At 63.7% G+C, this 48,312-nt stretch carries 46 protein-coding genes and 2 tRNA genes (1 of these 48 running past the window's edge); 26 read left to right on the forward strand and 22 right to left on the reverse strand.

Annotation, left to right across the window (positions count from 1 at the left end; translation table 11 throughout):
• From ACSR1C_RS15475 to ACSR1C_RS15485, 3 genes are all read left to right on the forward strand, one after another.
• On the forward strand, nucleotides 1-28 hold the 3' portion of the coding sequence (locus ACSR1C_RS15475; protein WP_460260282.1) for a capsule biosynthesis protein. 1,265 nt of this gene lie to the left of the window's left edge; 28 of the gene's 1,293 nt are visible here — the last part of the coding sequence; its start codon lies beyond the left edge, outside the window; it ends in the stop codon at nucleotides 26-28.
• A gap of 95 nt (nucleotides 29-123) precedes the next feature.
• Nucleotides 124-1,263, forward strand: coding sequence for a polysaccharide biosynthesis/export family protein (locus ACSR1C_RS15480; protein WP_460260283.1), 1,140 nt, complete (start codon nucleotides 124-126; stop codon nucleotides 1,261-1,263).
• A 32-nt stretch (nucleotides 1,264-1,295) separates the two neighbouring features.
• Nucleotides 1,296-3,326, forward strand: coding sequence for a capsular polysaccharide biosynthesis protein (locus tag ACSR1C_RS15485; RefSeq protein ID WP_460260284.1), 2,031 nt, complete (start codon nucleotides 1,296-1,298; stop codon nucleotides 3,324-3,326).
• On the opposite strand, the gene ribD is transcribed toward ACSR1C_RS15485, so the two are convergent.
• From ribD to ACSR1C_RS15545, 12 genes are all read right to left on the reverse strand, one after another.
• Nucleotides 3,323-4,426 (reverse strand): bifunctional diaminohydroxyphosphoribosylaminopyrimidine deaminase/5-amino-6-(5-phosphoribosylamino)uracil reductase RibD, encoded by a 1,104-nt coding sequence (gene ribD, locus ACSR1C_RS15490; RefSeq protein WP_460260285.1) that lies wholly within the window; start codon nucleotides 4,424-4,426, stop codon nucleotides 3,323-3,325. The genes ACSR1C_RS15485 and ribD overlap by 4 nt on opposite strands.
• Entirely contained in the window at nucleotides 4,423-4,890 is a 468-nt protein-coding gene (gene nrdR, locus ACSR1C_RS15495; protein WP_460260286.1) for a transcriptional regulator NrdR, read from the reverse strand. Before nrdR ends, ribD begins: the two co-directional genes overlap by 4 nt.
• Nucleotides 4,891-4,987: 97 nt before the next feature.
• Nucleotides 4,988-5,647 carry a hypothetical protein gene (locus ACSR1C_RS15500; protein ID WP_460260287.1) on the reverse strand — a complete coding sequence of 220 codons (660 nt, stop codon included), beginning with the start codon at nucleotides 5,645-5,647 and terminating at the stop codon, nucleotides 4,988-4,990.
• 152 nt (nucleotides 5,648-5,799) lie between these two features.
• A complete protein-coding gene (locus ACSR1C_RS15505) occupies nucleotides 5,800-6,216 on the reverse strand; it encodes a secondary thiamine-phosphate synthase enzyme YjbQ (protein WP_460260288.1) in 417 nt (138 codons plus the stop codon).
• 10 nt (nucleotides 6,217-6,226) lie between these two features.
• Nucleotides 6,227-6,697: a hypothetical protein gene (locus ACSR1C_RS15510; RefSeq protein ID WP_460260289.1), complete on the reverse strand. Its 471-nt coding sequence runs from the start codon at nucleotides 6,695-6,697 to the stop codon at nucleotides 6,227-6,229.
• Between the two features lie 58 nt (nucleotides 6,698-6,755).
• Nucleotides 6,756-8,744 (reverse strand): RNA polymerase sigma factor RpoD, encoded by a 1,989-nt coding sequence (rpoD, locus tag ACSR1C_RS15515; protein WP_460260290.1) that lies wholly within the window; start codon nucleotides 8,742-8,744, stop codon nucleotides 6,756-6,758.
• Between the two features lie 118 nt (nucleotides 8,745-8,862).
• Nucleotides 8,863-10,824, reverse strand: a complete 1,962-nt coding sequence (gene dnaG / locus ACSR1C_RS15520; RefSeq protein WP_460260291.1) for a DNA primase — start codon at nucleotides 10,822-10,824, stop codon at nucleotides 8,863-8,865.
• 73 nt (nucleotides 10,825-10,897) lie between these two features.
• On the reverse strand, nucleotides 10,898-11,476 hold the full coding sequence (locus tag ACSR1C_RS15525) for a sarcosine oxidase subunit gamma (RefSeq protein WP_460260292.1): 579 nt from the start codon (nucleotides 11,474-11,476) through the stop codon (nucleotides 10,898-10,900).
• A complete protein-coding gene (locus tag ACSR1C_RS15530; RefSeq protein ID WP_460260293.1) occupies nucleotides 11,469-14,396 on the reverse strand; it encodes a sarcosine oxidase subunit alpha family protein in 2,928 nt (975 codons plus the stop codon). Before ACSR1C_RS15530 ends, ACSR1C_RS15525 begins: the two co-directional genes overlap by 8 nt.
• Nucleotides 14,393-14,677, reverse strand: a complete 285-nt coding sequence (locus tag ACSR1C_RS15535) for a sarcosine oxidase subunit delta (protein ID WP_460260294.1) — start codon at nucleotides 14,675-14,677, stop codon at nucleotides 14,393-14,395. The genes ACSR1C_RS15530 and ACSR1C_RS15535 overlap by 4 nt, the downstream gene beginning before the upstream one ends.
• 88 nt (nucleotides 14,678-14,765) lie before the next feature.
• The gene (locus ACSR1C_RS15540) at nucleotides 14,766-16,016 is read right to left on the reverse strand and encodes a sarcosine oxidase subunit beta family protein (RefSeq protein WP_460260295.1); all 1,251 of its coding nucleotides are present in this window, start codon (nucleotides 16,014-16,016) and stop codon (nucleotides 14,766-14,768) included.
• A gap of 189 nt (nucleotides 16,017-16,205) precedes the next feature.
• Nucleotides 16,206-17,636: a Glu/Leu/Phe/Val family dehydrogenase gene (locus tag ACSR1C_RS15545; RefSeq protein ID WP_460260296.1), complete on the reverse strand. Its 1,431-nt coding sequence runs from the start codon at nucleotides 17,634-17,636 to the stop codon at nucleotides 16,206-16,208.
• A 425-nt stretch (nucleotides 17,637-18,061) separates the two neighbouring features.
• On the opposite strand from ACSR1C_RS15545, the gene ACSR1C_RS15550 reads away from it, so the two are divergent.
• The 3 genes from ACSR1C_RS15550 to ACSR1C_RS15560 are packed head-to-tail and all read left to right on the forward strand — an operon-like array spanning nucleotide 18,062 to nucleotide 20,865.
• Nucleotides 18,062-19,711: a Tad domain-containing protein gene (locus ACSR1C_RS15550; RefSeq protein WP_460260297.1), complete on the forward strand. Its 1,650-nt coding sequence runs from the start codon at nucleotides 18,062-18,064 to the stop codon at nucleotides 19,709-19,711.
• On the forward strand, nucleotides 19,708-20,274 hold the full coding sequence (locus tag ACSR1C_RS15555) for a TadE/TadG family type IV pilus assembly protein (protein WP_460260298.1): 567 nt from the start codon (nucleotides 19,708-19,710) through the stop codon (nucleotides 20,272-20,274). Before ACSR1C_RS15550 ends, ACSR1C_RS15555 begins: the two co-directional genes overlap by 4 nt.
• Before the next feature lie 3 nt (nucleotides 20,275-20,277).
• Nucleotides 20,278-20,865 (forward strand): TadE/TadG family type IV pilus assembly protein, encoded by a 588-nt coding sequence (locus ACSR1C_RS15560; protein WP_460260299.1) that lies wholly within the window; start codon nucleotides 20,278-20,280, stop codon nucleotides 20,863-20,865.
• Here the strand turns inward: ACSR1C_RS15560 and ACSR1C_RS15565 are convergent.
• Complete coding sequence (locus ACSR1C_RS15565; protein ID WP_460260300.1) at nucleotides 20,855-21,346, reverse strand: hypothetical protein; 492 nt, start codon at nucleotides 21,344-21,346, stop codon at nucleotides 20,855-20,857. The genes ACSR1C_RS15560 and ACSR1C_RS15565 overlap by 11 nt on opposite strands.
• A 74-nt stretch (nucleotides 21,347-21,420) precedes the next feature.
• Entirely contained in the window at nucleotides 21,421-22,008 is a 588-nt protein-coding gene (locus ACSR1C_RS15570; protein ID WP_460260301.1) for a TetR family transcriptional regulator, read from the reverse strand.
• A 106-nt stretch (nucleotides 22,009-22,114) separates the two neighbouring features.
• Between ACSR1C_RS15570 and ACSR1C_RS15575 the strand changes: the two genes are divergently transcribed.
• The 6 genes from ACSR1C_RS15575 (at nucleotide 22,115) to ACSR1C_RS15600 (ending at nucleotide 27,419) form a co-directional block, all read left to right on the forward strand.
• Nucleotides 22,115-22,414, forward strand: a complete 300-nt coding sequence (locus ACSR1C_RS15575; RefSeq protein WP_460260302.1) for a hypothetical protein — start codon at nucleotides 22,115-22,117, stop codon at nucleotides 22,412-22,414.
• Between the two features lie 80 nt (nucleotides 22,415-22,494).
• On the forward strand, nucleotides 22,495-23,781 hold the full coding sequence (locus ACSR1C_RS15580; RefSeq protein WP_460260303.1) for a homoserine dehydrogenase: 1,287 nt from the start codon (nucleotides 22,495-22,497) through the stop codon (nucleotides 23,779-23,781).
• Between the two features lie 158 nt (nucleotides 23,782-23,939).
• Entirely contained in the window at nucleotides 23,940-24,905 is a 966-nt protein-coding gene (glpX, locus tag ACSR1C_RS15585; RefSeq protein ID WP_460260304.1) for a class II fructose-bisphosphatase, read from the forward strand.
• Nucleotides 24,906-24,908: 3 nt separating this feature from the next.
• Entirely contained in the window at nucleotides 24,909-25,463 is a 555-nt protein-coding gene (locus ACSR1C_RS15590) for a cysteine hydrolase family protein (RefSeq protein ID WP_460260305.1), read from the forward strand.
• The gene (gene recJ / locus ACSR1C_RS15595; RefSeq protein ID WP_460260306.1) at nucleotides 25,460-27,202 is read left to right on the forward strand and encodes a single-stranded-DNA-specific exonuclease RecJ; all 1,743 of its coding nucleotides are present in this window, start codon (nucleotides 25,460-25,462) and stop codon (nucleotides 27,200-27,202) included. Before ACSR1C_RS15590 ends, recJ begins: the two co-directional genes overlap by 4 nt.
• Before the next feature lie 142 nt (nucleotides 27,203-27,344).
• Nucleotides 27,345-27,419: transfer RNA gene (locus tag ACSR1C_RS15600), tRNA-Glu, on the forward strand.
• Between the two features lie 317 nt (nucleotides 27,420-27,736).
• Here ACSR1C_RS15600 and ACSR1C_RS15605 read toward each other — a convergent pair.
• Nucleotides 27,737-27,824: transfer RNA gene (locus tag ACSR1C_RS15605), tRNA-Ser, on the reverse strand.
• A 266-nt stretch (nucleotides 27,825-28,090) separates the two neighbouring features.
• On the opposite strand from ACSR1C_RS15605, the gene ACSR1C_RS15610 reads away from it, so the two are divergent.
• From ACSR1C_RS15610 to ACSR1C_RS15640, 7 genes are read left to right on the forward strand one after another with little or no spacing between them, the layout of a single operon-like run.
• Complete coding sequence (locus ACSR1C_RS15610) at nucleotides 28,091-28,963, forward strand: SPOR domain-containing protein (RefSeq protein ID WP_460260307.1); 873 nt, start codon at nucleotides 28,091-28,093, stop codon at nucleotides 28,961-28,963.
• Nucleotides 28,964-28,991: 28 nt separating this feature from the next.
• Nucleotides 28,992-30,152: a D-alanyl-D-alanine carboxypeptidase family protein gene (locus ACSR1C_RS15615; RefSeq protein WP_460260328.1), complete on the forward strand. Its 1,161-nt coding sequence runs from the start codon at nucleotides 28,992-28,994 to the stop codon at nucleotides 30,150-30,152.
• A gap of 2 nt (nucleotides 30,153-30,154) precedes the next feature.
• Nucleotides 30,155-30,781: a dTMP kinase gene (tmk, locus tag ACSR1C_RS15620; RefSeq protein ID WP_460260308.1), complete on the forward strand. Its 627-nt coding sequence runs from the start codon at nucleotides 30,155-30,157 to the stop codon at nucleotides 30,779-30,781.
• Entirely contained in the window at nucleotides 30,778-31,914 is a 1,137-nt protein-coding gene (locus ACSR1C_RS15625; protein ID WP_460260309.1) for a DNA polymerase III subunit delta', read from the forward strand. The genes tmk and ACSR1C_RS15625 overlap by 4 nt, the downstream gene beginning before the upstream one ends.
• Nucleotides 31,911-32,717 (forward strand): TatD family hydrolase, encoded by an 807-nt coding sequence (locus ACSR1C_RS15630; protein ID WP_460260310.1) that lies wholly within the window; start codon nucleotides 31,911-31,913, stop codon nucleotides 32,715-32,717. The genes ACSR1C_RS15625 and ACSR1C_RS15630 overlap by 4 nt, the downstream gene beginning before the upstream one ends.
• On the forward strand, nucleotides 32,717-33,514 hold the full coding sequence (locus tag ACSR1C_RS15635; protein WP_460260311.1) for an MBL fold metallo-hydrolase: 798 nt from the start codon (nucleotides 32,717-32,719) through the stop codon (nucleotides 33,512-33,514). The genes ACSR1C_RS15630 and ACSR1C_RS15635 overlap by 1 nt, the downstream gene beginning before the upstream one ends.
• Nucleotides 33,515-33,516: 2 nt before the next feature.
• Nucleotides 33,517-34,446, forward strand: coding sequence for an AEC family transporter (locus tag ACSR1C_RS15640; RefSeq protein WP_460260312.1), 930 nt, complete (start codon nucleotides 33,517-33,519; stop codon nucleotides 34,444-34,446).
• Between the two features lie 181 nt (nucleotides 34,447-34,627).
• Here the strand turns inward: ACSR1C_RS15640 and ACSR1C_RS15645 are convergent, their stop codons facing one another.
• The 4 genes from ACSR1C_RS15645 to ACSR1C_RS15660 form a co-directional block, all read right to left on the reverse strand.
• Entirely contained in the window at nucleotides 34,628-35,479 is an 852-nt protein-coding gene (locus tag ACSR1C_RS15645; protein ID WP_460260313.1) for an ABC transporter permease, read from the reverse strand.
• Between the two features lie 10 nt (nucleotides 35,480-35,489).
• Nucleotides 35,490-36,761 (reverse strand): ABC transporter permease, encoded by a 1,272-nt coding sequence (locus tag ACSR1C_RS15650; protein ID WP_460260314.1) that lies wholly within the window; start codon nucleotides 36,759-36,761, stop codon nucleotides 35,490-35,492.
• Between the two features lie 89 nt (nucleotides 36,762-36,850).
• The gene (locus ACSR1C_RS15655) at nucleotides 36,851-37,963 is read right to left on the reverse strand and encodes an extracellular solute-binding protein (RefSeq protein WP_460260315.1); all 1,113 of its coding nucleotides are present in this window, start codon (nucleotides 37,961-37,963) and stop codon (nucleotides 36,851-36,853) included.
• An 86-nt stretch (nucleotides 37,964-38,049) separates the two neighbouring features.
• Nucleotides 38,050-39,165, reverse strand: a complete 1,116-nt coding sequence (locus ACSR1C_RS15660) for an ABC transporter ATP-binding protein (RefSeq protein WP_460260316.1) — start codon at nucleotides 39,163-39,165, stop codon at nucleotides 38,050-38,052.
• 568 nt (nucleotides 39,166-39,733) lie between these two features.
• Between ACSR1C_RS15660 and ACSR1C_RS15665 the strand changes: the two genes are divergently transcribed.
• From ACSR1C_RS15665 to ACSR1C_RS15695, 7 genes are all read left to right on the forward strand, one after another.
• Complete coding sequence (locus ACSR1C_RS15665; RefSeq protein WP_460260317.1) at nucleotides 39,734-40,609, forward strand: SWIM zinc finger family protein; 876 nt, start codon at nucleotides 39,734-39,736, stop codon at nucleotides 40,607-40,609.
• A gap of 4 nt (nucleotides 40,610-40,613) precedes the next feature.
• On the forward strand, nucleotides 40,614-41,078 hold the full coding sequence (locus ACSR1C_RS15670; RefSeq protein WP_460260318.1) for a hypothetical protein: 465 nt from the start codon (nucleotides 40,614-40,616) through the stop codon (nucleotides 41,076-41,078).
• Nucleotides 41,079-41,161: 83 nt separating this feature from the next.
• Nucleotides 41,162-41,491, forward strand: a complete 330-nt coding sequence (locus tag ACSR1C_RS15675; protein WP_460260319.1) for a hypothetical protein — start codon at nucleotides 41,162-41,164, stop codon at nucleotides 41,489-41,491.
• Nucleotides 41,492-41,499: 8 nt separating this feature from the next.
• Nucleotides 41,500-41,952: a hypothetical protein gene (locus ACSR1C_RS15680; protein WP_460260320.1), complete on the forward strand. Its 453-nt coding sequence runs from the start codon at nucleotides 41,500-41,502 to the stop codon at nucleotides 41,950-41,952.
• A 19-nt stretch (nucleotides 41,953-41,971) separates the two neighbouring features.
• Nucleotides 41,972-42,253 (forward strand): hypothetical protein, encoded by a 282-nt coding sequence (locus ACSR1C_RS15685; RefSeq protein ID WP_460260321.1) that lies wholly within the window; start codon nucleotides 41,972-41,974, stop codon nucleotides 42,251-42,253.
• Entirely contained in the window at nucleotides 42,246-43,037 is a 792-nt protein-coding gene (locus ACSR1C_RS15690; RefSeq protein ID WP_460260322.1) for a hypothetical protein, read from the forward strand. The genes ACSR1C_RS15685 and ACSR1C_RS15690 overlap by 8 nt, the downstream gene beginning before the upstream one ends.
• A 34-nt stretch (nucleotides 43,038-43,071) precedes the next feature.
• Nucleotides 43,072-43,323, forward strand: coding sequence for a hypothetical protein (locus ACSR1C_RS15695; RefSeq protein ID WP_460260323.1), 252 nt, complete (start codon nucleotides 43,072-43,074; stop codon nucleotides 43,321-43,323).
• Between the two features lie 869 nt (nucleotides 43,324-44,192).
• Here ACSR1C_RS15695 and ACSR1C_RS15700 read toward each other — a convergent pair.
• The 3 genes from ACSR1C_RS15700 to ACSR1C_RS15710 form a co-directional block, all read right to left on the reverse strand.
• The gene (locus ACSR1C_RS15700) at nucleotides 44,193-44,771 is read right to left on the reverse strand and encodes a recombinase family protein (RefSeq protein WP_460260324.1); all 579 of its coding nucleotides are present in this window, start codon (nucleotides 44,769-44,771) and stop codon (nucleotides 44,193-44,195) included.
• 570 nt (nucleotides 44,772-45,341) lie between these two features.
• The gene (locus ACSR1C_RS15705) at nucleotides 45,342-45,755 is read right to left on the reverse strand and encodes a hypothetical protein (protein WP_460260325.1); all 414 of its coding nucleotides are present in this window, start codon (nucleotides 45,753-45,755) and stop codon (nucleotides 45,342-45,344) included.
• 414 nt (nucleotides 45,756-46,169) lie between these two features.
• The gene (locus tag ACSR1C_RS15710) at nucleotides 46,170-48,083 is read right to left on the reverse strand and encodes a DUF5906 domain-containing protein (protein ID WP_460260326.1); all 1,914 of its coding nucleotides are present in this window, start codon (nucleotides 48,081-48,083) and stop codon (nucleotides 46,170-46,172) included.
• Between the last annotated feature and the right edge of the window lie 229 nt (nucleotides 48,084-48,312).

Here is a 48,312-nt window from a genome sequence, read left to right on the forward strand (position 1 = left end):
ACGGCAACAGTTGCAGATCGTGAAATGACCCGGCGGCAAAGCGGCGCTGGATTTTTCCGCCGGGATTCTGTAGGTTTACAAAAAAAACCTCAGGCAGTTTCAAAACAACGAGGAACCCGAGCAGTGAAAATCAAGGCATCCCGTGGGGCCAGGGCGCTTATTCTGTTTGCGCTTGTGGCCTCTGTCGCCGCCTGTGGCCTGCCCCGGTCCGGCCCGAACAAGCGCGAAATCTACAAGGGATCGGTCCAGAACGAGGGCGATGCCTTCATCATCACCGTCAATGACCGGGTCACGCGGGCCACCTCCATCGTGCCCGCTCTGGGCTTCTCCAGCGCGTTCAAATCCGCCGGCGTGGTCGGGTCCGATACGATCCGGCCGGGCGATACGCTGGGCCTTACGATCTATGAAAACGTCGATGACGGGCTGCTGTCGGGCAATGGCGTCAATGCCAGCGTGCTGGACGAGGTGCAGGTGGACGGCGCTGGCTATATCTTCATCCCCTATGCCGGCCGTATCCGCGCCGCGGGAAACACACCCGAGCGGCTGCGCCAGATCATTACCGAAAAGCTGGACGCGCAGACCCCCGATCCGCAGGTCGTGGTGCGCCGTCTGGCCGGCGACGGCGCGACCGTGTCGGTCGTCGGGGGCGTCGGCGCCCAGGGCGTGTTCCCGATAGAGCGGCCGACGCGCACCTTGTCATCCATGCTGGCCGCTGCGGGCGGCGTCGTCATCCCGACCGAGGTGGCCCAGGTCACGGTGATCCGAGGCGATCAGCGCGGCAAGGTCTGGTTCCAGGATCTGTATGACTACCCCGAGCTGGACATCGCCCTGCGTGGCGGCGACCGCATTCTGGTGCAGGAAGACACCCGCGCCTTTACCGCGCTTGGCGCGACCGGCCGCCAGAACCGCGTGCATTTCCAAAGCCAGACCCTGTCCGCGATCGAGGCAATCGCACAGGTTGGCGGCCTGAACACCGGCCTGGCCGATCCCACCGGCGTGTTCGTGTTCCGCAACGAACCGGCCGAAATCGCCAACATCGTGCTGGGCCGCGACGACCTGCAGGGCGATCAGCGCTTCGCCTATGTGCTGGACCTGACCGAACCCACCGGAATGTTCCAGGCCCGCGATTTCGTGATCCGCGACGATGATACCGTCTATGTGACCGAAGCGCCGTTCGCCCAGTGGACCAAGGTTCTGGGGGCCGTCACCGGCACGGCCAGCTCGGCCACAGCACTGAATTCCGCCGCTAGCGGCTCGTTCTGACGGCGCGGGCGATGCCCTCGCGCCAGCCTGACATGACACCCGATACCGCCGGTGGGGACTATCCCCGCCGGCGGCTTTACGTCTACAACGGCGGTTTCGTGACCCAACGCCGGGTACGGCGTATCCTGACGCTGGCGGGCTATGACATCCGGCTGGGCCTGCCCGGCGCGCAGGATCTGGTGGGCGTCTGGGGCCGCTCGCCCACCGCCCATCGGGGCGAGGCCGTGGCGGCACGGCGCGATGTGTCGCTGCTGCGCATCGAGGATGCGTTTTTGCGCTCGGTTCAGCCGGGCCGCGCGGGTACGCCGCCGCTGGGCCTGATGCTGGACCGTGCGGGCGTGCATTTCGACCCCGCCACCCCCAGCGGGCTGGAACAGATCCTGGCCAGCCATATGCTGGACGATACCGCCCTTCTGAACCGCGCCCGCGCCGCCATCGCCCGGCTGCGTGCCGCCGATCTGTCGAAATACAACGCATTCGACCCCGCCGCCCCGGTGCCTGAGCCCGGCTATGTTCTGGTGATCGACCAAACCGCCGGCGATGCCTCGGTCACTGCGTCGGGCGCGACGAAAGCCACGTTCCGCGAGATGCTGGCCTTTGCACAAATCGAACATCCCGGTGCGCGCATCCTGATCAAGGCCCACCCTGAAACCGTGGCCGGCCACCGGGCGGGCCATTTCGACCCGGATCAGGCGCAGGGGCGGATCAGCCTTTTCGCCGACGCCGTGTCGCCCTGGCATCTGCTGGAGGGGGCGGTGGCGGTCTATACGGTATCGTCGCAACTGGGGTTCGAGGCGATCCTGGCAGGGCACAGGCCGCGCGTGTTCGGCCAGCCCTTTTATGGCGGCTGGGGTCTGACACAGGATGAAAACCCGGTGCCGCGCCGCACCCGCCGCCTGACCCGGGCGCAACTGTTCGCCGGCGCAATGATCCTGGCGCCGACCTGGTACGACCCCTGTCGTGACCGGTTGTGCCCGCTGGAAGACGCCATCGCCACGCTGGAGGCCGAGGCCCGCGCCTGGCGCGAGGATCATCCGGGCTGGACCGCCGCCGGGATGCGGCTGTGGAAACGTCGCCCGTTGCAACGGTTTTTCGGCGCCACCCGGCGCGTCCGCTTCGCCCGCGACCTGCCGCAGGCGCAACGGATCGCGCAGACCAGCGGCCGGCGGGTGATGGTCTGGGCCGGCAGGGGCGACGACGCGCCCCCCGGCACCGTGCGCGTCGAGGACGGGTTCCTGCGCTCGCGCGGGTTGGGGGCCGATCTGGTGCCGCCGCTGTCGCTGGTGACCGACGATCTGGGCATCTATTACGACCCCGGTCGCGAAAGCCGGCTGGAACGGCTGATCGCGGCCTCGGCCACCCTGCCCGCCGCCGAACTGGCCCGCGCCGAGGCGCTGATCGCACGGCTGGTGCAGGCGGGCCTGTCGAAATACAATCTGGGCCGCCCCGCCCTGCCCGCCCTGCCCGAAGGCCACCGCATTCTGGTGCCCGGACAGGTCGAGGATGACGCCTCGATCCTGAAAGGTTGCGGTGCCGAGGCCACCAATCTGGATCTGCTGCAGCGCACCCGCGCCGAAAACCCCCAGGCGGTGCTGATCTACAAGCCGCACCCGGATGTCGAGGCCGGGCTGCGCCCCGGCGCGCTGCCCCGCGACATGGTGCTGACCCTGGCCGATGTGGTGGCCGACCGGGCCGACCCGGTGGCGCTGATCCAGGCGGTGGACGCGGTCTGGACCCTGACCTCGCTTCTGGGGTTCGAGGCGCTGATCCGCGGCGTGCCGGTCACCTGCCTGGGCGCGCCGTTTTACGCGGGCTGGGGGCTGACCCGCGACCTGGGCCCGGTGCCCGCGCGGCGGCAGGCACGGCCCGTGCTGGCCGGATTGGTCCATGCCGCCCTGATCGGATATCCACGCTATTTCGACCCCAAAACCGACCGTCCCTGCCCGGTCGAGGTCGCAGTGGACCGGCTGGACAGCGGCGATCTGCCCCGCCCCGGCCCGTTCAACCGCAGCCTGTCGAAACTACAAGGGGCACTGGCCAGCCGCGCGCATTTGTGGCGCTAGGCACGTTCCCAACGGTGCATCACGTCACCGCCCACGGCGCGGGTCTCGACCAGATCGAACCGTGACGCCTCGGCCAGCGCGGCCACCCCCATCGCGCCGATCGCCGGGTATCCCTCGGCCCCCAGCGCCACCCCGGCGGTAAAGCCCACCAGCTCGTCCACCAGGCCCGCGCTTAACAGCGAGGCCGCCAGCGCGCCGCCGCCTTCGCAAAACACCCGCGTCAGCCCGGCCTGCCCCAGCGCCTGCAACAGCGACAGCGGATCAAGCTGCCCACCACGCGCCACCGTCACCGGCAACAGCCGCGCGCCCAGCCCCTGCCAGGCGTTCACCAAATCAGCAGAGGTGCCCTCGCCATGGCACAGCCACAGCGGCACCTCGGCGGCGCTGCGCGCAAGTTTCCCGGTCAGCGGCAGATCCAAGCGGCGCGAACAGACAACGCGCACCGGCTGCTGCACGACACCCAGGTCGCGCACCGTCAGCGACGGGTCGTCCGTCCGCGCAGTGCCGCCGCCCACCATCACCGCATCGTGGCGCGCGCGCATCGCATGAACCATCCGCCGCGCGTCCGGGCCGGTGATCCACTGGCTTTCGCCGGTCGCGGTGGCGATCCGCCCGTCGAAAGACGACGCAAGCTTGAGCGTCAGCGCCGCGCGCCCTTCGGTGCGGTTCAGCAAAAAGCCGCGATGATCGCGCCCTGCCGCATCGGCCAGCACGCCGGTCTCAACCGCGATCCCGGCGGCGCGCAACAGCGCATGGCCACCGCCCGCCACACGCGGATCGGGATCCTCCAGCGCGGTGACGACCCGCACCACACCGGCAGCGATCAACGCCTCGGCGCAGGGTGGGGTCTGGCCGTGATGGGCGCAGGGTTCAAGGCTGACATAGGCGGTGGCGCCGCGCGCCGCATCGCCCGCCTGGGCCAGCGCCACGGGTTCGGCATGGGGCCGCCCGCCCGGCTGCGTCCAGCCGCGCCCGACGATCCGGGCCCCCTTGACCAGCACACAGCCCACCGCCGGGTTGGGCCAGCACCGGCCCATCCCGCGTCGCCCCAGCGACAGGGCAAGCGCCATAAAGCGCCGGTCGTCGGCGGGGCTGGTCACTCTTCCGGCTGGCGGGGCGGACGCAGTTCGCTGACGAATTTGTCGAAATCGCCTGCTTCCTGGAAGTTCTTGTAAACGCTGGCAAACCGCACATAGGCCACGGTGTCGATCCGGGCCAGGCTTTCCATCACGATCTCGCCGATCGTTTTCGACGGGATGTCGGTTTCGCCCATGCTTTCCAGCCGCCGTACGATGCCGGAAATCATCTGATCCATCCGTTCCGGCTCGACCGGGCGTTTTTGCAGCGAGATACGCACCGATCGTTCCAGCTTGTCGCGGTCGAAATCTTCGCGCCGGCCATTGGACTTGATCACCACGAGGTCCCGCAACTGCACCCGTTCATAGGTGGTGAACCGCCCGCCGCAGGCCGGGCAGAACCGCCGCCGCCGGATCGCAACGTGATCCTCGGCGGGCCGGGAATCCTTCACCTGAGTGTCGATATTTCCGCAAAACGGGCAGCGCATGGCCCCTCCTTTGGTGATGTGGGCAAATATCCACAGCCACTATAGGGAAGCCGCAACGCTTTGTGTAGAGGCGTTGTTCCGCCACGATATACTGAAATCAGAGCGCCGCTTTTTCAGGCAAACCCGCAACCGAGCGACGCCGCCGCCCCATCACCACCAGGAACAACAGCCCGCCGCCCATCAGCGGCAACCCGGCCGGAACCGGAACCGCTGCGATCAATACAAGGTTGTCGAACCCGAAATGCACATCGCCCCCCACGAACAGATCGGGGTTATAGGCGGGCAGGACACCCTCGATCGTCAGATAGGTGATATCCGCGAAATCTGCTCCGAAGATATAGAGCGACGGATCGAGCACCGAGGAAAACGAATCTTCGGCCACCAGAACGCCGTCTTGATAGCCCCGAACGCGGACGTCGTCGTAATAATAAGGCTGATCATCAAGCCACAGTCCGGCCGACAGCGAAACCGTATCAAACTGCACCGCATCGAAGGCCGAGCCAGTTTCCAGCGAAATGCCGACACTGCTGGCATTCGGTCCAAGCGCGATGTCCAGATGAACGAAAGGCTCATCCGACAGAAACACCCCCGGTGCGGAAAGCGGCGTCATCACATAGCCGTCTTCGGAATAGCTGAGCTGCGGATCGCCACCGCCGAGGATGTCGTCAAAGGTAAGCGTTTCCGCGCCGGAAATGGATGCAGCGCAGATCGCACTGATTCCGAAAAGAGCGGCGGTAGCAATGTTACCAAAACTCATCGTGAAATCCCTGAATACCAATACACAGTTAACATCTCGCATTCAGCATACGCCGATGTGGTCATAGTTCAAGGTTTTCGCGGCTCTCGCCCGGGCGTTACACGCAGGACCGCCCGCCGCCCATTTTCCTTCAGGCAACGTTATGTGCCGAGCTAAGCCCCCAAAAGGTGCGCGGCGACCTCGCGCTGGTGCGGGGCGCTGCGATGCTCGAACAGGTAAATCCCCTGCCAGTTGCCCAGAACCGGCCGCCCACCGGCCACCGGGACCGACAAACTAACCGGCAGCAGCGCCGCCTTGATATGGGCCGGCATGTCGTCAGGCCCTTCATAGGTGTGTGTCAGATAGGCCATCGACGGATCGGTAGAAGGCGGCACCAGACGGTGAAAGAAATTGTGCAGATCGCTGCGCACCTCGGGGTCGGCATTTTCCTGGATCAGCAGGGAACAGGAGGTATGGCACACGAACAGCGTCAGCAGCCCCTCGCCCCGGCCCGCGCACCAGCGCGTCACCTGATCGGTGAACTCGTAAAGGCCCGGGCCGTGGGTCGGGACGGTGAATGTGGTCTGCATGCCCCGCGTGCTACTCCGGCAAATCCCAGAAGAATGGCGTGATCGAGCGGCAGGTCGACTCCCCATGTGCGGCCAGGAAATTCGCGCCGACGGCCGAGATGCTCAGGCTGTAATCGCCCGCGGGCAACGCTTCGGCAGCCGCCAGGACATCGGCGTCGGGCAACACGGTGAAAACCACGCTGGTGCTGCCCGGCCGGGTGGCGCTGGGACCGCGCGGTTTGACAATATAGATCCGCTGGTTGGGCAGCAGGTGAACCTTGTTGATGACGTAATCGCCGGCAGAGCACCAATAATGGGTCGGCCCGTTGCCAGGGCGGCCGATCACTTCGAACTGACCGGGGGTGGTGGCGTCGCCCAGGACCCGATTGCCGATCAGACTGTGGTCGTTCGGCATGATTGCGGGCACGGTTTGCGGGGTGGATGCTTGCTCGCAGCCCGCAGCTAAGGCCGCGGCGGCGAGAACAACAAACAGGCGTTTCATGCTCAACCTCATGTAAAAAAGGCCGCGCAAATGGCGCGGCCCTTCTTATATGGTCACCCTATTGGTCGAGAAAAGAGCGCAACTTGCGCGACCGGCTGGGGTGCTTCAATTTGCGCAGGGCCTTGGCCTCGATCTGACGGATCCGTTCGCGGGTCACGCTGAACTGCTGCCCCACTTCCTCAAGCGTGTGGTCGGTGTTCATACCGATACCGAACCGCATCCGCAGCACCCGCTCTTCGCGCGGGGTGAGGCTGGCCAGAACCCGGGTCGTGGTTTCCTTCAGGTTTTCCTGAATGGCGCTGTCCAGCGGCAGGACCGCGTTCTTGTCTTCGATGAAGTCGCCAAGCTGGCTGTCTTCCTCGTCGCCGATCGGGGTCTCCAGGCTGATCGGCTCCTTGGCGATCTTCATCACCTTGCGGACCTTTTCCAGCGGCATCTGCAGCTTTTCGGCCAGTTCTTCAGGCGTCGGTTCGCGGCCGATCTCGTGCAGCATCTGGCGGCCGGTGCGCACCAGCTTGTTGATCGTCTCGATCATATGCACCGGAATACGGATGGTGCGCGCCTGATCGGCGATCGACCGGGTGATCGCCTGACGGATCCACCAGGTCGCATAGGTCGAGAATTTATAGCCACGGCGGTATTCGAACTTGTCCACCGCCTTCATCAGGCCGATATTGCCTTCCTGAATAAGATCAAGGAATTGCAGACCCCGGTTGGTGTATTTCTTGGCGATCGAGATCACCAGACGCAGGTTTGCCTCGACCATTTCCTTCTTGGCCTGGCGGGCTTCTTTTTCGCCCTTCTGGACCTGCTGCACGATGCGGCGGAATTCGGAAATATCGACGCCCACATACTGACCCACCTGGGCCATCTCGGCGCGCAGTTCCTCGACCTTGTCGCCCGAACGTTCGACCAGCGCCTGCCAGCCACGGCCGGATTTTTCGGCCATGCGATCCATCCAGGCCGGGTCCAGCTCATAACCCCGGTATTCGTCGACGAATTCGCGGCGGTTGATGCGGGCCTGATCGGCCAGCTTCACCATCGCGCTGTCGATCTGCATGATCTTGCGGTTGATGCCATACAGCTGGTCGATCAGCGCCTCGATCCGGTTGTTGTGCAGGTGCAGATCGTTCACCATCAGCACGATTTCCGAGCGCAGCTTCTGATAGGCGGTCTCCTCCTTGGCGGAAAAAGAGTCGTCCTCGTTCAGCGTGGCCGACATCCGCAGATCCTGCATTTCGGCCAGAAGCGTGTAGTCGCGGGCGATCAGATCGAGCGTTTCCAGCACCTGCGGCTTAAGCGCGGCCTCCATCGCGGCAAGCGACATGTTCGCCTGCTCGTCCTCTTCGTCGTCATCCTCGACCTTGATCGGGTTGCCGTCGGCGTCCAGCTCGGGCTGATCGTCCTTCGGCTTTTCCGGCCCGGCCTCGACATTCAGGCCTCCGACGACCGGCTCGTCCACTTCGCCGTCCTCTTCCAGCGTGCGGCCGAACGTGGCGTCCAGGTCGATCACGTCGCGCAACAGGATGTCTTCGCTCAGAAGTTCGTCGCGCCAGATGGTGATTGCCTGAAAGGTCAGCGGGCTTTCGCACAGGCCGGCGATCATCGTGTTGCGCCCGGCCTCGATCCGCTTGGCGATGGCGATCTCGCCCTCGCGCGACAGCAGTTCGACCGAACCCATTTCGCGCAGATACATGCGCACCGGATCGTCGGTGCGGTCCAGCTTTTCGGTCTCGGTGGTGGCCAGCGTCACCTCGCGCGAAGAGGAGGTCTCGACCACCGCGGTGCCGCCCTTTTGCTCTTCGTCCTCGGCCTCTTCCTCTTCGATGATGTTGATGCCCATTTCGGACAGCATCGACATCACATCCTCGATCTGTTCGGAAGACACCTGATCCGGCGGCAGCACCTGATTGAGCTGTTCATAGGTGATGTAGCCGCGCTCGCGCGCCTCGGCGATCATCTTCTTGACCGCGGTCTGGCTCATATCGAGCGCCATCTCCTGGTCCTGATCGTCTGGCTTGCTGTCGTCGGTATCTTTTGCGGCCATTCTCTGCTCCTTGCGCGGGGAAGCTGATTCGGTCCCACGTTGACCCGAATCAATAGCGCGAATCATGCGCCTGCACACCCATTTAGCGTTGATTCTTTATCCAATCGTCTCCGGAACGTCACGGTGCCCCCTTACCGCCCTTGGCAAAATTGATCTGCCCCAACAGCAGATCGAAGGCGCTGCGCTCGTCCCGGCTCATCCGTGCCCCGTTCGGGCCGACATCATATTCGCCCTTGTCCTCGGTATCTCCGCGCCCGGCGCGGTTGCGCGCCTCGGCCACCTGACCCAGCCGCCAAGTCACCCCCTCGTCCGCCAGTCCGGCCAGATCCGCCACCGCATCCTCGATTTCACGCGCGGCGCCGCGCGTGGCGTCCAGCTTAGCCAGTTCCTCGGCCAGACACATCATCGCCTTTTCAGTATCGGCCCGGTCCAGCAACGGGGGCGCGATTTGCACATGGCTGAGCGAGAACAGCTTTTCAAGGGGGCCGGGGCCCAGCGTTCCCTCTATGGCGCGGCGCAACGTCTGGCTGTCGGCCTCGCCCAGATGGGTCAGCAGCGCGCCCTGCAGGCGACGGTGATCATCGCTGCGGAACTCCAGCCGCTCCAGCTCGCCCTCGAAACCCGGCAAAAGCGCAGGATGGGTGATCAGCGTCGCCAGGATCACAGCCTCGCGCAGATCCTGCTCGAACTGGGGCGCCGACGACACCAGCGCGGAATTCTTGGTGACATGCTGGAATTTCGGGCCGGTATCGCGCGGTTTCCATTTGCCCTTGCTCTGCCGCTGCGGGCCGGGGCGCTGGCCGAACAGATCCCAGCGCAGGCGCTTGATCTCTTCGCCGTAATGGCCGCGGATCGACGGATCCTTGATTCGGGCGATGGCGGCGCGCAGGTCCTTGTCCAGCGCGGCCTTGCGTTCGGGACTGTCGAACAGCTTGCCTTCGGTTTCGCGCCGCCACAGCAGCCGCACCATCGGCTGCGCCGCGTCCAGCAGCGCCTGCATCGCCGCCGCCCCGCCGGCGCGGATCACGTCATCGGGGTCCTGCCCCTGCGGCATCACCGCAAACCGCAGCGATTGCCCGGCCTCAAGCAGCGGCAGCGCCAGATCGACCACCCGCAGCGCCGCGCGCAGGCCCGCCGTGTCGCCATCCAGCGCGATGATCGGTTCGGGGGCGATGCGCCACAGCATCTGCAGCTGGGTTTCGGTGACCGCGGTGCCCAGCGGCGCGACCGTAGCGCCGAAGCCCGCCTCGGCCAACGCGATCACGTCCATATATCCCTCGGCCACGATCAGCGGCTGGCCCTTGCCGGCGGCCTCGCGCGCGGGGCCCTGATTGTAAAGGCTGCGGCCCTTGTCAAAAAGTTCCGTCTCGGGCGAGTTGAGGTATTTGGCGTTGTCGTTGGGATCCATCGCCCGGCCGCCAAAGGCAATCGCCCGGCCACGCGCATCGCGGATCGGGAACATGATCCGCCCCCGGAACGTGTCATAGGGCTTGCCGCCCTTCTGGCTGGGCTTGGCCAGCCCCGCGCCCAGGATCAGATCGGGGGCCACGCCCTTGGCGGTCAGGTGATCCCACAGCCCCTGCCACACATCGGGGGCAAAGCCGATATCCCAGCGGTCCTGCGCCGCCTCGGACAGGCCGCGCCGCGCCAGATAATCCCGCGCCGGCGCCGCCGCGCCGGTTTTCAACTGCAGGCGGTAATATTGTACCGCCTGCTCCATCACCGCGTTCAACTGGCTGCGCCGGTCGGCCTTTTGCGCGGCCTGCGGGTCCCGCGCGGGCATCTGCATCCCGGCCTCGCCGGCCAGAATTTCGATCGCTTCCATGAAACCCACATTCTCGGTCTCGCGGATAAAGCTGATCGCGTCGCCCTTGGCGTGACAACCGAAGCAATAGTAATAGCCCTTGCGGTCGTCGACATGGAACGAGGCGGATTTTTCCTGATGAAACGGGCATGGCGCCCACATGTCGCCCTTGCCCTGATTGGACTTGCGCGGATCCCACATGACCTTGCGCCCCACGACCTGGCTAAGGGACGTGCGGGTGCGAAGCTCGTCAAGGAAACCCGGGGGCAGACTCATAGCGCATAATATCGGTCCGCCAACGCCAAGAGTCTAGCACCCGCGGCGGATGAAAAAATTTCCCGAAATTTTTTCAAAGGAAAATTTTTCGGGAAAAATTTTCTCTTTCACCCCGCGCGGCCACGCTTTTCATCGCCTGTTCCAGATCCTCCAGCGCGGTTCGCGCCATCGAGCGAAACACCATGATCTCATAGCCGTCATCCCCCCGCCGGGTGATCGCGGCCGCCATATGCCCCAGCTGCGTGCGCGCGGTCTGCCCCGGCCCGAACACATCCGCCCGCAGATCAAGCGGCGTCAGCCGTGCCAGAACCGCCCGCGCGCCCGCGCCGCCCAACCCAAACACAGCCCAGCCATCGCTTTGATCGACAAGCGCCGCATGGGCGGCCAGCCCCGGGCCAGGTGACGGCCCAAGCAACAGCGCCTGCCCCCGGCCCGACCAGACCAGCCGCGCGCCCGCGTGCGCCACCACCCGGTTCGGCGCCGGGAAGGTCAGGCCATGCGCCGCCGTCAGCGCCCGCGACAGCGCCGCCCCGGCCCCCGCATAGGGCGCAATCACGGTGATCGCGCCCACCTCGGGCGCGGTCAGCCGCGTGGCGCCCAGTTCCAGCGGCAGCCCCCCGGCCACCGCGGGTCTTGCGATCAGCCTAGCCACGGGCACGCCCCCCTTCTGGATCAAAAAACACCGGATCGCACACCTCGCACAGCGTGTGCAACTTGCGCAGGTGATCGACCATTACCACCCGCCTGCCATGCCGCGCGCGGCCATCCTTCAGGAACGCCAGGCCCAGCGCGTGACCCAGCGTCACCGAATGGCAGGCCGATGTCACATGGCCCTGACCGTTTTCGCGGGTGGGGGCCGCGGCCTCGTTGAACAGATGCGCCCCGGCGGCGATCTGCCCGCCCGCCTGCACCGGGCGCAGCCCCACCAGTTGCGCGCGGTCGGGGCCGGTCAGCCCCGGGCGCTGCGCCGCCGCCTTGCCGATGAACTCTTTCTTCGCCGACATCATCCGCCCCAATCCCAGATCGAACGCGGTCGTGCGCCCGTCCATCTCGGCATGGGTCACGAACCCCTTTTCGATCCGCAGCACGTTCAGCGCCTCCATCCCATAGGGGCCGCCCCCCAGCGCCTCGGCCAGGGTCAGCGCGATGCGAAACAGGCTGTCACCATAGCGCGCGGGCACCGCCAGTTCATAACCATGCTCGCCCGAGAACGAAATCCGGAACAGCCGCCCCATCACCCCCGACACCGCGACCGCACCGCAGGCCATGAACGGAAAGCGGTCATCGTCGATATCGGCCTCCAGCAGCGCGTTGACCAACTCGCGCGCCCGCGGGCCCGCAATCGCGATCTGCGCCCATTGCTCGGTCACTGAATTGATCCGCATATCCAGATGCGGCGCAAGGCATTGATGCACGAAGTCCAGATGCCGCATCACCTGCCCGGCGGCGGCGGTGGTCGTGGTCATGACGAAATGCTGCGGCCCCAACCGCGCGGCGGTGCCGTCATCCATCACATGGCCGTCCTCGCGCAGCATCAGCCCATACCGCACCCGCCCCACCGGCAGGGTGGTAAACCTGTTGGCATAGACCAGATCCAGAAACGCCCCCGCATCCGGCCCCTGAATGTCGATCTTGCCCAGGGTGGACACATCGCACACCCCGACCGTGCCGCGCACCAGACCCACCTCGCGGTCGCAGGCCGCGCGCCAATCCGCCTCGTCCGATTGCGGGAAATAGGACGGACGATACCACAGCCCCGCCTCAACCATCGGCGCCCCGCGCTGGACCGAAGCCGCGTGCGACGTGGTGAACCGCTCCGGCGCGAATCCCTTGCCGCGCCCGCCCGCACCCATCGCGGCGATCGGCACCGGCACGAAGGGCGGGCGATAGGTGGTGGTCCCGGTTTGCGGGATCGTGCGCCCGGTGGCCTCAGCCAGCACCGCCAGCGCCCCGATGTTGGAATTCTTGCCCTGATCGGGCGCCATCCCTTGCGTGGTATAGCGTTTCATATGCTCGACCGAGGCAAGGTTTTCACGCGCCGCCAGTTCTACATCCTTCACCGTCACGTCGTTCTGGAAATCGAGCCAGGCACGCCCCCGCCCCGGCACCTGCCACAGCGGCGCGATGTCATAGGCACCCTCCCCGGCCCGCGGCAGATCGCCGGATGGGGCCGAAAAGTCCAGCGCCTCGACCGCCGCCGCCGCCCCCGAGGCCAGGCACCCGGCGGTCGAAAACACGCCGGCCGCCGCCCCGGCCACCACCATCCCCGGCACGGCCCCCGCCGGCGCCACGAACGCGGCAATGTCATCGCGCCAGATCGGCTTTGCGCCCATGTGGCACCCAAGGTGGATCGACGGGTTCCACCCGCCCGAAACCGCAAGGCAGTCGCAGGAAATCGCCTGTTTGCGGCCCTCTGCGTCGCGAAGGGTGATCTGCTCCAACCCGCGCCGCCCGGCGGTGCCGATCACCTGCGCACCGCTGAAAACCGGAAAATCGCCCGCCGCCGCGATGCCCGGCCGCGCGTCGATCAGGGCCGCAACCTCGATCCCCGCCTGCGCCATGTCGCGGGCGGTGCGGTGGCCGCTGCCGTTGTTGGCAAAGACCGCCACCCGCCGCCCCGGCGCCACACCCCAGCGATGCAGGTAGGCCCGCACCGCGCCCGCCTGCATGATGCCGGGCCGGTCATTGTCGGCAAAGGCAATCGGCCGCTCCAGCGCACCGGCGGCCAGCACCGCGCGCCGCGCCGCGATGCGCCAGAATATCTCTCGTGGCGCATCCGGGTGCGGGTGCGCCAGATGCAGCCCGGCCCGTTCCAACGCGCCGTAAGTGCCCTGATCATAGGCGCCGGTCACGGTGGTGCGCGGCATCAGCCGCACATTGGGCAGCGCGGCCAGCTCGGCCGTCACAGCCGCAGCCCAGTCATGGCCGGGCAGGCCACCCACCTCCTCGTCCTCGGCCAGCAGCCGCCCGCCGAACGCGCGATCCTCGTCGGCCAGGATCACATCCACCCCGGCGCGCCCCGCCACCAGCGCCGCCATCAACCCGGCGGGCCCGGCCCCGATCACCAGCAGATCGCAATGGGCAAACGCCGTCTCATAACGGCCCGTATCATCCAGCCCAGACAACGCCCCCAGACCGGCGGCGCGGCGGATCAGCGGCTCATACAACCGTTCCCAGAACGCACCGGGCCACATGAAGGTCTTGTAATAGAACCCCGCCCCAAAAAACGGCGCAAAGGCGTCATTCAACGCCAGCAGATCCCAGCGCAGCCCCGGCCAGGCGTTTTGCGACCGCGCCTCCAGCCCCTCATGCAATTCCTGCATCGTGGCGCGCACATTCGGCACCCGCGCCGCGCCGCCGCCGATGGTAACCAGCGCGTTGGGCTCTTCCGACCCGGCGCTGAAAATCCCGCGCGGGCGGTGATACTTGAACGACCGCCCCACCAGCCGCACATCATTGGCCAGCAGGGCCGAGGCCAGCGTGTCGCCCTCATGCCCGTGCAAACGCGCCCCGTCGAAACTGAACGGCACCGAAACGCGGCGGTCGATCCGGCCCTTGCCCGCAATCCTCATGCCGGCTCCCCCGCCCCGTCCGCACCTCGGTCCGCCGTCAGCACCACCGACACGATCTCGTGGCTCACCGTGTGGCGCGCGACCATCAGCCAGGCCGCACAGCCCATTTCGTGATACCACAACTCACGCGTCACCCCGGCCGGGTTGTCACGCAGATGCAGATAGGCATCCCAGGCCGCGGGGGCCGCGCCCTCGGCCGGGCGGTCCAGATAATCGGCCGCGCCCAGATAATAGAACTCGCGCCGGTCGCGCGCCCCGCACAGCGGGCAGGTGATCCTCATCTTTCCGCCCTTTCCGGCAAGGAGCCCCCTGCCTTCTTCTCGGTCCAAATACTCTCGCCGAAGGCGCCCCGCCCCCGGCCCGGCGCCGTCAATGCAGGTTGTGCTGGCTGCCGGTCCCTTCCTCATCGATCAGATCGCCATGCGCGAAACGGTCCAACCGGAACCGCGCCGCCACCGCGTGGGGTTGCCCCGTGGCCATCAGATGCGCCATGCACCACCCCGAGGCCGGCACCGCCTTGAACCCGCCGTAGTTCCAGCCGCAGTTCAGATAAAGCCCCTCGACGGACGTACGGTCGATGATGGGCGAACCATCGGGCGTCATGTCCATGATCCCGCCCCAAATACGCAATACCCGCGCCGCGCCGATCATCGGCATCAGGGTCATGCCCGCCTCCATCACATGCTCGGCCATCGGCAGGTTGCCGCGCTGCGCGTAAGAAGCGTAGAAATCCAGATCGCCGCCAAACACCAACCCGCCCTTGTCGGACTGGCTGATATAGAAATGCCCCATGCCGAAGCTGATCACATGGTCGATCACCGGCTTCAGCCCCTCGGTCACGAAGGCCTGCAACACATGGCTTTCGACCGGCAGGCGCAGCCCCGCCAGCGCCGCCACCTGCCCCGAGCGCCCGGCCACCAGCACGCCGATCTTCTTCGCCCGGATCGCGCCGCGCGTGGTCTGTACGCCCGTCACCCGGCCCTGCGCGATGTCAATCCCCGTGACCTCGCAATTCTGGATCAGATCGACCCCGCGCCGGTCCGCCGCGCGGGCATAGCCCCAGGCCACCGCATCGTGGCGCGCGGTGCCGCCGCGCGGGTGATACAGCCCGCCATGGATCGGAAACCGGCCCTGCTCGAAATCCAGATAGGGCAGCATGGCGCGCACGCCGTCGCGGTCCAGCAGCACGGCATCGTCACCCTGATTGATCATCGCATTGCCACGCCGCGCAAAGGCGTCGCGCTGTCCGTCGGAATGGAACAGATTGATCAGCCCGCGCTGGCTGTGCATCACGTTATAGTTCAGCTCGGCCTCCAGCCCTTCCCACAATTTCAGGGAATGGCTGTAGAATTCCGAATTGCCGGGCAGAAAGTAGTTGGCCCGCACGATGGTGGTGTTGCGCCCCACATTGCCGCCGCCCAGCCAGCCCTTTTCCAGCACCGCGATATTGGTCAGCCCATGATTTTTCGCCAGGTAATAGGCGGTCGACAGCCCGTGGCCACCGCCGCCCACAATGACCATGTCATACTCGGGCTTCGGCGCCGGGTCACGCCACAGCGGGCCCCAGCCCCTGTTGCCCGACAGCCCCTGCCGCAGCACCCTGACTCCCGAATAGCGCATGCACATCCGTCCTTTCGGCCCCGCGATCATACAAGACCCGCCAGACCCAGTATTCAACGCCGATCATCGCGCGCCCCACCCGGCGCCGACACAAACCGGCCCGTCCGCGACACGCGCGCATCGGTCCTGGCGGCCCATGCCGCCGCCCGCGCAGAGCGCCCGCAAGGGCGCGATAAGCGCCGCTCCGCCCTACAGCCCCTTGGCGCGATAGCTGGCCGCCACCCGGCCGATCGCCACCAGATAGGCCGCCGTGCGCAGATCGGTGACATCCTCGCGCCCGTGCCAGATTTCGCGCATCGACTGATAGGCCCCGCGCATCGTGTCATCGAGCCCCGAGCGCACCAGTTCCAGCTCGTCGGCGCCGCGCAGGTATTTCAGCTTGAAATCCGGGGTCAGCGTCCAGGACTTGCCCATCGCATCCGACAGCGCCTCAAGCTGGTCCACGATCAGCTGGTGGCGCGCCTCTTCCTGACGGCGCTGCATCCGACCGAACCGGATATGCGACAGGTTCTTGACCCATTCGAAATAGGACACCGTCACCCCGCCCGCATTGGCGTACATGTCGGGAATGATGACCGTGCCCTTGTCGCGCAGCACCTCGTCCGCGCCGAAGGTGATCGGGCCGTTGGCCGCCTCGATGATCAGCGGCGCCTGCACCCGGGCGGCATTGCCCATGTTGATCACGCCTTCGACCGCAGCGGGGATCAGGATGTCGCATTCTGCCTCCAGCAACGCCGCACCATCGCCCACGAACGTGCCTTCCGGGCAGCCCTGCACCCCGCCATTGACCCGGATCCAGCGCGCCACCGCGTCGATGTTCATCCCCGCCGGGTTGAACAGCCCGCCGTCGCGCTCGATGATCCCGATGATCCTGGCGCCGTCCTCGGTCGACAGGAATTCGGCCGCGTGATAGCCCACGTTGCCCAAGCCCTGCACGATCACCCGCTTGCCGTCCAGCGTACCCGACAGCCCGGTCTTGGCCACGTCCTCGGGGTGGCGGAAAAACTCGCGCAGCGCGTATTGCACGCCCCGGCCGGTGGCCTCGACCCGGCCCGCGATGCCGCCCGCGTGCAGCGGTTTTCCGGTGACGCAGGCGTTGGCATTGATGTCGGTGGTGTTCATCCGCCGGTACTGATCGGCGATCCAGGCCATTTCGCGCTCGCCGGTGCCCATGTCGGGGGCGGGCACGTTCTGGCTGGGATTGATCAGGTCGCGCTTGGCCAGTTCATAGGCGAAACGGCGGGTGATCAGCTCCAGCTCGTGCTCGTCCCAGGCGCGCGGGTCGATGCACAAGCCCCCCTTGGAGCCCCCGAACGGCGTTTCCACCAGCGCGCATTTATAGGTCATCAGCGCGGCCAGTGCCTCGACCTCGTCCTGATTGACGCCGGTGGCATAGCGGATACCGCCCTTGACCGGCTCCATATGTTCGGAATGCACCGAGCGATAGCCGGTGAAGGTCTGGATCTGGCCGCGCAGGCGGACCCCGAACCGCACCGTGTAGGTGGCGTTGCAGACCCGGATCTTTTCTTCCATCCCCGGCGGCAGGTCCATCAGCGCCACCGCCCGGTTGAACATCAGATCAACGGAATCCCGAAAGCCCGGCTCTTGTGTTTCGGCCATGTTTTCCTCCCCATCCGTGCCGGTTGCAGCGACTCGGTTCGCCCGAGCCTACGCGCAGAAACGGCGCCTGACACCCCCCAACACGCGAAGCCCGCTGGCGAAACCGGGACGACAGCCCGGACCGCCGGGCGCCGTTGTTTCGGCCTTTGCCAGCAATCGCGGCGGGCGTGAAAACTTGGCAAAAAATGCCATTCAGTCAGGCAGATATTGCCCGAAGCTTGCCCTATTTTCACCACATATGCAGAGCAAACCATGTGAAGCGGGGCCTGTACCTGCCAATAGGAAAACTGGCCGATCCGCCCCAGTCAGGAAGTGACGAGATGTTGTTGGTATCTGTGTATGAACAAGCAAAACAGCGCGTTTCCCGGATCCGGATAGGCGCCGCACGCCGTGCGTCTTCGTTCCACCGCGACGAAGACGGCTCCTTGCTGGTTTTCGGGATGCTGATCCTTATCCTGATGTTGTGGAGCGGCGGGATCGCCATTGACGCGATGCGGTACGAAGCCGCCCGGACCGAATTGCAAAGCACCCTGGACCGCGCCGTACTGGCCGCCGCCGATCTGGATCAGACCGCCGACGCGACGGCGGTCGTCGAGGATTACTTCGAAAAAGCCGGGCTGGCCGACGCGTTGGGCGATGTTCACGTCGACAGCACGTCCGCGTCGGGGCAGCTCAGCTTTCGCCGGGTCAGCGCGACGGCCTCGACCGATCTAGATTCGATCTTCACGGCAACGATCCTGCCGCCGCTTCTGAACACCATGCTGACCAGCGCCGCTAGCACCGCCGAGGAAGGCATCACCGATCTGGAAATCTCGCTGGTGGTGGACGTATCGGGCTCGATGGGCTGGAACTCCAGCACCGGCTGGCCGAAAATCACCGAACTGCGCGAGGCGGCGAAGGATTTCGTCTATTACATGCAGTGCAATCCGAACGCGAGCCGCACCTCGGGCACGCCCTGTTCGGTCGAATATGGCGCGGTGTCGGTCTCGCTTGTGCCCTATTCGGAACAGGTCACCGCGGGCGAGGATCTGCTGGATGTGCTGAATATCACCGACGAGCATCTCTATTCGCATTGCGTGACCTTCGAAGAGGGCGATTTCCTGACCCCCGGCTTCAGCCTGAACCCCGACGTCTATCTGCTGCGCACCGGGCATTTCGATCCCTGGAATTCCGGCACCTATGCCAGCGACGGCAGCCGCACCTGCCGGCTGGACAGCTGGCGCCGGATCCGGCCGTTCATGGACAATTATCAAGAATTGATGTCCCGGATCGACGGCCTGGGCGCGGGTGGCAACACCTCGATCGACGTTGGCATGAAATGGGGCGCCGCTTTGCTGGATCCCGATACGCGCAGTGCCATCACAGCGCTGACCAGCCGCGCCGACGGGGTTGGCTCTACCGTCGTTGATCCGGTCTTTTCGGACCGGCCTTATGACTATACCCAAGAGTACTCGATGAAGGTGATCGTGCTGATGACCGACGGGGTGAACACCGATCAGCACTATCTGAAAGAAGACTATCGCACCGGCGAATCACCGATCTGGCGCAATACCTCGCAGCCCGACCGCTATTCGATCTACAACGAGGATACCAACAAGTATTACTATACCTATGACGGCTCGTGGAACGACTATCCCTATGGTGACGCCGATGGCGAAGAGGTCACCGTGACCAACACGACCTGCCGCTGGACCTGGTGGTATGGCTATCAGTGCTGGACGACGACGAATACCTCTGTGGTCGAGCAGCCCTGCTGCGCGGTCCAGATGACCTTTCCCGAGGTCTGGAACAAGTTCACCACCTATTGGTATTCGCAATGGTCCTGGCTGGGCAATCCGGAATCGAGCTGGGGCAACAGCACCAAGAACGCGCGCCTGCAGGATATCTGTTCCGCCGCCAAGAATCAGGGGGTGATCGTTTATACCATCGGCTTCGAAGTCAGCGGCGACGCCCATCAGGTCATGAGCAACTGCGCCAGCACGCCGGGCCACTACTTTGCCGCCAACGGCGCCAATCTGGCCGAAACCTTCGGCGTGATCGCCAGCTCGATCAACCAGCTGCGGTTGACCCAATGACCGGGCCGGGTGGATTTTCCCGGCGGCTTGGCCGCAGGCTGCGTCGGCTGCTGCGCCGCGAAGACGGCACCGCGACGGTCGAGTTCGTGATCATGGTGCCTATTTTCATGCTGCTGTTCGTGTCCAACTTCGAAGTTTCGATGATCATGATTCGTCAGATGATGCTGGACCGCGGCCTTGACCTGGCGATGCGCGAATTGCGCCTGGGGACCTGGCCCAACCCGACGACGGCCATTCTGAAGCAGGAGATTTGCAGCCATACCGCCGGCCTGATCTCGGATTGCGAAAACCAGATGATGCTGGAACTGATCCCGGTCCCCGCCGCAAGCTGGACCCTGCCCGGCCCCAATGCCACCTGCAAGGACCGCAGCGCAGACCTGGAACCCGCCACCACCTTCGACGCCGGCGCCCAGAACCAGCTGATGGTCGTACGCGCCTGCGTTCTGATCGACCCGTTCTTTCCCGGCACCGAGCTTGCGCTGATGCTGGAGCGGAACCCGGGCGACGGCATGCCCCTGGCCGCCACCTCGGGTTTCGTCAACGAGCCCGGAACAGGGAGCTGAACCATGTTCAATACGATCCGCCGCGCCCTGACCCGCTTCGCCACCGAAGAAGATGCCAGCCTGATCGCCGAGGCGGTGATCATCCTGCCGGTGCTGACCTGGTGGTATGTGGGCAGCCTGGCCTTCTTTCAGGCCTACGAGGCGCGCAATATCAATCTCAAGGCCGCCTATACGGTCAGCGACATGATCAGCCGCGAAGACAGCGGCGTCGATGCCGCCTATATCGAGGGCCTGCAGGACGTCTTTGCCTATCTCACCCTGGGCAACGGCACGGACCCGGCGATCCGGGTCACCCTTGTGCGCTGCACCAGCAATTGCGATGTCGACGACGGCAGCCGCGTGCTAGAGCTTGACTGGTCCTACGGTGCCGGTGGCAAGGGGGCGCTGATCAACGCCAACATGTCGGCCTATCTGGACAGGATCCCGCTCATGCCCCTTGGCGACCGGGTCATTCTGCTGGAAACGTTCGTGACCTACACGCCCCCCTTCAATGTCGGCCTCAACGTCAGCGATTTCCAGAACCTCGTGGTCACCCGCCCGCGTTTCGTGCCGGTGATGTGCTTCGAAGGCGTCACCTGCACTATGAGCTGACGTCGGCATCGCGGTCGCGCTCAGCCAGCAGCGCGGTCAGCATCTCGGCCATGAATTTGGTCTGCCCGGCCGAGGTCACGCCGCCGATCCCGACCCGCCGCCCGGCGCGCCACCACAGCCCCGGCGCCCAGGCCCGCGGCCCGCGTTCCGCCAGCCGCAGCACGAACCCGTTCGACGGCTTCGCCGCGAAGGTGCCGCGCTCCACCGCGACGATCTGATCGATCCTTGCCAGTTCGCGCCCCGCGCTGTCGAACAGCCCGTCCTGCGTCAGGTCCAGCCGCAGCGCCGTGGCCCGGCGCATCCTGTCGGCCATCCACAGAACCGACGCACCGAAGACCAGCAGGAAAAGCTGCCAGCCCGGCGCCTGATGGCTGCGGCCAAGGCCCAGATACAGCACCATCCCCCCCAGCAGCAGCAGTACGCCGATCCCGAACACGCGGCGCGGCAAAGAGGCGGAAACAGAGGCAAGCACCTCGGGCATGGGAACACTCCTGATATCGGTCCGGCCCCGGTCTATCCGCCCGCCGCCAAAAGATCGAGGGGCCGCGTCGCGCCTCAGGCGCCCACGGCCTTGCGCACCATGTTCCAGTAAATCCGCACCACCCGGTCGCGCGGCACCCGCCCCTCTTCGCGATAGCCGGTTGTGACTCCGGTCAGCAGCGCCAGCACACCCAGCGCCGCCAGCCGCGTGTCGGGCAGGGTGAAATCGCCCGCCGTCTTGCCGTCGCGCAGGATCGTTTCAAGCTGCGCCTCATAAGCAGTGCGCAACGCGCCGACCGCCGCGGCGTTTTCGGGCGTCAGGTTGCGCTGCTCCATCTGGACAATCAGCACCGCGTCGGGCCGGTCCAGATGAAAGGTGATGTGAAACCGGGTAAACGCCGCCAGCCGATCGACCGGCGTGGCGCCTTCGGGTTCGGCCGCCCAGGCGGCCAGCACGGCCTCCAGATGCGCCTTCATCATGTCAAAGAGCAGGCTCTGCTTATCCGGGATATAGTTGTAAAGCGCGCCGGCCTGCACGCCGACCTCGGCCGCGATCTGGCGCATCGACACCGCACCATACCCATGCTGCGCGAACAGCCGTTGCGCCGCCGCACGGACCAGCGGCCCGGTGATCTCGGAATGTGACCCTGTCTTTCGTGCCATGGCCTCATGGTATCTGAACGCGCGTTCAGTTCAATCCCCCGCGCGCCGCCTTGCCTGCCCCCGCCACGCCGGGCTAAGGTCGCACCGAATGTCCCCGAGGCCCGCCATGACCCGCGCCGTGCTTTTTCTTCTGTGTTCCGGCCTGCTGGGCGGCTGCGCCACCTTCCCCGAGGTGGACGCGGCAATGCTGGCGCGTGGCAAAGACATCGAGTTTCCCGTTCTGGTGCCGTTGGAAAGCCTTCTGGACGGCGGGGCCGCGCCCCGGCTGGACGCGGCCAGCGGCCCGCAACTGGCCGCCCGCGCCGCCGCGCTGCAGGCCCGCGCCGCCCGCCTGCGCCGCGATCCGGTTCTGACCGGCGCCGAACGCGACCGCCTGCAACAGGCCGTGGTGCGCCACAACGGATGAGGGCCCGCTCGCGCGTTGCAAGCCCCGGCGCAACGCGCTAACACCGCCACGATAAATCCAACCTGCGGGAGCTTTCGCCCATGTCCACCCCCCTGCGCCTTGGCATTGCCGGGCTTGGCACTGTCGGCACCGGCGTCGTGAAAATCATTCGGACCCGCGCCGACCTGCTGGCCCGCCGCACCGGCCGCCCGGTGACGATCTCGGCCGTCTCGGCCCGTTCGCGCGGCAAGGATCGCGGCGTGGATCTGTCCGGGTACGGGTGGGAGGACGACCCGGTCGCCCTGGCCACGCGCGACGACGTGGACGTGTTCGTGGAACTGATGGGCGGCTCGGACGGCCCGGCCAAAGCCGCGACCGAGGCCGCGCTGGTCGCCGGCAAGGACGTGGTCACCGCCAACAAGGCGATGCTGGCGATCCACGGCCAGGAGCTGGCCGAAACCGCCGAAGCCCTGGGCCGGGTGATCCGGTTCGAGGCCGCGGTGGCGGGTGGCATCCCGGTGGTCAAGGCCCTGACCGAAGGGCTGGCCGGCAATCAGATCACCCGCGTGATGGGCGTAATGAACGGCACCTGCAACTATATCCTGACCCGGATGGAAAGCGCGGGCCTGCCCTATGAGACCGTGTTCGACGAGGCCGCCAAGCTGGGCTATCTGGAGGCCGACCCCCAGCTTGACGTGGGTGGCATCGACGCGGGGCACAAGCTGTCGCTGCTGGCGGCCATCGCCTTCGGCACCCAGGTCGATTTCGACGGGGTCGAACTGGACGGCATCGGCCAGGTCACGATCGAGGATATTCGCCAGGCCGCCGACATGGGATTCCGCATCAAGCTGCTGGGCGTGGCCCGGATGACTGGCCGCGGACTGGAACAGCGCATGACGCCCTGCCTGGTGCCCGCATCCAGCCCGCTGGGTCAGCTTGACGGCGGCACCAACATGGTGGTGCTGGAAGGCGACAGCGTCGGCCAGATCGTGCTGCGCGGCGCCGGCGCGGGCGAAGGCCCCACCGCCAGCGCGGTGATGTCCGACGTGCTGGACATCGCCCGCGGCATCCGGCTGGCGACTTTCGGCCAGCCCGCCAAGGGACTGGAACAGGCCCGCCGCGCCCGCGTCGCCACGCCCGCACCCTATTACCTGCGGATGGCGTTGCAGGACAAACCCGGCGCGCTGGCCAAGGTGGCCACGGCACTGGGCAATTCCGGCATCTCGATCGACCGGATGCGTCAGTATGACCATGCCGAACCCACCGCCCCGGTGTTGATCGTCACCCACAAAACGACGCGCGACGCGCTGGACCACGCACTGGCCGGTTTCGCGGCCACCGGCGTCGTCGTCGGCACCCCCGTGGCCCTGCGCATCGAAGCGGTCTGAGCCACAAATCGCCGCGCTTTATGGCCCTGAAACCGGCGCAAATGCACTGGTTTCAGGCCGTTAGCGCTGCCAGACTTGCCCCGGCTTCATCCTTGTGTCACCCCCTTGATGCAAGGTAGGTTTCGCCTCCATTAGCTGAATGCACACAGGATTTTGTCATGTCTCACCCCGTCGACTTCAATGACCGCATGCTCTCTCTCGGCCTGGCCCGCGTGTCGGAGGCCGCGGCGATGGCCTCGGCCGACTGGGTCGGCCATGGCGATGAAAAGGCTGCCGATCAGGCCGCAGTGAACGCGATGCGCGAGCAGCTCAACAAGCTGGACATCAAGGGTGTCGTCGTCATCGGCGAAGGCGAGCGCGACGAGGCCCCGATGCTGTATATCGGCGAAGAGGTCGGCAATGGCGACGGCCCGGCGGTGGATATCGCGCTCGATCCGCTCGAAGGTACCACCCTGACCGCCAAGGACATGCCCAACGCCCTGACCGTGATCGCCATGGCGCCGCGCGGCACCCTGCTGCACGCGCCCGACGTCTATATGGACAAGCTGGCGATCGGGCCGGGCTATCCCAAGGATGTGGTCAGCCTTGACATGTCCCCGACCGAGCGGGTCCATGCCCTGGCCGAGGCCAAGGGCTGTGCCCACAAGGACATCACCCTGTGCGTGCTGGAACGCCCGCGCCACGAGGCGATGATCGCCGAGTTGCGCGAAAGCGGCTGCGCGATCCGGCTGATCACCGATGGTGACGTGGCCGGGGTGATCCATTGCGCCGAGGCCGAAATCACCGGCATCGACATGTATATGGGATCCGGCGGTGCGCCCGAGGGCGTTCTGGCGGCCTCGGCCCTGAAATGCATGGGCGGGCAGATGTGGGGCCGGCTGCTGTTCCGGAACGATGACGAACGCGGCCGCGCCACCAAGGCGGGCATTACCGATCTGGACCGGATCTATGCGCGCGACGATCTGGTGACCCAGGACGTGATCTTTGCCGCCACCGGCGTCACCGACGGGTCGGTCGTGAAAGGCATCAAGCGCGAGCCCGGCTATCTGACCACCGAAACGATCCTGATGCGTTCGAAAACCGGATCGGTGCGGCACATGATTTATCGCAACCCGACCAAGTAAACCGTGGTCGCCGCGCTGATCCTGATCGACATCCAGACGGGCTTTGACGCGCCCGTCTGGGGCGCGCGTAACAACCCCGATGCCGAAACGCGCGCGGCGGCGCTGCTGCACCGCTGGCGCGACACCGGCGCGCCGGTCTTTCACATCCGCCATGTTTCGACCACACCGGGCAGCCCGCTTGGGGCGGCATCCGGCGGTACCGTGTTCAAGCCCGAGGTTACCCCGCGGCCCGGCGAGCCGGTGATCGAGAAATCCGTGAACGCGGCCTTCATCGGCACCGATCTGGAGGCGCGGCTTCGATCCGCCGGGATCCGCGACCTGGTGATTTGCGGGCTGACCACGCCGCACTGCGTCTCGACCACCGCGCGGATGGCCGCCAATCTGGGCTTTGGCGTCACCCTGGCCCATGACGCCTGCGCCGCGTTTGAAACCAATGCCGACACCAGCTGGGGCCCCTGTCCGCCCCTGTCGCCCGAGGAAATTCACCGCACGGCCCTGTCTCATCTGCACGGGGAGTTTGCAACCGTCCGCGCGGTCGGCGATATACTCGCGGAATGAATGATTTCCTGAATGTCTCTGCCTCGCTGACCGGCCGGCGCTGGATCGGCTCATCCGGTGCCGACGACCGGCTGGCCGAAGCGATGGAACAGGCCACCCGCCTGCCCGCCCCGGTCTGCCGGGTGCTGGCGCGGCGCGGCGTGACGCCGGATCAGGCCGAGGCGTTTCTGGCCCCCGCCCTGCGCGATCTGCTGCCCGACCCTTTGTCGTTGCGCGACATGGGGCTGGCGGCCGAACGCTTTCTGCACGCGGTCAAGCGGCGCGAACGGATCGCGGTCTTTGCCGATTATGACGTGGATGGCGGCGCCTCGGCCGCGCTGCTGCTGACCTGGCTGCGGCAGATGGGCCATGACGCCACGCTGTATATCCCCGACCGGATCGACGAAGGCTACGGCCCCAACGTGCCCGCGATGCAGGCGCTGGCGCGCGATCACGACCTGATCATCTGCGTCGATTGCGGCACCCTGAGTCATGATCCGATCGCGGCGGCCACGGGCGCGGATGTGGTGGTGCTGGATCATCACCTGGGCGGCGAGGTGCTGCCGCCCGCGCTGGCCGTGGTCAACCCCAACCGGCAGGACGAAAGCGGCGATCTGGGCCATCTGTGCGCGGCGGGTGTCGTGTTCCTGATGCTGGTCGAGGCCGGGCGGCAGATGCGCGGCGCGGGCCAGAAAGGCCCCGACCTGATCGGATTTCTGGATCTGGTGGCGCTGGCCACCGTGGCCGATGTGGCACCGCTGATCGGGGTCAACCGGGCACTGGTGCGGCAAGGGCTGACGGTGATGGCCCGGCGCCACCGTCCCGGCCTTGTGGCGCTGGCGGATGTGGCGCGGATGGACACTGCGCCCACGCCCTATCATCTGGGCTTTCTGCTGGGGCCGCGGGTGAATGCGGGCGGGCGGATCGGACAGGCAGATCTGGGCGCGCGCCTGCTGGCCACCGACAACCCGGCCGAGGCCGCCGCGATGGCCGAGCGGCTGGACCAGCTCAATACAGAGCGGCGCGAGATCGAGGCCGCCGTGCGCGACGCCGCATTGGCGCAGGCCGAAGAGCGCGGGCTGGACGGGCCGCTGGTCTGGGCCGCCGGCGAAGGCTGGCACCCTGGCGTGGTCGGCATCGTCGCCAGCCGCCTGAAAGAGGCCACCAACCGCCCGGCGGTGGTGATCGGACTGGATGGCGACGAGGGCAAGGGCTCGGGCCGCTCGATCTCTGGCGTCGATCTGGGCGCGTCGATCCAACGGCTGGCCACCGAGGGGCTGCTGTTGAAAGGCGGCGGACACCGCATGGCCGCCGGACTGACCGTGGCGCGCGACCAGCTTGAACCGGCGATGGCCCGGCTGGCCGAGTTGCTGGACAAACAGGGCGCGGGCGCCGCCGGCCCCGCCGATCTGCGGCTCGACGGGCTGCTGATGTCCGGCGCGGCGACGGTCGATCTGATCGAACGGATCGAGGCTGCCGGCCCCTTCGGCGCGGGCGCCCCCGCCCCGCGCTTTGCCTTTCCAGACATGCAGATCACCTTTGCCAAACGGGTGGGCAGCAGCCACCTCAAGATCAGCTTCGGCGACGGGTTGGGCCCGAAGATCGACGCGATCGCCTTCGGCGCCTTCGACACCCCCCTGGGCCCCGCGCTGGAGGACCATGGCGGCGCGCGTTTCCACCTGGCCGGGCGGCTGGAGATCAACAGCTGGCGCGGGCGCCAGCGGGTGCAGTTGCGGCTGGAAGACGCGGCGCGCGCCTGACCGGCCCCGACCGGGCCGAAAACCGGGATGGAGCCCTGCGGCTGGGGCGCATTCGGCCACCGGGAACTTTCCACAGGTTTTTCGAAAAACCCCCTTGCGCAGCCTGCGCCTTTTCCCTAATTACCGCGTCACGCCACGGTATGGCCCGTTCGTCTATCGGTTAGGACGCCAGGTTTTCAACCTGGAAAGAGGGGTTCGATTCCCCTACGGGCTGCCACTTTTTGTTTTGTAAGTCTTTTATTCTGCTGCAAAACTTCCAAGCGTCAAAATCCTACTACAAAACTGCTATAGTAAAAAATCAGACTCTTTTGGCCTGCCCCTCTGGGGCTGCGAAGGCGGCTGCGGGCGTGTCATGGGCCACCAGCAAGGGCAGATAACCGTACCGCTCCGAATGCCGGACAGAGCCTCGCGCCGTTTCAGGCGATTATTTCGCTTGTCGCTTAAAGTTTCCAGGCGCGAACACGCCCGGCCAGGCGCGGGAACCGGGACACGATGCGCGGCGTATAAAGTACTTAAAATCAATACGCTATGTGGTGGCGGATGAGGTGGGATTCGAACCCACGGAACCTTTCGGTTCGCTGGTTTTCAAGACCAGTGCCTTAAACCACTCGGCCACTCATCCGCATCAGTTTTCAAGACCGCCGCATGCGACCACTCTGCCCGCTTCCGACGGCTTCCCCGCTTAGCCCGGCGCGCGCGATTCTGAAACCCCCGCATACAGGCCGATTTCTGCCGTACTGCCCCGGCGCGGCCTTTCCATGCGGGGCCGCCATGGCTATCATGGCGCCGGGCGCGACGACAGAGCAGCGCGTTCAACGGGGGAAGATGCGGCAACACTGCCGCAGGCACGCGTGGCGGGACAGTCTGCGCGGCGAAGGGGGCAACGGGATGGTAAGAAACGGTATTGGGCGAGGCGCATTTGCCTTATGTGCGGCGCTCGCGCTTGCGGCGTGCGAGGAAGGCTCTGAATTCAAGCTGTTCGCGCCGAAAGACAGCGCCGCGGCCGCAAGCGGCGATGCCACCACCACGCGGCTGGTGGAACGCGATGTCGAAGCGCCCGATGTGTTTCAGGCCAGCGAAGACGGGCTTTGGGACGGGCGGCCGTCGCTGGGCGGTGTCTGGGTCGCCTATCCCGATGTCGAGGACCCCGAGCGGGTGATCATCCGCAACGAGACCAACGGAAAGTTCGTGATCGGCGCCCTGTTCAACCGCGAACGCGACAACCCCGGCCCGAAACTGCAGGTTTCATCCGACGCGGCCTCGGCCCTTGGCCTGCTGGCCGGCCAGCCGACCCGGCTGAACGTAACCGCGCTGCGCAAGCAGGAAGTCCCGGTCGTCCCGCCCGTGTCCGACGAAACCGTCGGGGCACAGGCCGAAGACAAGATAGAAACCGAAACCCTTGCGCCGCTCGCCGCGGCTGCCGCCGCGATCGACAAGGCCGAGGGCAAGACCGCCGCCGCCCCGACCGGCGCCACCACCCCGGCCGCCACGCCCCCTGCCCCCGCCGCCAAGCCGCAGGCCAGTTCGCTGGACAAACCCTTTATCCAGATCGGTATTTTCAGCATTGAGGCCAACGCCAACCGCACCGCCACGGCGCTGCGCGGTGGCGGTATCGTGCCGACGGTTCTGAAACAGGAAAGCAGCGGCAAGACCTTCTGGCGCGTCGTTGTCGGCCCCGCCGGGTCGAGTTCCGAACGGGCGACCCTTCTCAAGAAAGTGAAGGGGCTGGGCTATTCCGACGCCTATTATGTGACAAACTGAGGACATCGTGCCCCACATGACCGGACCCATGCGACTGATCCACCTGACCCTTCTGGCCCTGGCCGCCGCGCTGGCGCTGGCCGGGCCCGCCCGCGCGACGTTCGAAACCCGCGCCACCGCCGCCTATGTGCTGGACCAGACCACCGGCACCGTGCTGCTGAGCAAGAACGCGGATGTGGCGCTGCCGCCGGCGTCGATGTCCAAACTGATGACGCTGAACATGCTGTTCGAGGCGCTGCGCGACGGGCGGGTGACGATGGATACCCAGTTCACCGTCTCGGCCAAGGCGATGGCGATGGGCGGCTCGACCATGTTTCTGAACGATCGCGACCGGCCCCGGGTCGAGGATCTGATCCAGGGCATCATCGTGCAATCGGGCAATGACGCCTGTGTCGTGGTGGCCGAAGGGCTGGCCGGCACCGAAGAGGCATTTGCCCAACTGATGACCAAACGCGCCCGCACATTGGGAATGGAGAATTCGAGTTTCGCCAATGCTTCGGGCTGGCCGCATCCGGGACAGCGGATGAGCATGAAGGATCTGGCGATCCTGGCCAATCACCTGATCACCGAATTCCCCGAATATTACGGCTATTTCGGCGAGCCCGAATATGATTTCGACGGCCGCGCGCCGCAAAATCGGTTCAATCGCAACCCGCTGCTGAAGCTGGGCATCGGCGCCGACGGGATGAAAACCGGCCATACCGCGGAAGCGGGCTATGGCCTGGTCGGGTCCGCGCTGCAGGGCAGGCGCCGGGTGATCGTGGTGGTGTCGGGGCTGAGTTCCGAGACCGAGCGCGCCGAAGAGGGCGAGCGCCTGATCAACTGGGCCTTCCGTCAGTTCGTGCAGAAAACCGTGGTGGCCAAAGGTACGCAACTGGCCGAGGCCGAGGTCTGGCTGGGCGCCGGCCGCCATGTCGGGCTGATCGCGCCCGATGATATCACGCTGCTGGTGCCCGCGATCCTGACCGGCGAGATCGAGGCCGAAATCAGCTATGACACCCCAATCCGAGCCCCGGTCGCCGAGGGCCAGAAGATCGGCGAGCTGATCGTGCAACTGCCCGACATGGATGCGGTCCGGGTGCCGCTGGTGGCGGACCGGGCGGTGGCCAAGGGCGGCTTCCTGCCGCGTCTGCGCACCGCCGCGCAGGTCCTGATGCGCAAACTGACCGCAGAGGCGCAAGGCCTCTGAGCATGGCGGGCAGCGGGGTTTTCATCACCTTCGAGGGCATCGACGGGTCGGGCAAATCCACCCAGGCCCGGCGTCTGGCCGAGCATCTGCGCGGACAAGGCCGCGCGGTGGTGCTGACGCGCGAGCCCGGCGGCAGCCCGGGGGCCGAGGAAATCCGTCGTCTGGTGCTGGAAGGCGACCCCGACCGCTGGTCGGCGGAAACCGAGATATTGCTGTTCACCGCCGCGCGCCGCGACCATCTGGAAAAGACGATCGAACCGGCGCTGGCGGCGGGCAAGGTGGTGATCTGCGACCGGTTCGCCGATTCCACCCGGGTCTATCAGGGCATCACCCGCGGCGATCTGCGCGGCATGGTCGACCGGCTGCACACACTGATGATCGGGCGCGAACCGGACCTGACCTTCGTCATCGACATGGACCCGGCCACCGGGCTGTCGCGCGCCAAGGGCCGGCAGGGCACCGAGGAACGGTTCGAGGATTTCGGCGAAGCGATGCAGCAGCAGATGCGCACGGGTTTTCTGGATTTGGCCACCGAGTTTTCCGCACGCTGCGTGGTGATCGACGGAAACCACGCGATGGACGCGGTGGCGGATGACGTCGCCGCCCAGGCCGAACGGCGCCTGCCATGAGCGACGACACCCCCGAACCCGACCGCGTAGAGGGCGCGCCGCATCCGCGCGAAACCGCCGTCCTGCTGGGGCAGGACACGGCCCAGGCCGGGTTCCTGGAGGCCTTCAATACCGGGCGGATGCACCATGGCTGGCTGATCACCGGACCGCGCGGCGTGGGCAAGGCGACGCTGGCCTGGCGGCTGGCGCGGTTCCTGCTGGCCACCCCCATGGCGCAAGAGGACGGCCTGTTCGGCGCACCGCCCCCGCCCGCAACCCTCGATATCGGCGCCGATCATCCGGTCGCCCACCGCATGGCCGCACTGTCCGAGCCGGGGCTGTTCCTGCTGCGCCGCGCCTGGGACGACAAGAAAAAGGCCCTCAAGACCGTCATCACCGTCGATGAGGTGCGCAGGCTCAAGGGGTTCTTCGCGCTGTCCGCCACCGATGGCGGGCGCCGCGTGGTCATCGTCGACGCCGCCGACGAGATGAACCCGAACGCCGCCAACGCGCTGCTGAAACTTCTCGAAGAACCGCCGGAAAACACCACCCTGCTGCTGATCTCGCATCAGCCCTCGCGTCTGCTGCCGACGATCCGCTCGCGCTGCCGCGAATTGCGGCTGGGCACACTGCCCCCCGATGCCATGGCCCAGGCCCTGCGCGCCGCAGGCGCCGACGTGACCGATGCCACCGCTCTGGCCGCGCTGTCGGGCGGATCGGTGGGCGAGGCGATCCGCCTGACCAATCTGGGCGGCCTGCCGCTTTATGCCGAACTGGTCGGCCTCTTCGCCACCCTGCCCCGGCTCGACCGGCCCCGCGCCCTGAAACTGGCCGACAGCGTCACCGGCAAGGGCGCCGCATCGCGCTATGACCTGCTGCTGCGGCTGTTCGATCTGTTCCTGTCGCGGCTGGCCCGCAGCGGCGTGATGGGGCCGCCCGCGCCCGAGGCCGCGCCGGGCGAAGCCGCGCTGATGGCCCGGCTATGCCCCGATACCTATGCCGCGCGCATCTGGGCCGAAACCGCCGAAACCCTGGGCGCCCGTGCCCGCCATGGCCGCGCGGTGAACCTTGACCCGGCTTCGCTCATACTGGATACCATTCTCAGAATTGACGAGACGGCGGCCTCCCTGACCGCCCGACAGGCACATACATGACCAGAACCCCAGAGATCACCGACAGCCACTGCCACCTCGACTTCCCCGATTTCGCCGACGAGTTGCCGCAGGTCATCGACCGCGCGCAGGCGGCGGGCGTCACCCGGATGGTCACGATCTGCACCAAGCTGCGCGCCGAGCCGCAAATCCGCGCCATAGCCGAGGCCTACGCCCCGGTCTTCTATGCCGCCGGCACCCACCCGATGAGCGCCGCCGAAGAACCGATGGCCACGGTCGATCAGCTGGTGGCACTGGCGCAGCATCCCAAATTCGTCGGCCTTGGCGAAACCGGGCTGGATTACCACTATTCCGCCGACAGCGCGGATGTACAAAAGCAAAGCCTGCTGGTGCATATCGAGGCCGCGCGCCGGACCGGCCTGCCGCTGATCATCCACGCCCGCGCCGCCGACAGGGACATGGCCCGTATCCTGACCGACGAACACCGCGCCGGTGCCTATTCATGCGTCATGCATTGCTTTTCCTCCAGCGCCGAACTGGCGCAGGCGGCGCTGGATCTGGGCTTTTACCTGTCGATGTCGGGCATCGCGGCCTTCCCGAAATCCGATGCGCTGCGCGATATCTTCGCCGCCGCCCCGCTGTCGCGCATCCTGGTGGAAACCGACGCACCCTATCTGGCGCCGCCGCCGCATCGGGGCAAGCGTAACGAGCCCGCCTATACCCGCCACACCGCCCATGTGGGCGCGCATCTCTTCGACATGGAATATGCCGATTTCGCGGCCCAGACCCAGACCAATTTCGAGCGCCTGTTCCAAAAGGCCGCCGCGTGGGAGGCCGCCGCCTGATGGCCCGGATGCACTTCACCATCCTGGGCTGCGGTTCGTCGGGCGGGGTGCCGCGGCTGGGCGATCTGTGGGGTGCCTGCGATCCGGAAGAGCCGAAAAACCAACGCCTGCGCTGCTCGCTTCTGGTCGAGCGTGAGGACGAGAATGGCGTAACCCGCGTCCTGATCGACACCACGCCCGATCTGCGCACCCAGCTTCTGGGCGCCGGCGTGGGCGAGTTGGACGCGGTGGTCTATACCCATTCCCACGCCGACCACATGCACGGCATCGACGATCTGCGCCAGATCGTGTTCAACACCAAGAAACGCCTGCCGGTCTGGGCCGACGGCCCGACGCAGGAAGCACTGCATTCCCGCTTCGGCTATGCCTTCGCCCAACCCGAAGGCTCGCCCTATCCGCCGATCCTGGATATGTACACGATCAAGGGCGACGTGGTGATCAGCGGCGCGGGCGGCACGATCCGGCTGACACCGTTCAAGGTCAATCACGGCGCGATCGACGCGCTGGGGTTCCGGATACGCGACCTGGCCTATCTGCCCGACGTGGCCGAAATGTACGAGGACAGCTGGCCGGTTCTGGAAGGGCTGGATACGCTGATCCTGGACGCGCTGCGCCGCACGCCGCATCCCACCCACCTGCACCTGTCAAAGGCACTGGACTGGATCGAACGTCTGGCACCGCGCCGGGCGGTGCTGACCAACATGCATATCGATCTGGATTACGCGACCGTGGCCGCCGAAACCCCCGATCATGTGACCCCGGCCCATGACGGGCTGACGCTAAGCTACGACCTGTAGCCATGGCCGCGCTGATCGAGGTCATCCTGCCGGTCTTTCTGGTCCTCGGTTTCGGTTATGCAGCGGTCTGGCGCGGGCTGATCTCGAATGCGGGCGTGGACGGGTTGATGACCTTCACCCAGAAATTCGCGATCCCCTGCATGTTGTTCGGTGCGATCTCGAAACTCGACCTGGGGCAGAATTTCGACCTGCGCCTGCTGATCAGCTTCTACGCCGGCGCCACGGCGGGCTTTGCCGCCGGCCTGTTCGGCGCGCGCTATCTGTTCGGCCGCTCGTGGCAGGACAGCGTGGTCATCGGCTTTGTCGGCCTGTTTTCCAACTCGCTTCTGCTGGGCCTGCCGATCACCGAACGCGCCTATGGCCCGGACGCGCTGCAACCGAACTACGCTATCATCGCAATCCATTCGCCGTTCTGCTATGGGCTTGGCATCACGGTGATGGAGGTGGTGCGCAATCAGGGCCAGGGAACGGCCCGCACCGCGCTGCGGATCCTCAAGGCGATGTTTTCCAACGCGCTGGTGATCGGCATTTCGCTGGGCTTCATCGTCAACCTCAGCGGCCTGACCCTGCCCGGCGTGCTGACCGATGCCGTCGATCTGATGATCCGCGCCGCCCTGCCCGCAGCCCTGTTCGGCCTGGGCGGCGTGCTCTACTGGTACCGCCCCGAAGGCGACCTGAAGACTGTCACCTATATTGTCGCGGTCTCGCTGATCGTGCACCCGGCGGTGGTCTGGCTGATGGGCAGTGTGCTGTCGCTGTCGAGCGGACAATTCCGGTCCGCCGTGCTGACCTCTGCAATGGCGCCGGGGGTCAACACCTATGTCTTCGCCAACATGTACAACGCGGCCAAACGCGTGGCGGCCTCGGCGGTGCTGGCCGGCACGCTGGGCTCGATCCTGACGGTCTGGATCTGGCTCGCCCTTCTGGGCTGAAATGCGGCCCGTTCCGGGCCATTCCTTTTGATATGCGCCCTTGCGGGCGCGGCCTCCGGCGGGAGTATTTTGGTCAAGAAGAAGCTGCTTCTTCTCGGTTCAAATACTCAGACCTGAGCCGCCCAACGGCGGCGAGGCAAAAGCCATGGCGCGGCACGCGCCCCGATTTTATACGCGGCGCTCAGCCCGGGCTCATCCCGCGCAGCTTTTCCGAACGGCGGCGCAGCACCTCGACCAGGGTCAGCAGCGCGATCGAGATCACCACCAGGATCGTGGCCACCGCCAGGATCGTCGGGCTGATCTGCTCGCGCAATCCGGTGAACATCTGCCACGGCAGCGTTTTCTGCCCGGCCGAGCCGACGAACAGTACAACCACCACCTCGTCGAACGAGGTGATGAAGGCAAAGAGCCCGCCCGAGATCACACCGGGCAGGATCAGCGGCATCTGCACCTTGAAGAAGGTCCGCACCGGCGAGGCGCCCATATTCGCCGCAGCACGGGTCAGCGACTGGTCGAACCCCACCAGGGTGGCGGTCACGGTGATGATGACAAAGGGGATGCCAAGCGCCGCATGCGCCAGCACCACGCCCAGGTAGGTACCCTGCAGCCCGATGCGTGAATAGAAGAAATACATCCCCGCCGCCGAGATGATCAGCGGCACGATCATCGGCGAGATCAGGATCGCCATGATGGTGCGGCGGAACGGCACATGGCTCTGGCTCAGGCCCACGGCCGCCAACGTGCCCAGACTGACCGACAGGATCGTCGCCATCGGTGCAATCCTGACCGAATTGCGCAACGCCTGTTGCCAGTCGGGATTGGTGAAGAAATCCTGATAATGCTTCAGCGAATAGCCTTCGGCCTTCAGCGCCAGCATCTCGGGCGTGAAGGTGAAGAAATCCTGCGCGTTGAAGCTGAGCGGGATGATCACCACGATCGGCGCGATCAGGAAGAAGAAGATCAGCCCGCAAATGATCTTGAAGCTGTAATGCCAGATCCGCTGGCCGGTGGTGGCATAAGGGGGCAGTTCCATGTCTCTCTCCTTATCCCAGGCTCACATTGTCGATTCCGACGATCTGGTCGTAGACCCAGTAGAGCCCCAGCACGATGACCAGAAGGATCGTGCCAAGCGCCGCGCCAAGGCCCCAGTTGCCCGAGCGCGAGATATGATAGGCGATCCGGTTGGAAATGAACGTGCCATCGGTGCCGCCGACCAGTTCGGGGGTGATGTAATAGCCGATGGACAGGATGAACACGAGGATGCACCCCGCGCCGATCCCCGGCACCGATTGCGGGAAATAGACCCGCCAGAACGCGGTCCAGTTGGTGGCCCCCAGCGATTTCGCGGCCCGGACATAGGTGGGCGGGACCGTCTTCATCACCGAATAAAGCGGCAGGATCATGAAGGGCAGCAGGATATGGGTCATCGCCACGATCGTGCCGAACTGATTGTTGATCATCACCAGGCGATTGCCATCGGCCACCAGCCCCAGCCAGACCAGAATGTCGTTGATCACGCCTTGCTGCTGCAGCAGCACCTTCCACGAAGAGGTCCGCACCAGAAGCGAGGTCCAGAACGGCAGCAGCACAAGGATCATCAGCAGGTTCGAACTGCGCAGCGGCAGATTGGCCAGCAGGAACGCCACCGGATACCCCAGCAGCACACAGCTGCCCATGATCATCAGGCTCATGAACAAGGTGCGTTTGAAGAGCAGCACATAGACACGCAGGTTTTCATCCACCCGTTGCACCCCGTCGGGGCCAAGTTCCAGATCGACGGCGTTCAGGAAATAGCCCGGCGTGTATTTTGTCGAATAGGTCTGAATGGTCTGCCACAAGGCGACATCGCCCCAATCTTTGTCGACATCCAGGAATTTTTCCTTGAACGGCGCATCCGCGGCCAGATCCCATTTCTTGATCTGACGGCCGCTTTTCCGGAACAACGACGACACGCCAGTCTGCTGATAGTTCAGCCGGATGCCGACCTTGGTGTGTTCCTTGTTCTCGACGGCGATCTTCATATCCTGGGCCAGCGCGGCAAAGACCGGCTCGCCCGGCGCTTCGCCGGATTTCGGATCCCAGTCGTGCAGCTCGGCCACGGTGCGCGGCAGAATTTCCGACACGATCTGATTCTCGACCGAGCGGAACAGCATATCCACGATCGGCGCGATGAAGGTGACCAGCACGAAGATCAGCAGCGGCGCGATCAGCGCCAGCGCCCGGAGCTTCTGTGCCCGCAGCGCCCGTTGCAGGCTGCGTTTCAGCGGCTGGCCGTCAGCGGCCAGAACCGGGCCGGTTTCCGTCGTATCGCTCATCCCATTCCCCGCGCCATGTCTTCGTTTCCCGTTTGTCGGGTTGGCAGAGGGCCGCATCGGCCCCCTGCCCTGTCGTTCAGATCAGGCGATCACTGCGCCAGCCAGGCCTGGAACTTGGCGTCCAGATCGTCCCGGTAATCCGCCCACCATTCGTAGTTGTAGAGGAAGGTGTTCTTGGCGTTGGCCGGATCGGTCGGCATATGCGGGCCCATCTCGATGCCCAGTTCGGCATGTTTGCCGACCAGCGGCGCCGAAGAGGCACGGGCCGGACCGTAGGAGATGTACTTGGCCTGATCGGCCAGGCGCTGGGTGTCGGTCGCGAATTTCACGAAATCCAGCGTCCGGGCCAGGCGATCCTCGGGCAGACCGGCGGGAATGATCCAACCGTCAAGGTCGAACACCTGCGCGTCCCACAGCATGGCAACCGGCTGCTTCTGCTCTTCGATCAGCGCGAACAGGCGACCGTTATAGGTAGAGCCCATCACGACCTCGCCATCAGCCAGAAGCTGCGGCGTGTCGGCACCGGCGGACCACCAGATCACGTCATCCTTGATGGTGTCGAGCTTGGCAAAGGCCTGCGCCTGGCCTTCGTCGGTTTCCAGCACGTCATAGAGATCTGCCTTGGCGACGCCATCGCACAGCAGGGCCCATTCCAGGTTGTTGATCGGGCGCTTTTCCAGCGACCGCTTGCCGGGATAGGCTTCGGTGTCGAAAACGGCGCAGACATCGGTCGGGGGCGTGTCGCCCACCAGATCGGTGCGATAGCCGAAGGTGGTCGAATAGACGATCTGCGGGATGAAGCAATCCGACACCAGCAGGTCGCCGAAATCATCCGCCGCCGAGGTGCCGTCGGGCGCGGCCGCCAGCATGGTTTCGGAATCGATTTCCATCGCCAGACCTTCGTCGCACAGGCGGATCGCATCGGACGCCACCACATCGACCAGATCCCAGGTGATGTTGCCGGCCTCGTTCATCGCGCGCAGCTTGGCTACGGCCTCGGCCGAGGATTCGTCCCAGATCGCTTCGACTTCGGGGTGCATTTCGATATAGGGCTCGACATAGGCCTTCTGCTGCGATGTCTGATAGGCACCGCCCCAGGAAACCAGCGTCATCTTTTCGGCCATCGCGCCATGCGAGGCGGCAAAAGCTGCGGCAGCGCCCATCACGGCGCCCCCCGACAGCAGGATTGTCTTGAGTTTCATGCGATATCTCTCCTTGTTTATCGCCCGTTTGATTTGTGCGCCCCCGTCCTCGGGCAGAACAAAGGGCCAGCAGGCGCGCGGCCGCCTTAGGCGTCCAGCGCGCGGCAGTCCTCCGGCATCCAGCCGATCTCGATCACTTCGCCGGGTTTCAGACGGCGCTGATCGGGGGCGTTTCGGGTCTTGATCACGAAATTCTCATTGCCCGCCACCCGCAGACGGGTGCGGAAAATGTCGCCCATATAGATGAATTCCAGCACTTCGGCCTTCAGCGTATGCGCATCGGCATGCAGACGGTCCTTGTTGTATTCCACCCGCTCGGGACGGATCGACACCTTGGTGCGCTCGCCCGCCTGGCTGACATTGACCGGCATCGCGTCGACCAGCCCGCCATCGTCGAGTTGAACAATCGCAGTGCCGTTCTTAATTTCCTTGACCACACCTTCCAGCGTGTTGTTCTCGCCGATGAATTGGGCCACGAAGCTGTTTTGCGGGGCCTCGTACAATTCGTCGGGCGGGGCCAGCTGTTGAATCCGGCCATCCTCGAACACCGCAACACGGTCGGACATGGTCAACGCTTCGGTCTGATCATGGGTCACATAGACCACGGTGATGCCCAGACTGTCGGCGATATGCTTGATTTCGAACTGCATGTGCTCGCGCAACTGTTTGTCGAGCGCGCCAAGCGGTTCGTCCATCAGCACCAGCTCGGGCTCGAACACCAGTGCGCGCGACAGCGCGATCCGCTGCTGCTGCCCGCCCGACAATTGCGAAGGCCGCCGGCCGCCGAAATCGCCCATCTGCACCATGTCCAGCGCGCGCTTGACCTTGGCCTCGCGCTCGGACTTGCCGATTTTGCGCACTTCCAGCGGGAAGGCCAGGTTTTCGGCCACGGTCATATGGGGGAACAAGGCGTAGTTCTGGAACACCATCCCGATCCCGCGCTTGTGCGGTGGGATGTTGTTGATCGGTTTCCCATCCAGCAGGATGTCGCCATGGGTGGCGGTCTCGAACCCGGCCAGCATCATCAGGCAGGTGGTCTTGCCCGACCCCGACGGTCCGAGCATGGTCAGAAACTCGCCCTTTCCGATCGAGAGGTTGAGGTCCTTCACGACAAGCGTTTCGCCGTCGTAACTCTTTTGCACGCGGTCAAAGACCACAAATCCGTTGTCAGACGCGGCGGTCAAAAAATACTCCCCTGTCATTTGTCACGCCCCGAGGAACGTGGATTTCATCGGATTCTTTGTCCGTTGCGCAAACGGTAACACTCTCTCATCGAGTTGCAACTTACATCTTCAAATGCCGTTGCAGCCCTCATAAGACCAATCGTTTTCTTTTATTTTCAAACGTTTGTGCCCCCGCTTTGCGAGGACGACCCTAGAATTGCGCGAACAGGTTTCCACCCCTCGCAAACGAATAGGGGACGGAAAACGCCCAAATTGGTGTCAATGATGCGAATTTAAGCGCCCATGCTCAAAGCCCACGCAGGCCGCAACAAGCCGCCTGTTGTATATGACAAATAAACCGGGGAAATCGGGGCGGCCAGCGCGCGCCCGAAAGGCAAGTTTTTGGTGCGGTCGAGAAGACTCGATTTTCGATTACTTCCACCGTACAATTTTTTATTCAATGTTTCCAAAGACTTGCTCGATCTAAAAAATCACGAAACCGAGATTTGTGCAAAGCGTGTGCAAGGATTGTGCAAAGAATCACGCCCCTGACGGGGCACACCTAACGGTCGGTTCTCACCGACAGGTGAGCGTGAGCCGTTCCTGTGTGACCCGCTTAACCGGACTGCTTATTAATCCACGTCTGCGCGTCAGCTTCGGTCTTGAACGCCCGGTCAGCGTTCCGGTGCTCGCGCTCTTCGCCGTCCACGTCGAAGACTTCCCAGACCTCGTAGAAGACGGACTCGGCGCGCCTGACGGCGTGAGCCGTCCCCTTCACTGCGCTCTTTTCTATGCGGAAATGCGCTGGCAAACCGAAACCGTATCCGCCAAGATACCATTCAAGGTTGTGCGGAGGTTGTACATGTTGAAATTCGAGGTGCAAGGCAGCGGCAAGAAGCCATACACGGTGACGGCTGAGGGCGAAGGCGCGAATTTCCGCATCTTCTGTAGCTGCCCGGCTGGTCGGAAGGGTGGAATGTTCTGCAAGCACGCGGCGGCGTTGCTGGTGGGCGACGTGACCAAGCTGGTAGGCGGTGGCGACGTGCTTGAGCTTGCACGCATGGCTGAGGGTAGCCCACTGGTAGCCAAGGCGCTCGCACACCGGCCCGCGTCCAAGGTGGATGAATACCCGCACATTCGTACGCTTCAAGACGTGGTGTCCGAGTTTGGCGACAAGATCGCGGCCAAGGAATACGATGCCGAGATTGACCGCGACCCCGGCGAGTTGCCGCACAGATTACCCCGCGATGAACTGCGCCTATTCGCGTATTTCAAGAACGGCAACCGCCGAAAGACCCCATCGCACGTCATCTACCATGAGCCGCTAGGCGGCGACGCGGTATGGGAGTTCGAAGAGGGGATGGGTGAGCCTACCTACACCAACGTCAAAGAGCGCGCGCGGCCTTGGGGGTATGACGGCAAGACGTATTCCACGCTGTCACGGGTAATTCCCGGTTTTCTCAAAGGCGCGAAGCTGGGGTGAGCTGATGACCACAAAACTCGAAATCAAGGGCCTTCTTTTTGACGCCTACGGCGGTTTTGCTGACAAGCGATACAAGAAGCTCGAAAACGACGCCCCGTTCATTGTGGATGACCGTGGGCGTGGCGATTACGATGCACGCGGGCAGTTGTTCCTGTGGTTCTGCCAGATGTTCGCCTTCGTCGAGGAAGCGGACTTGGTTCGTTTGAGCTTGATCGGAGGCGTGCCGCAGAGCGACGCGGTTTCGCAGTGGTATGCCGAACACGGGGGCGAAGAACAGGTATCCAGCTTCAACTACACTGTTGAAATCGACGTGACGCCCGACAATCTTGATGATCTGCCGGACCTTGCCAACCGCTTCGCTGCCATCATCAAGCGTCGATACGGTGTGCCCGCCTACAAATACGTGGTGCCGCGCACTTGCGACTCCCTGATGCGGTTCCATGGGGTGCTGTCGAAGGCTTGGAGGTGATCCGGTCCATTTGGGCTGGATTGCACGGAATGATTCACGCTACGGTGGTGTAAAATACCGAATGTTGTTTGTGAGGCAGAAGATTGAACAGAGCATTTTTCACCACGTCATTTCTATTTGTCTGCCTTGCAATACCGGCGCAGGCTCAGACCATTCCCCGTTACAATGTCGAAGGCTACTGCCAGCAGGTCGCGGATGTTAGCGGCGGGTCCGCGATGATATTCAACGGTTGCATGGATATGGAGCAACAGGCTTACAACGTCCTGAAACCCGTGTGGGCGCAACTGCCCGGCAATTCGCGCAATTACTGTGATGAAGTCGCGCGGGTTAGCGGTGGGTCCTACAGTATCCTTCAAGGCTGCATCGAAATGGAAACCGATGCGGCAAGCTCGCCCCGTTCTTTTGACTATTGAGAATAGCCATGAAAACAGTTCCTATGATCCTTGCCGCTACAATCGGCGCTATTCTTTCCGCTCCTGCGCATGCCGATTTCATTGATACCAGATGGTCGGTTGTCGGTTTCACAGGCGAAGCGTGGTTCATCAACCCGCAAAGCGTCATCGGTCAGTCTCAGACCTTCAATCGTGGATATGCGGAAGGCGCGTTCTATAACTGCGACCATGCCGGGCAATCCTCGACATATACCCGGTATGACAATGACGCCTTTTTTGCCAACCCCGAGTTCGAATTGTTCTTGCCGCTTCGCGAGGAAATGACGCTTAGCAGCGAAGCACTATTTGTTCATCGGATTACTTGCGAGGGCGGCGGCAACCCGGCCAATCGGCGTGTGATGTATCCATTCGTTACAAATGAGGCGCGGAAATCAGCGTGGTATCTTTTCGAGGGCGGAGTGTTCACGCTTTACAACCCATAAGTACAAAGGAATTTCGAAGGTGAAGGCGTTTCTGAAAGGGTTGGGCATTGTAGTTGCCCTGATAATAACGGGCATGATCCTTGCGACGGTCGCGCCGCAAGTTGGTGTTTGGGTAGGGCTGGCGTTTCTTGTGGTGCCGTTGGTGGCAGTGTTCAAACCGTTGCCGCAACTTTATCTAGGGAACCGTGCGTTCAGTGCATCCGTCGCGTTCTTCGTCGGGCTTATCCGTCGCGTTCTTCGTCGGGCTTATGACCACGGCAGCATCTTTCGGCCTCATATCGGACACGCAGCGTTTGGCTGATCTTCGCGAGACAGACCCCACCGCCTATTTGGCTTCGATAGAGACTCGCGACCAAGTGAAATGGCTTTCAGAATTGAAAGAACTCGCCCCAGAACGCTACGCCGCAGAAGCCGCCAAGATCGCAGAGGCCGAAGCAACAAGGAAGGCTGAGGCAGACGCGGCAGAGGCCGCGCAAAAAGCTGAGGCAGAAGCCGCTGCGGCTGCCCGCGCGGCAGAAGCTGCGACAGAACGCCAAGCCGAACAAGAGGCAAAGCTTACCGAGTATATTGAGCAACTGGACCGGGAAATCGCATCTATCCCCGGCATTCAAGCATCAAAATACACAGAGGACGTGTCCAGCATCAATATAGGCTTGTTACTAATTGGCACGTGGGCGTTGCTTTATGAGGAAGGCGACAAGCTGGACCTGAACGAAGAGGCCCGGCAGAAGCGTCAGCAATTCCGGCGGCTCTTGGTAAGCAAACAATCACAGATGTTACCTGCGATGCGCGACGCATACGGCCCGGCGATGCGCCAGCAACTGTGGGAGGCGGACGGCAGCGCCCGGACTATCGGCGCGGGGTATCGGACTGTTGAATTCGTATCCGCCGCATTCGCACGGAATGCCAACATCAAACAGATTCACACCGAAATTCGCGAAAACCTGATGATGCTGAGATTCACCCGCGCGCAATACAAGTGGATCAAGCAGGCGTCAGAATTTAGTTACTACACGCTGGAAGTGCCGAAGGACTCTGACATTGTGAAATGGGAAAGCGGCGGGCGGTTCCGTGTCTTAGAGTGAATCGGTTTACGCGATTTTTTTTGGAGGATTTTCAATGTTCATTTTGGTTATGATTGGATGGGTGGCTATTGCGGCGGGCGGTCTCGCTGCGTGGGCCGGTTTCAACACCGGAGAAATGATTTGGGCGGCTATGGGTCTGTCCAGCGCCATTTCCGGCGTTCTGTTTCTTGCTCTTGATCGCGGCCTAACACTCCTGTCTGAAATCCGGGATGCACTGGCGGTACCTCAGCCCCGCAAGCCAGCTAGGGCGACATCATTTGACGACGCCATGCTTGACGACGACTGACAGGGCAGTTGCGTTAATCGCGCAACGATCCATAGGACTGCCGGAAATCAGTTGTTCTTGTTCCGGCGAATACGGGCAGCCGTAGCCCGGTCCAGTGAACGTGTTGCCACTTGCATCAAGACCTTATCGTCACAGTCGCGCGCAACGTCTGCGATTGCCTGCCGTAGCGCTTGAAGCTCAGCGTGCATTTTGTTCAGCTTGTCTTTCGTTGATTGGTCGATTGCAGGGCTTTTGAAATGTTGGTCTGGCATGATGTTCCAGCGGTTTTGTGAGGGAGGATATTCCGTCAATCATACCATGCGCCGGGGGCGGGCCGAAGGGGTTGCGGTCGCCGTCAACAGGCCCAAAAACTCGGTGTGTAACAATCGCGGAAAATTTGGATTCTACAAAATGCAGATTTAGGGAATGGGTCCCTTTGGCGAACGCGCGGCGGGTCCCGTGCGATTTGTTCGCGCGAGTTCCATTGTTCACCCGCTGTAACATTTGCCTACCACTGCCGCGCGCCTACTGGGCGCGGCGGGGGCGGCCACCCGCCGGGTGGCTATGGAGCCCCGTCGAAGCGTTCTCAGAGCCTTCAAGCACTTCCACGACACTTGACCGCGTGTGACGGGACAGTCGCTCAGCGGAGCGCTGACGCGCTCTACTATCACGACACGCGGTGCGCGGCTCAGGCGGAATTCTTAATCCAACAAACCACCAACCAACCACGCGCTACGCGCGCCAGCACCAGTCCACCACCCGCCCACATCAATAACCCAACACCCTGCCAGAACGCAGACAATGCACGCTGGTGGGGTTGTCGGGTTGATTGCTTGGTAGGATGAGACGGGCGCGCGTAGCGCGGTGGGTGCTATGGTGGTGAGGTTGTGTCAGGCCTCAGACCTCGCGTCAGCGAGGATGCGATAGACTGACGATCTAGCGATACCTAGCTCTTTGGCAATAGCCGTAGGCGTCTTTCCTTTGTCGCGCAGGGCAGTGATACGCTTTCCGTCGATAGTCGCTGGACGGCCCTTGAACGGGCTGTCAGCGCCTTTCGCAAGCGCAGCGTCAATACCTTCGCGCTGACGCGCTTGACGTATCTCTGTCTCAAACGTCGAAATGGCGGAAAGCATGGAAAAGAAGAGACGCCCTTCGGGAGTCGTCGTGTCGATATTCTGTTCCAGTACGCGCAGGCCAACGCCTTTTTCTTGAAGTACATGGGCGATGTTATGCAGGTCCCTTGTGGACCTCGCGAGGCGGTCCAAGCGAACGCATACGACTGTATCGCCTTTGCGGATGCCACGGGCCAGCATGTCTTCCAGAGCCGTTCTGCCGTTCCGTGACGTGCCGGATACCTGTTCCGCATAAAGGTGCTCTTCTTTTACACCTGAGCGCGTCAGCGCTTCGATTTGAACGTCCAGCGGCTGTGAGCGGCTACTGGTCCTTGCGTATCCGATAAGTTCGCCCATTCGAGCCTCCATTGTCCGATTTGACTGTCTCATAAAGATATAATGTCCGAAAAATGATTCGGCAAGTCTAATAGGACAGATTTAGGGCAGATTCATTGCCCTGTTTGAGTATACTTAAATCGGACGTGTTTGCGTCGGTGATCTGTGGAAATCCTTTCTGTATGGCGTGAGACACGCGTCAGCGTGTGGCGATTGCTGACCTCTTGTCAGACGCCAGTCCGCGTATGCCGGTTACCGGGTCGGCGTGTCGCGCGACGTCCGTTCCAGAAAACCAAAGTCGGGTCGTGTCAGAACGAGAATGGGCAAGAGTCAGTTCAAAAAATCGCGAATCCGTCATGAGTCATAAAGTTGTGCAAAACTCGTTCGCAGAAAAATTTTATTGCTCGACGCGTCAGCGCCGGGCGATGGGTGGATTCTATCAGCCTTGTCAGAGCGGGCATTGAGAGCGGCGGTGGACGCGAAAGCCAACTATGGTTGGCGTTCGCGACATTGTGTGTAGCATTACTCAAGCGCTTTGCCTTTTGCCGGTGCCTGTTACCTGTGTGCGGTCGTGTTAACGCACCGCCGAGCTTAATTGCGTGGCGGAAGGTCAAGCGCTACCGAACAACCTGACATATCAAAAATGAGCCTAGCAAGGTTCCATGTCGGCTCTGCCGGGGTCGCCTCTAAGAGGTCCAACGATTGATTGTCCAAGCTCATCTGGAACGCTTGGAAGCCAACATACGCTCCATAGCCGTTCTTCAAGTTCACGTAGCCACAAACGTGAGATGCACCGTCGCCTTCGTGGTTAAAAGCCAGACTGTGGAACTGCGCTGAAATTGGGTCTCTCGCGCCAATTTCGGAGAGTGCGATGCGAATATCGCCAAGGATGTTCGAGGGAAGGCCTTGTTCGCTGCCGTCCAAGGTCTGAGCGCTGGACACGGAAGTAATGAGAGGTTGCAGGGCAAGGGCCACTATGGCGATAAGGTAATTGGGTTTGGTCATCAAAACTGCTTTCAGAAAAACGAGTTACGTATTGCGTACCGTGGAACATGGGCGGTGTTTCGGCAAGCCCCGCTAACGCGGGCCAGTATCCGCGTCGTCAGCGACAGGGAGCGACGGGAGGGGCAGACCCGCCGAATCTCCAAAACCCACGAATTGCTTTTCATCCGTGGGTCCGACCCACACTCAGAATCCCCTTATTTTATTGACGTTTCCTCTGCCTGAACCCACCAAACCCACCAAACCCACAAAAATATGGGTTCAGAAAAACACACACCCGCTCTCCATACGTGGCGAAGTGAGAAACGGCGGCGGGTTTCGTGGGTTCGTAGGTCCATTGCGCGTAAAGCCTTATAATTATTATGGAAAGTCGGACCCACGGAATCTGGGCACCCGTGGGTCCGACCCAGCTTGGAATTACTGGTAGGTTGCTTTCAGGCTTTTCCGCAGTTCGTCCAGCGGCGGGAACTCGACGTAGCGGTCTTTCTTGCCGCTTTTGAACTCGTGCTTGTTGTCGTGCCATGCATCCACGCCCAGCACTTGTTCAATGGCCTTGCGGGCAGCTTTCCGCGCTCCGCCGTGTTGGGCCTTGCCTTGCACGACATGTGCCAAATCAGCCCGACGCACGCGGGTTGGTTCTGTGTCGCTCAAATCAACGTTAATGCCGTCACGGTCTGTAAAGAAACCGTCTTCGATGATCTGCAAGAGCGCTGCCTTTTGTGCTGAGGCGCTATGTGATGCTTGTTCGGCACGTGCTGCCGTCCACGGCGCTGAGCGCAGATCATCAAACGACATATCAACCTTTGCAGGGTCCCACGTCATGAACTCATGAACCATGGCTTCCAGCCCGCCATTGTGCATTTGCGCGTCAATCAGCGCAAAGTACGCGCCGTTTTGCTTTTTTGCGTTGCCAGCACGAAGAACCATGAACCGCCGCGCATCTGCGTTGTCATCGGTAGGGATAGCCCAATCGTTGTTGGTGACAAACGCAGTGCGGATCAAGTTGCGCCGCTCCGCTGCGTCCACGCCCTTACGTTCGACGGTGTATGTTTCGCTCGTGATGAAGTCTTTAAGCACGCTGGCGGCTTCCTTGTCGCCAGACCAAAATGCCTCTTCAGCAACCACCAGAAGTTTGGAGTCGAGGTGGCTATTGAAGTTCCCCACAAGGTGCTTCTTGCTGGCGACTTTGGTTGCATAATCACCCAACCCAAGGCGATACCAGTCGAAGAATTTCGACTTGCCTACACCTTGTTCACCCAGAATAGCGATTGAGCTTCCCTTTTTGTCGCCGGGGTTCTGGAAGAGGTCGGCATGCCACGTCATGAAGTAATTGAACAGGTATTCGTCCTCGTCCGGCGTAGCGCCGTTCCCGGCGATAAGGTTGTCCCGAATGTGGGCGCGCAACAGCGACCAATCGCCGGGAACCGGTTCAATCGGGAACCCGTTGAAGGTGTTATACTTGTGAGAGTCCGCCCTTGCCGGATCGGGTTCAAATTGCGTGCCAGCATAGGTGACGCGCATGTCATCTTCGAAAAACTCTTTCGCTGGATTGATTACCCCCGGTTTGTCGGTGTCCTTGCGGTCATATTGAACACGCGCATTGCGATAGAATTTATCAAGTGCAGTGTCGTCCCAGATTTCTGGCAAGCGCCCGCGCTTGGGGTGGATGAACAGCTTGCCCTTTCCGCCGTCCGCGATCACGTGCGAAACGCGAGAGCGCAGACTGCGGCGGATTTGCTGACGAACTTCCGGGACCTTTTTGCGCTTGCACCATCCATCGGTGACAAGCCCATCTTCCCAAAGCGGTGCACTAAGAGGAACCGGGTCACCGCAATTCGCAACGGATTGACCCGAAAGGTCTTCGTCCGGCAGCGGAATATTCCACTCGTCGTCAGTCAGAACGTCTTCAGGGAACCATCCCTGATCGACCATTTCTTTGACGAAGTGCAGCTTGTCCCGCTTGTTACAGGCGTCGTGACGGCACGAAATAGACCAATACCCGTATTCATTTTCGTCCGGGTTCATCACATAGCAACCGCCATCGCCGGTTGAATGCTCATGAGCAAATGGACAGACGATGTTGCTTGTTCCCGCCTTGGAGCCTGCGTCTGTCACCTTGTCGTCGCAAAAGGTCTCGATCACATCCGTTGCCAACCAGCGCTCTTTGTGCTTGGTGTGCCAACGATTGAGGTTACCCCCACTATTGGTTTCAAACTGATCCCGCCGGCCTTCACCAGTGTCTCCGCCTACGGCGGCGAATGGATCATCTTTCAAGCCGCGCTCTTTGACATACTTGGTCTTTGAAAATGGTTCGATCTCTTCGAAGCGCAACGGACGGCCTTGGACAATGGCGCAATACCAGTCTTTAGCGTCCGCAGGATGGCGAGGAACGAAGAAAAGACGATTCACATCGCAGGACGTGGCATCGAAATTGATACCAAGGGAGTGTCATGAACTCTGTGTATCTGGTTTGGCCCATGCGGGTTTCAGATACGGTCACGCGTTGAAGCGCTCATCGAACATGATAGCGAACTGATTGCGGGCGGCAAACCATTCCCGG

The organism is Actibacterium sp. D185-2 (genome assembly GCF_054954595.1).

Excerpts from the sequence above, each read along its gene's own strand:
- ACSR1C_RS15640 (WP_460260312.1), top strand. The coding sequence starts at position 33,517 with ATGGCCGCGCTGATCGAGGTCATCCTGCCGGTCTTTCTGGTCCTCGGT.
- ACSR1C_RS15650 (WP_460260314.1), bottom strand. The coding sequence starts at position 36,761 with ATGAGCGATACGACGGAAACCGGCCCGGTTCTGGCCGCTGACGGCCAG.
- ACSR1C_RS15695 (WP_460260323.1), top strand. The coding sequence starts at position 43,072 with ATGTTCATTTTGGTTATGATTGGATGGGTGGCTATTGCGGCGGGCGGT.
- recJ (WP_460260306.1), top strand. The coding sequence starts at position 25,460 with ATGAATGATTTCCTGAATGTCTCTGCCTCGCTGACCGGCCGGCGCTGG.
- glpX (WP_460260304.1), top strand. The coding sequence starts at position 23,940 with ATGTCTCACCCCGTCGACTTCAATGACCGCATGCTCTCTCTCGGCCTG.
- ACSR1C_RS15580 (WP_460260303.1), top strand. The coding sequence starts at position 22,495 with ATGTCCACCCCCCTGCGCCTTGGCATTGCCGGGCTTGGCACTGTCGGC.
- ACSR1C_RS15670 (WP_460260318.1), top strand. The coding sequence starts at position 40,614 with ATGACCACAAAACTCGAAATCAAGGGCCTTCTTTTTGACGCCTACGGC.
- ACSR1C_RS15625 (WP_460260309.1), top strand. The coding sequence starts at position 30,778 with ATGAGCGACGACACCCCCGAACCCGACCGCGTAGAGGGCGCGCCGCAT.
- ACSR1C_RS15565 (WP_460260300.1), bottom strand. The coding sequence starts at position 21,346 with ATGCCCGAGGTGCTTGCCTCTGTTTCCGCCTCTTTGCCGCGCCGCGTG.
- ACSR1C_RS15505 (WP_460260288.1), bottom strand. The coding sequence starts at position 6,216 with ATGCAGACCACATTCACCGTCCCGACCCACGGCCCGGGCCTTTACGAG.
- ACSR1C_RS15645 (WP_460260313.1), bottom strand. The coding sequence starts at position 35,479 with ATGGAACTGCCCCCTTATGCCACCACCGGCCAGCGGATCTGGCATTAC.
- ACSR1C_RS15540 (WP_460260295.1), bottom strand. The coding sequence starts at position 16,016 with ATGCGCTATTCGGGAGTCAGGGTGCTGCGGCAGGGGCTGTCGGGCAAC.
- ACSR1C_RS15705 (WP_460260325.1), bottom strand. The coding sequence starts at position 45,755 with ATGACCAAACCCAATTACCTTATCGCCATAGTGGCCCTTGCCCTGCAA.
- ACSR1C_RS15570 (WP_460260301.1), bottom strand. The coding sequence starts at position 22,008 with ATGGCACGAAAGACAGGGTCACATTCCGAGATCACCGGGCCGCTGGTC.
- nrdR (WP_460260286.1), bottom strand. The coding sequence starts at position 4,890 with ATGCGCTGCCCGTTTTGCGGAAATATCGACACTCAGGTGAAGGATTCC.
- ACSR1C_RS15510 (WP_460260289.1), bottom strand. The coding sequence starts at position 6,697 with ATGAAACGCCTGTTTGTTGTTCTCGCCGCCGCGGCCTTAGCTGCGGGC.
- ACSR1C_RS15635 (WP_460260311.1), top strand. The coding sequence starts at position 32,717 with ATGGCCCGGATGCACTTCACCATCCTGGGCTGCGGTTCGTCGGGCGGG.
- ACSR1C_RS15615 (WP_460260328.1), top strand. The coding sequence starts at position 28,992 with ATGCGACTGATCCACCTGACCCTTCTGGCCCTGGCCGCCGCGCTGGCG.
- ACSR1C_RS15535 (WP_460260294.1), bottom strand. The coding sequence starts at position 14,677 with ATGAGGATCACCTGCCCGCTGTGCGGGGCGCGCGACCGGCGCGAGTTC.
- ACSR1C_RS15530 (WP_460260293.1), bottom strand. The coding sequence starts at position 14,396 with ATGAGGATTGCGGGCAAGGGCCGGATCGACCGCCGCGTTTCGGTGCCG.
- dnaG (WP_460260291.1), bottom strand. The coding sequence starts at position 10,824 with ATGAGTCTGCCCCCGGGTTTCCTTGACGAGCTTCGCACCCGCACGTCC.
- ACSR1C_RS15655 (WP_460260315.1), bottom strand. The coding sequence starts at position 37,963 with ATGAAACTCAAGACAATCCTGCTGTCGGGGGGCGCCGTGATGGGCGCT.
- ACSR1C_RS15680 (WP_460260320.1), top strand. The coding sequence starts at position 41,500 with ATGAAAACAGTTCCTATGATCCTTGCCGCTACAATCGGCGCTATTCTT.
- ACSR1C_RS15630 (WP_460260310.1), top strand. The coding sequence starts at position 31,911 with ATGACCAGAACCCCAGAGATCACCGACAGCCACTGCCACCTCGACTTC.
- ACSR1C_RS15560 (WP_460260299.1), top strand. The coding sequence starts at position 20,278 with ATGTTCAATACGATCCGCCGCGCCCTGACCCGCTTCGCCACCGAAGAA.
- tmk (WP_460260308.1), top strand. The coding sequence starts at position 30,155 with ATGGCGGGCAGCGGGGTTTTCATCACCTTCGAGGGCATCGACGGGTCG.
- ACSR1C_RS15610 (WP_460260307.1), top strand. The coding sequence starts at position 28,091 with ATGGTAAGAAACGGTATTGGGCGAGGCGCATTTGCCTTATGTGCGGCG.
- ACSR1C_RS15485 (WP_460260284.1), top strand. The coding sequence starts at position 1,296 with ATGACACCCGATACCGCCGGTGGGGACTATCCCCGCCGGCGGCTTTAC.
- ACSR1C_RS15500 (WP_460260287.1), bottom strand. The coding sequence starts at position 5,647 with ATGAGTTTTGGTAACATTGCTACCGCCGCTCTTTTCGGAATCAGTGCG.
- ACSR1C_RS15700 (WP_460260324.1), bottom strand. The coding sequence starts at position 44,771 with ATGGGCGAACTTATCGGATACGCAAGGACCAGTAGCCGCTCACAGCCG.
- rpoD (WP_460260290.1), bottom strand. The coding sequence starts at position 8,744 with ATGGCCGCAAAAGATACCGACGACAGCAAGCCAGACGATCAGGACCAG.
- ACSR1C_RS15660 (WP_460260316.1), bottom strand. The coding sequence starts at position 39,165 with ATGACAGGGGAGTATTTTTTGACCGCCGCGTCTGACAACGGATTTGTG.
- ACSR1C_RS15575 (WP_460260302.1), top strand. The coding sequence starts at position 22,115 with ATGACCCGCGCCGTGCTTTTTCTTCTGTGTTCCGGCCTGCTGGGCGGC.
- ACSR1C_RS15545 (WP_460260296.1), bottom strand. The coding sequence starts at position 17,636 with ATGGCCGAAACACAAGAGCCGGGCTTTCGGGATTCCGTTGATCTGATG.
- ACSR1C_RS15555 (WP_460260298.1), top strand. The coding sequence starts at position 19,708 with ATGACCGGGCCGGGTGGATTTTCCCGGCGGCTTGGCCGCAGGCTGCGT.